Here is a 57671-nt window from a genome sequence, read left to right on the forward strand (position 1 = left end):
GTTTTTCTCTTCAACCGAACCGGCTGTTTGTGTGAAGTGATTCACATCCGCCGTGTCGATGGAGGCGCATTATAGGGAGTCGACTCAGGAAGACAAGCGGAAAAATGCATTTTTGTTTCAACCGCTCACCTTTTGCCCATAACGCTTACTTTTGCTGCTTTTTTATCGCCATTGGCAGGTCTGCCAGACTATTTATGACCAAATCTGCCGCATTTTCTGCTTCCGGTGTGACGGGTTTGCCTGTGCGCACCAATACCTTCGTGCCAACATTCGCAGCTGCCGCCGCCTGCATATCTTCAATTTTGTCGCCTACCATATAAGAAGCGGCCATATCGATGTGCAAGAAGTCTCGGGCGGAGATAAACATGCCAGGATGCGGTTTACGACAGTCGCAGACCTGACGATACTCTTCCACGGTACCCTGTGGGTGATGCGGGCAGTAGTAGATGCCATCCAGCTCAACATCGCGATCGGCCAGCGACCAGTCCATCCATTCGGTCAACGTTTCAAACTGCGCCTCAGTAAATTTACCACGCGCGATACCAGACTGGTTCGTCACAATAATGAGCGCGTAACCCATCTTTTTAAGTTCACGCATGGCATCAATAACGCCGTCGATAAACTCAAACTCATCGATCTCATGTACATAACCGTGGTCCACATTAATGGTACCGTCACGGTCGAGAAAAATTGCGGGTACAGACTTTGCCACCTTTTATAGCTCCTGAATAAGGCATGTGGCTCTAGTATCGCATGTTTCAGCGGGCAAGAAAGTGCTCATCGCGCAAAGCCTGATTGATTTAGACGTCTGGATGCCTTAACATCCATCTTGTTGACGGCTTCGACCGTACCTGACAGACGAAAATGCCACGGCTAACTTAATTACGATAATAAATAACCAATGATTAAACTTTCGAATATCACCAAAGTGTTCCAGCAGGGGACTCGCACCATTCAGGCGTTAAATAACGTCAGCCTGCATGTTCCTGCAGGGCAGATTTATGGCGTTATTGGCGCCTCCGGTGCCGGTAAAAGTACGCTCATCCGCTGCGTTAACTTACTTGAACGCCCAACCGAAGGCAGCGTTCAGGTCGGTGGTCAGGAACTCACGACGCTTTCTGAGTCAGAGCTGACCAAAGCTCGCCGTCAAATCGGCATGATTTTCCAACACTTTAACCTGCTCTCTTCCCGCACCGTGTTTGGCAACGTCGCGCTGCCGCTGGAACTGGATAACACGCCAAAAGAAGAGATCAAACGGCGTGTAACAGAACTGTTGGATTTGGTTGGTCTTGGTGACAAGCACGATAGCTACCCGGCCAATCTTTCCGGTGGACAAAAACAGCGTGTGGCAATCGCCCGTGCGCTGGCAAGCAATCCCAAAGTGTTGCTGTGCGATGAAGCCACCAGCGCACTCGATCCGGCAACGACCCGCTCGATTCTTGAATTATTGAAAGACATTAACCGTCGTCTGGGACTTACAATTCTGCTGATTACCCATGAGATGGACGTTGTAAAACGTATTTGTGACTGCGTGGCAGTCATCAGTAATGGTGAACTGATTGAGCAAGACACCGTCAGCGAAGTGTTCTCACACCCGAAAACGCCGCTGGCACAGAAATTTATTCAGTCCACGCTGCACCTGGATATCCCGGAAGATTATCTGGAACGGTTAAAAGCCGAGCCAGAAGCAGACAGTGTGCCAATGCTGCGCATGGAATTCACCGGTCATTCCGTTGATGCGCCATTGCTCTCTGAGACGGCCCGTCGCTTTAACGTGAATAACAACATTATTAGCGCGCAGATGGATTACGCCGGCGGTGTGAAATTCGGCATCATGCTGACTGAAATGCACGGCACACAGGAAGATACACAAGCAGCCATCAACTGGTTGCAGGAACACCATGTAAAAGTAGAGGTACTGGGTTATGTCTGAGCCGATGATGTGGCTGCTGGTTCGCGGCGTATGGGAAACGCTGGCAATGACCTTTGTGTCCGGTTTTTTTGGTTTTGTGATCGGTCTGCCGGTTGGCGTGTTGCTGTACGTAACGCGTCCGGGGCAAATCATTGAGAACGCGAAGCTCTACCGTACGCTCTCTGCGCTGGTGAACATTTTCCGTTCCATCCCGTTCATCATCTTATTGGTGTGGATGATTCCGTTCACCCGCATGATCGTAGGCACCTCTATCGGACTGCAGGCCGCTATCGTCCCGCTGACCGTCGGCGCCGCGCCGTTTATCGCCCGTATGGTGGAAAACGCGCTGCTCGAAATCCCGACCGGGCTAATAGAAGCCTCTCGTGCGATGGGCGCCACGCCGCTGCAAATTGTACGTAAGGTATTACTGCCAGAAGCGCTGCCAGGACTGGTCAATGCGGCCACCATCACTCTTATCACGCTGGTTGGTTACTCCGCGATGGGCGGTGCCGTCGGTGCCGGTGGTCTTGGACAGATTGGTTATCAGTACGGCTATATTGGTTACAACGCTACAGTAATGAATACAGTACTGGTATTGCTCGTCGTTCTGGTTTATTTAATTCAGTTATCCGGCGATCGCATCGTCCGGGCTGTCACGCACAAATAACGTTGCACACAACACTAAAAACTCATTAAGAAAAGGAAATAAGCATGGCGTTCAAATTCAAAACCTTTGCGGCAGTTGGAGCCCTGATCGGTTCTCTGGCACTTGTGGGTTGCGGTCAGGATGAAAAAGATCCTAATCACATCAAAGTGGGCGTTATTGTTGGCGCAGAGCAGCAGGTTGCAGAAGTCGCGCAGAAAGTAGCTAAAGAAAAATACGGTCTGGACGTTGAGCTGGTCACGTTTAACGATTACGTTCTGCCTAACGAAGCGCTGAGCAAAGGCGATATCGATGCTAACGCCTTCCAGCACAAACCGTACCTGGATCAGCAGATCAAAGATCGCGGTTACAAGCTGGTTGCTGTAGGCAATACTTTTGTTTACCCGATTGCGGGCTATTCCAAAAAAATCAAATCACTGGATGAGCTGCAGGACGGTTCACAGGTCGCGATTCCAAACGACCCGACTAACCTTGGCCGTTCCTTGCTGCTGCTGCAAAAAGTGGGCTTAATCAAGCTGAAAGACGGTGTTGGCCTGCTGCCGACCGCGCTGGACGTGATTGAAAACCCGAAAAACCTGAAGCTGGTTGAACTGGAAGCGCCGCAGCTGCCGCGTTCTCTGGACGATGCTCAAATCGCACTGGCGGTCATCAACACCACCTACGCCAGCCAGATCGGCCTGACCCCGGCAAAAGACGGTATCTTTGTTGAAGATAAAGATTCTCCGTACGTAAACCTGATCGTGACTCGTGAAGACAACAAAGATGCTGAGAACGTGAAGAAATTCGTTCAGGCATACCAGTCTGATGAAGTGTACGAAGCAGCAAACAAAGTCTTCAACGGCGGTGCTGTTAAGGGCTGGTAATTTTAGGCTGTTTACAGAATATGTAATATCATCAGGACGGGCGCTTGCCCGTCTTGTCATTTATGCAAGCACCTGATTCAATATCTGACGTTTAGATCATTCATTGAGGAAATATTATGCGTGCTTTACCGATCTGTTTAGTAGCACTCTTGCTGAGCGGCTGTTCTATGTTAAGCAGATCCCCTGTTGAACCCGTTCAAAGCACCGCAACCCCGCCGAAAGCGGAGCCGGAAAAACCGAAAGCACCGCGCGCGACGCCGGTAAGAATCATTACTAACGCTGAAGATTTAGTAGGCAAGCCGTTCCGCGATCTTGGCGAAGTTAGCGGTGAATCCTGCCAGGCATCCAACCAGGATTCCCCTCCGAGCATTCCAACCGCGCGCAAACGCATGCAGATTAACGCATCAAAAATGAAAGCTAATGCGGTATTGCTGCACAGTTGCGAAGTGACCAGCGGAACACCGGGTTGCTATCGTCAGGCGGTTTGCATCGGTTCTGCACTGAACATTTCGGCGAAATGAGCCATTTTCAGTTCGAGCAAATAGGCGTTATCCGCTCACCATATAAAGAAAAGTTCGCCGTTCCACGCCAGCCAGGTCTGGTGAAAAGCGCCTGCGGCGAACTGCATTTGCTCGCACCTTATAACCAGGCCGATGCCGTTCGCGGCCTGGAAGCCTTCAGTCATTTGTGGGTGATTTTTGTTTTTCACCAGACAATGGAAGGTGGATGGCGTCCGACCGTGCGCCCTCCCCGTCTTGGTGGCAACGCCAGAATGGGTGTCTTTGCCACACGTTCAACGTTTCGTCCTAACCCTGTTGGCATGTCGTTGGTAGAGCTGCGGGGCATCCGCTGCCATAAAGAGCACGTAATCCTCGAACTCGGTGGACTGGACCTTGTTGACGGAACGCCAGTAGTGGATATTAAGCCGTATCTGCCGTTTGCCGAATCGCTGCCTGATGCTCGCGCCAGCTATGCCCAGGACGCACCTCAGGCCAGCGTCGAGGTGACGTTCAGTGAAGATCTCGCGGAGCAGCTATCAAAGCTCGAACAACGTTACCCGCGTCTTCGTCAGTTTATTACCGAAGTGCTGGCGCAGGATCCGCGTCCTGCCTACCGTAAAAATGAGGAAGAAGGCAAAACCTACGCCGTCTGGCTGCTGGACTTTAACGTCCGCTGGCGCGTCACACCGTCAGGATTTGAGGTCTTTGCTCTGGAAGCCCGCTAATTTGCGTCGCGTACTCTTTTGACATCCCTTTCTCGCTGGTAAACTAAACCACTTTTGTTTTGTGCCAGGCTCGTTTTGAGCCTGTTCGATCGTTCAACTGGAACCGTAACAACATGCGTACTAGCCAATATCTGCTCTCCACTCTGAAGGAGACACCTGCCGACGCCGAAGTCATCAGCCACCAGCTGATGCTGCGCGCCGGGATGATCCGCAAGCTGGCCTCCGGGTTATATACCTGGCTGCCGACCGGCGTGCGCGTCCTGAAAAAAGTCGAAAATATCGTGCGTGAAGAGATGAACAACGCCGGTGCGATCGAGGTGTTGATGCCGGTCGTTCAGCCTTCTGAACTGTGGGAAGAGAGCGGCCGTTGGGAGCAATACGGCCCGGAACTGCTGCGTATTGCTGACCGTGGCGATCGTTCGTTCGTCCTCGGCCCAACGCATGAAGAAGTGATCACCGACTTGATCCGTAACGAGCTGAGCTCTTACAAACAGCTGCCGCTGAACTTCTATCAGATCCAGACCAAATTCCGTGACGAAGTCCGTCCGCGTTTCGGCGTGATGCGTTCCCGCGAATTCCTGATGAAAGATGCCTACTCTTTCCACACCTCTCAGGAATCCCTGCAGGAAACCTACGATGCGATGTACGCTGCGTACAGCAAAATTTTCAGCCGTATGGGGCTGGATTTCCGTGCAGTACAAGCGGATACCGGTTCTATTGGCGGCAGCGCCTCTCACGAATTCCAGGTGCTGGCACAGAGCGGCGAAGACGATGTGATCTTCTCCGACTCCTCCGATTATGCGGCGAACATCGAATTCGCCGAAGCCGTTGCGCCGAAAGAGCCGCGCGCAGCAGCAACTCAGGAAATGACGCTGGTTGATACTCCGAACGCCAAAACCATCGCCGAACTAGTTGAGCAGTTCAACCTGCCTATCGAAAAAACCGTGAAAACCCTGCTGGTGAAAGCGGTTGAAGGCAGCAGCTACCCGCTGGTCGCCCTGCTGGTTCGTGGCGATCACGAGCTGAACGAAGTCAAAGCGGAAAAACTGCCGCAGGTTGCCAGCCCGCTGACCTTTGCCACCGAAGAAGAAATTCGTGCGTTGGTAAAAGCAGGTCCTGGCTCGCTCGGTCCGGTGAATATGCCGATTCCGGTGGTTATCGACCGTACCGTTGCAGTAATGAGCGATTTCGCTGCCGGTGCCAACATCGACGGTAAACACTATTTCGGTATCAACTGGGATCGCGACGTAGTCACCCCGGAAGTTGCAGACATCCGTAACGTGGTCGCCGGCGACCCGAGCCCGGACGGCAAAGGTACGCTGATGATCAAACGCGGTATCGAAGTCGGCCACATCTTCCAGTTGGGTACCAAGTACTCTGAAGCGATGAAAGCCGCCGTACAGGGCGAAGATGGTCGTAACCAGATCCTGACCATGGGTTGCTACGGTATCGGGGTCACTCGCGTGGTTGCTGCTGCTATCGAACAGAACTATGACGATCGCGGCATCGTATGGCCAGACGCCATTGCTCCGTTCCAGGTCGCGATTCTGCCGATGAACATGCACAAGTCCTACCGCGTGCAGGAACTGGCTGAAAAACTGTACGCTGAGCTGCGCGCTCAGGGCATTGAAGTGCTGATGGACGACCGTAAAGAGCGTCCGGGCGTGATGTTTGCCGATATGGAACTGATCGGTATTCCGCACACTATCGTGCTGGGCGACCGTAACCTCGACAACGACGATATCGAATACAAATACCGTCGTAACGGCGAGAAAGAGCTGATTAAAACCGGCGACATCGTCGACTTCCTGGTCAAAGCCATTAAAGGCTAATACCAACAAAAAGGCCCTGATTATCAGGGCCTTTTTTCTATCGATTAATTACACGCTTTACCGGGGATAAATTTCGCGTCTTTATCCGCCATCAACGTTTTCACTTTCTCACCCGTATCCGGGTTTGACTCCAGCGTGAAATGCGCCTCAAGCGTCAGCAATACGGACTGTCCGTTTTCTGCACGCGCAGCTAAATAGTCACGTTCAAGCTGAGCATTATTCGCCACCGGCATCCGTTTACCCGTTGCGCAGTCGGTAAAGATTGCCGCGTCAGCCATATAGAAATACATGCCTCGCATCGGCATTGGCGTCACCGGTAAGCTGGCGGAAACTGGCTGGAGCGTGTAGTTAAACTGTGACTCAATCGGGTTACCTTCACGATCGAGCATTTCCAGCGCCTCGCCTTTAGCCCGGTAGTACGACTTTTCACCTTTGCTGTCGGTCAGCACCAGCTTGTCGGCAGTGCGCGCCCATGTGCCATAAGAGGCAAACGAAGACGGTTCATCCCGCACGCCCTGATAACGTTCGTTCATCACCCATGTACCGTCTTTCTCCAGAAACAGAGAGGTTTCAATCCCTTCACAGTCCGCGCAAGGTAAGATGCCACGCCAGCTTTGCTGCATCGGTTTTAATTCTGCCGCCCGCGTCGGCTGTAGTACTTCAACTTCAGTACGGTTATTACAGCCGATCAAGGAAAAAAGCGTGCATGCAGCGACTACGGACAATATTGCTGTTTTCACTATCAATTCCTTATAAATTTTTATTCCCGCTCGTCAGTCTTGCGTTCGACGAACTCTCCCACGCAGTGCTTTCACTGTGGATTTTTGCGCCTTCGATGACAACCTGCGCTCTTTCGAGGCGCGTGTAGGGCGAGTTGCCTGTCGGCTTTTTTGCACTGCGGTTAATTCTTTTATCACCGCTACCAGCCGGGAGATTGCCGCTTCCCGATTAAGTTCCTGGCTACGGTATTCCTGCGCCTTAATGATAATAACGCCATCACCGCTAATCAGATGATGGCTGGCGGCAAGCAAACGTTCCTTGTAATACTCTGGCAGGCCAGAGGCCCGAATGTCAAAGCGCAAATGGATAGCCGTCGAGGTCTTGTTAACGTGCTGACCGCCCGCGCCCTGCGCCCGAATCGCCGTGATTTCCAGCTCATTATCAGGGATAGAGACGTTTCGGGAGATAACAATCATGAACGCGGCTGCCACGCGGTCAGATGAATTTCCAGATTGTTCTGAGAGTCAGACAGCCAGATAGCACCGTCCTGGATAGTTGCCTGCAGCGCCATTGTACGACCTGCAAAATCACTCAGTTGCGCCAGTTGTTCATCATCCAGATACCACACGGTCAGATTTTTAAACTGCGCGCACTTGTTCTGATTTTGCTGCCACCAGATCTGAGCCGCACGGCTGTTGTAAGCAAACAGGGCAACCTCACCAGACTGGGTACAGGCTTTTTTAATACGGCGCTCATCCGGCAGACCCAGCTCAATCCAGAGATCGATACCCAGATGGTCGTTACGCAGCCATGCTTCAGGCTCGTCTTCCGCACTCAGGCCACGCGTGAACTGCAGGCGTTCATCGGCATATTTGATCCAGGCCAGCAGGCGCAACATCATGCGCTCCTGGGTTTCAGAGGGGTGACGCGCCAGCGTCAAGGCCGCGTCAAGGAACTGGTTGCGGTCAAGATCCGCTACGTTGACGACGGCTTTATAAATTGTCGCTTTAAGCGCCATGAGAGAACTCCTTTCGAATCAGGCGCACATTGTAGCGAAAACTGCGGCAAAAGGCTGCTAACTGCTCCTCTATCAAGGCGCTGATATTGCTTGAATGAGTATGGTATAGTCACCTTGCTAAACAGAGTTTATCTTCGTAGGCTTAGACTTGCATCCACGGTTAAGTCAGAGTGCTGACAGGAGGGCATGTGGAAAAATATTGTGAGTTAATACGCAAGCGGTACGCGGAAATCGCCAGCGGAGACTTAGGGTATATCCCGGATGCGCTGGGTTGCGTATTGAAGGTGCTTAATGAAGTGGCGGCAGACAGCGCCCTTCCAGAGTCGGTCAGGGAAAAAGCGGCGTATGCTGCCGCGAACTTACTGGTGAGCGATTATGTCAATGAATGAAACGTATCAACCCATCAACTGCGATGATTACGACAATCTTGAACTCGCCTGCCAGCACCATTTGTTACTGACGCTGGCGCTAAAAGATGGCGAAGTTTTGCAGGCGAAAGCGAACGACCTGGTTTCACGCAAAAACGTGGAGTATCTGGTCGCAGATGTCGCAGGTGAAACCCGGGAGCTTCGTCTCGACAAAATTGCCAGCTTCAGCCACCCGCAGATCGGTACCGTGGTGGTCAGCGAATCTTAACTTTTTTTCGCCTTATCCGGCCTACTTTCCATGTGAAACGTAGGCCTGATAAGCGCAGCACCATCAGGCATGCCATACCAGCCTCACGCCTTCTTCACCTTCCGCCGTCCCCTCACGCGTCACGAAAACATCCGCAGCCGCAATCAACGTTTCGCCGTAAAACAGCAGCGGTGTGGTATCTCGTCGCCAGGGCGGGATCCCCTGCTCCTGCCAGATTTTTTTTAATTTCCGTCCGCCGTTACGCCCGACAATATGCAATAACCCTGGCGCTTTAAAACGGATACTGACGACTTCGTCCGCTTGTGGCAAGCGCAAATCACCCGCAGAGATTAACTGAACCGAACCCAATCCGGCAGGCAGCGTCAACGGTGTTTTCCACTCTAACCACGGGATAACAGTTTCGCTTTGCCCATCGACTGACTTCACCCACCACAGCTGTGACTGATAACGACGGACCTCGAACTCCCCGAGGCGAAAACTTGGTGACGCATCTTCCCGCGCCAGCGCCACTTCCTGCCAGATACGTTCCAGCCCATCACGGGAAGGCATCGGCGCATTTAACCCCGCCAGCCAGCGACGAAGCAGCGCGGCACGACGCACGCCGCTCATCATCATTAATGGCGTCAGTAACAGTGTTCCGCGGGATGTGATGCAATCGGCTAAATCGCTGGCCAGCAGTTCATCCAATAAACTCTCCTGCTCAGCGCACAGCGCAGCGCTGCGAGCAACGGCTTGCGCGAAGTGCGGCCAGCGCTGTTGGAGCAATGGGGTAACGCGCAATCTGAGGAAATTGCGATCGTAGGTATCATCCTGATTGCTTTCATCTTCAATCCAGCATAATTCATGCTGCCGTGCCCATGCTTCAAGCGCCTCTCGCGTTTGCGCCAGCAGCGGTCGAATCAGTTGGGTTCCGGCAAACGGAGAGCTTTCCCCCATGGCGGAAAGTCCGGCAGGACCACTGCCGCGTTTAAGCGCCAGCAGAAAGGTTTCACACTGGTCATCGAGATGCTGTGCGGTCATCAGCACCTCGCCCGGTAGTAAGGTCTGCGCAAACGCCTGATAGCGCGCGCGTCGCGCCTGGGCTTCGATGCCCAGACCATCATCCTCAAGGTGTACCCGCTCAACCACCAGCGACACCTGCCACTGCGCGCATACCGACTCACAGTGCTGTACCCAACTGTCTGCGTGTGGGCTTAATCCGTGATGAATGTGGATTGCGCGTAAAGCAACATCAGGATGCAGCGCTCGCCACTGCACCAACTGATGCAGCAATACGGTGGAATCCAGCCCGCCGCTAAAGGCGACCAGAATCGATTGAGAATTCAGCAGCGAAGTGTTCAGCGTGAGTGTCGTCATGATGGTTACTTACAATGGCATTGCCCGGCACGTTACCGGGCTAACGCCACAATGACAAGCCTTACAGCTCGTACAGTTCGAGGGGTAATCCGTCCGGATCGTTAAAAAACGTAAAACGTTTGCCGGTAAACGGATCGATTCGTACCGGCTCGCATTTCACATCATGGCTTTCCAGATGAATTATCGCCTTTTCCACGTCATCTACGCTGAACGCCAGATGACGCAAACCACAGGCTTCCGGTCGGCTCGGACGGCAAGGTGGAAACGGGAAAGAAAAAAGCTCAATCACATACTGGCCGTTCAATGCCAGATCGCCTTTCCACGAGTCTCTCTCTTCCCGATAGGCTTCGCTCATCAGTGTAAAGCCAAGCACATCGCAGTAAAATGCCTTACTCGCCGCGTAGTCTGTCGCAATAATGGCAATATGGTGAACCTGTTTTAATCCCAGCATAGCGTCATCGCCTCTTTCATTTTTCTGTCAGAACGTTACTCGAACGTCTTGGGGTCAGGCAAGTCGTTATGCCATTTTTAAGACTCTCACGCGATACAGGCCATCCTCGCCCAGTTTAGCGCCATGGATATCGGTTTCAAATCCAGGGTAGCGCTGCCCTACCGAGCACAGCATCAGAAGAAAATCGAGGACAGCCCGGCTTTTGGCAGTGATCATTTCCCCGGGCATCAAAAGCGGCACACCGGGAGGATAAGGCAGGATCATATTGGCAGAAACGCGCCCCACCAGTTGATCAAGTGCTACCGTTTCGACCTCACCTTTGATCTGCCGCTGCCAGGCCTGGTGCGGCGTCATTTTCATTTCCGGCAAGGTATCAAATGCCCGCAGCATCAACCCGGAGAGATCATGCTGGCGGATCAACTGATGGATCCCTTGCGCCAGATCCTGAATACGCATATTGCGATAGAAATCGGGATCTTCAGCATATAGATCCGGCAGCATATTTTTCACACGTAAATTCAGATCGTACGAGCGCTTAAATTCCGTCAGGCCACGTAGCAGCCCCATCGCCCGGGTTTTATCAATACCAATGCTGAACAGGAACAACAGGTTATACGGTCCCGTCTTCTCGACTACGACGCCGCGTTCATCAAGGAATTTCGCCACCAGCGCCGCGGGGATCCCCTCTTCGCTCATATTTCCCTGTTCATCCATTCCCGGCGTCAAAATCGTGACCTTCACCGGGTCAAGGAACATGTGGTCGGCATCAGCATCAACAAATCCGTGCCAGTCTTCACCTGGCGCTACCGGCCAGCACTCTGCTTCATCTACCTTTTCCGGCTGCCAGATATCAAAGAACCAACCATCCGACTCTTCACGCAGACGTTGCACTTCTTTACGGAAATGCAGCGCCCGTTCCACCGAACGATTGATTAACCGCTTGCCTGAATTGCCACGCAGCATTGCCGCCGCCGTTTCTATCGACGCCACTATCGGATAGCTCGGAGACGTAGAGGTGTGCATCATAAAGGCTTCGTTGAACGTGTCTTCATCATAGTCGCCCTTAATGTGGATCAGCGAAGCCTGTGACAACGCCGCCAGCATCTTGTGGGTGGACTGAGTTTCAAAAATCACCTTTCCCGGTACCCGTTCGCCGCTCATCCCGCTTTTCCCCTGATAGATCGGATGAAAATGGGTATACGGCACCCAGGCTGAATCAAAATGGATGGAGGGCACATCCAGCGTTTGTTTGATCCAGTTGGTGTTATACAACAGGCCATCATAGGTGGAGTTGGTGATCACCGCGTGGACCGGCCATTGCGCCTGATTGGTTTCCTCAACTTTGCGTTCAATGCTTGCGTGGGTAAATTCCCGACGGGGTATACCGCCGAGGATCCCCAGCGCGTTACGCGTAGGCTTCAGCCAGATTGGCACCACATCGCTCATCATCAGCAAATGCGCCAGTGACTTATGGCAGTTGCGGTCAATCAGGAGCGTACTGCCTGCAGGTGCAGCATACATACCGACAATCTTGTTCGATGTCGAGGTGCCGTTGGTCACCATATAGCTCTGCTCGGCACCAAAAGTACGCGCGATATACTCCTCCGCTTCCAGGTGCGGACCGGTATGATCAAGCAATGAGCCCAGTTCGGTTACGGAAATGGACACGTCGGCTTTCAGCGTATTGCCGCCAAAGAAATCATAGAACAGGCAGCCGACCGGACTTTTCTGGTACGCCGTTCCCGCCATGTGCCCAGGCGTGCAGAAGGTATACTTCCCTTCCTTCACATAGGTAAACAGCGCTTTGGTAAAAGGAGGCGTGATGTTATCGAGGTATTCGCTGGTGTACTGGCGGATACGGGTGGCAATGTCTTCAGACTGACCCAGCGCATACTCAAAAAACCACAGCGCCATGCGCAGGTCGTGCGCACTGACATCCATCGTCGAATGGGTATTAATAAAGGCGTAGAGCGGGAGATACTCGTTGAGCTGGTTGATGTCGCTGCACAGTTCCAGACTGTATTTATCCCAGTCAAAAATGACGCCGCAAATTCGCGGGTTATGTTCGATAAACTTCAGCAGGTCGACGCTATTCTGCGGCCAGATAATCTGAAACCCCTGCTGCTGCAGCGCACGTTCAAGTTCCTTGATGGGCTCATCTTTATAAAAGACGCCATGCGGTCCCATGATGGCAATGATATTCATGCGTTCCTCCTGGAAAAACCTTAGTTAATCATAGCCTGGCCAAACCACAGGTAAAAAAAAGGGCCACAGCATTGTGGCCCTTTTCAGAATTAATGCAGTTTACGCGTAACCGTAGCTCATCAGACGCTGGTAACGACGGTTTTTCAGATCATCTTTGCTTAACACGTCAAGATCGGCGAGATCGGCCAGCAGCTGTGCTTTCAGGGACGCAGCCATTACTTCAGGGTTGCGGTGCGCGCCGCCCAGCGGTTCCGGGATGATAGAGTCAATCAGCTTCAGCTCTTTCAGACGCGGCGCGATAATTCCCATTGCTTCTGCGGCCAGCGGCGCTTTGTCGGCGCTTTTCCACAGAATGGAAGCACAACCTTCCGGGGAGATAACGGAATAGGTGCTATATTGCAGCATATTCACTTTATCGCCTACGCCGATCGCCAGCGCGCCGCCGGAACCACCTTCACCGATAACGGTGCAGATTACCGGTACGCTCAGACGCGACATTTCACGCAGGTTGCGCGCAATCGCTTCTGACTGACCACGTTCTTCTGCGCCCACGCCCGGGTAAGCCCCTGGGGTGTCGATGAAGGTAATGATCGGCATGTTGAAGCGCTCGGCCATTTCCATCAGGCGCAGCGCTTTGCGATAGCCTTCCGGCGCTGGCATGCCGAAATTACGGCGAATCTTTTCTTTGGTCTCACGGCCTTTCTGATGACCAATGATCATCACCGGACGGCCATCCAGACGCGCGATACCGCCGACAATAGCTTTATCATCCGCATAGGCTCGATCGCCCGCCAGCTCATCAAATTCATCAAACGCCAGGCGGACATAATCCAGGGTGTACGGACGCTGTGGATGGCGCGCCAGTTGGGCTACCTGCCATGCGCCAAGATCGGCGAAGATTTTACGCGTCAGTTCTACGCTTTTTTCACGCAGACGATGCACTTCTTCATCGATGTTAATATCCAGTTTCTCATCCTGACGGCTAACCGCAGTCAAAGAATCGATTTTTGCTTCCAGCTCTGCAATCGGCTGTTCAAAATCAAGGAAATTCAGACTCATAGTATTCCTGTATTAGTCAAACTCCAGTTCCACCTGCTCCGAACCAATAAGGCCACGGAGATCGTTTAGCAAACGATCGCTCGGAGAGACACGCCACGTCGCGCCAAAACGCAACCGCGCACGTGCATCCGCCCTCTGATAGTAGAGATGTACTGGAATTGTCCCCGAGCGGTGGGGTTCCAGAGACTGACGGAGTCGGTTTAAAAGCTGGTCATCAATTTGCCTGTCCGTCAGCGAGATAGCAAGCCCGCGAGCATATTTTTCCCGGGCTTCGTCAATATCCATGACTTCACGGGCCATCATTTTAAGCCCGCCACTGAAGTCATCAAAGCTGACCTGTCCGCTGACGATAAGTATGCGGTCTTTTTCCAGCAATTGCTGGTATTTATCCAGAGCATCGGTAAACAACATAACCTCCAGACGTCCGGAACGGTCATCCAGTGTACAGATGCCGATACGATTGCCGCGCTTGGTGACCATTACCCGCGCAGCAATGACGAGCCCCGCAGCCGTGGTGACTTTACCACGTTCTGTCGGATGCATGTCTTTCAGCCTGTAGCCTCCGACATAGCGCTCAATTTCTTTTAAATACTGGTTGATGGGGTGTCCCGTCAGATAAAGCCCCAACGTTTCACGCTCACCGTCTAATACCACCTGCTCCGGCCACGGTTGGCAGCTGGCATAGGATTGTTCAATTTGCTCCGGTTCTTCCGCCAGCACGCCAAACATATCGGCCTGACCAATAGCTTCGGCTTTTGCATGCTGATCGGCGGCTTTTAGTGCGTCGTTGAGCGAATTCATCAACGCCGCACGATGCGGGCCAAGGCGATCAAACGCCCCGGACATGATTAGCTTTTCCAGCACCCGGCGGTTAAGTTTTTTGATATCCGTGCGCGCGCAGAGATCAAACAGCTCACGGAAGTAGCCGCCTTCGTTACGCGCCTCAATAATAGCTTCAATTGGCCCTTCACCCACGCCTTTTATCGCGCCGATGCCATAAACAATCTCGCCATCATCATTCACGTGAAAATGGTAAAGCCCAGAGTTGATATCCGGCGGCAGGATTTTGAGCCCCATGCGCCAGCATTCATCCACCAGTCCGACGACTTTCTCGGTGTTATCCATATCGGCGGTCATTACCGCTGCCATAAACTCGGCAGGATAATGCGCCTTCAGCCACAGAGTCTGGTAAGAAACCAGCGCATAGGCAGCGGAGTGCGATTTGTTAAATCCGTAACCGGCGAATTTCTCCACCAGGTCAAAGATTTTCATCGCCAGTTCGCCGTCTACGCCGCGCTTTTTCGCCCCTTCTTCAAAGGTACCGCGCTGCTTGGCCATCTCTTCCGGCTTTTTCTTACCCATCGCACGACGCAGCATATCCGCGCCGCCAAGGGTGTACCCGGACAACTCCTGGGCAATCTGCATAACCTGTTCCTGATACAGGATAATGCCGTAGGTCGGCTCCAGTACCGGTTTCAGACACTCATGCTGCCATTGTACATCCGGGTAGGAAATCTCTTCGCGACCATGCTTACGGTCGATAAAGTTATCTACCATCCCCGACTGTAGCGGGCCAGGGCGGAACAGAGCCACCAGTGCGATCATATCTTCGAAGCAGTCAGGCTGCAGACGTTTGATCAGGTCTTTCATGCCGCGGGATTCAAGCTGGAAGACCGCCGTGGTCTCCGAGCGTTGCAGCATATCGAAGCTTTTCTTGTCATCCAGCGGGATAGCCGCAATATCCAGCGGTGGCTCACCGTTCTTTTCACGGCGCGCGTTAATCATTTCCAGAGCCCAGTTGATGATGGTGAGCGTACGCAGGCCGAGGAAGTCGAACTTCACAAGACCGGCATATTCCACATCGTTCTTATCAAACTGAGTAACCGGGTGCAGCCCCTGTTCATCGCAGTACAGCGGAGCAAAATCAGTAATTTTGGTCGGTGCGATAACCACACCACCGGCGTGCTTACCGGCGTTACGCGTGACGCCTTCCAGCTTACGCGCCATATCGATCAGCGCTTTAACCTCTTCATCTGCCTCATAAATTTCCGGCAGTTGGGGTTCGGCTTCAAAGGCTTTTGCCAGCGTCATGCCCGGATCGGGCGGCACCAGCTTCGAAATACGGTCAACGAAGCCGTACGGATGCCCCAGTACGCGGCCCACGTCGCGGATAACCGCTTTTGCTGCCATCGTACCGAAGGTAATAATCTGCGAAACCGCATCACGACCGTACATTTCCGCCACGTGCTCGATGACCTGGTCGCGTTTCTCCATACAGAAGTCAACGTCGAAGTCGGGCATTGAGACACGTTCCGGGTTAAGGAAACGTTCGAACAGCAGGTCAAATTCCAGCGGGTCGAGATCGGTAATTTTCAGCGCATAGGCAACAAGTGAGCCAGCACCGGAACCACGTCCCGGGCCTACCGGTACGCCGTTATCTTTCGACCACTGGATAAATTCCATAACGATCAGGAAGTAGCCCGGGAATCCCATCTGGTTGATAACTTTAAGTTCAACTTCCAGACGTTCATCGTAAGGTGGGCGCTTCTGCGCACGAACTTCAGGGTCAGGGAACAAAAATTCGAGACGTTCTTCCAGCCCTTCGCGTGATTTCGCCACAAGGAAATCTTCGGTGGTCATATCGCCGGTCGGGAACTGCGGCAGGAAATATTCGCCCAGACGCACCGTCACGTTGCAGCGTTTAGCTATCTCGACGGTGTTTTGCAGTGCTTCCGGAATATCGGAGAACAGCTCGCACATCTCATCTTCGCTGCGCATGTACTGCTGCGGCGAATAGTTACGCGGGCGTTTCGGGTCATCAAGGGTAAAGCCGTCGTGGATCGCTACGCGGATTTCATGCGCATCGAAATCTCCGGTTTCAAGGAAGCGGACATCGTTAGTCGCCACCACCGGTAGACCACGCGTTTCGGCCAGTGCTACGGCTGCGTGCAGATAATTTTCTTCATCTTGCCTGCCGGTGCGAATCAGTTCGAGGAAATAGCAATTGGGAAAATGTTCTTCGTAAAACGCCACGCACTCGTCAACCAGTGCGTTATTGCCGCGCAGCAGACTTCGTCCGACATCGCCCATGCGACCGCCGGAGAGCAAAATCAAACCTTCTTTTAGTTCGATCAGCCAGTCCCGGTCGATAACCGGTCCTTCTGCGCCATAGCCGCGCTGATAGGCTTTCGAAATCAACAACGTCAGGTTCTGATAGCCGGTATTATTTGCGGCCAGCACGGTAAGCTGTGTGAGTTCATCGCCCAACAGCTCACTGCGGACATGAAAATCTGCGCCAACTATCGGCTTGATACCCGCGCCATGGCCCGCTCCGTAAAACTTCACCAGACCACACAGGTTGGTAAAATCGGTGATCGCCAGCGCAGGCATGCCTAACGCGGCCGCCTTTTTTACCAGCGGTCCGGTTTTCGCCAGCCCATCGATCATGGAGTAGTCGCTGTGCACCCGTAGGTGGACGAAACGTGGTTCAGACATCTTCAGATTCCTTCGACACAAGAATCAGGACGAGAGTCCCAGTGCGCGTTTGACGGGGCCAAAGCTGCGGCGATGGTGCTCAGTCGCACCATGCAGTGCCAATTTTTCCAGATGAAATGCGGTTGGATAACCTTTGTGCTGTGCAAAACCATACTGTGGAAAAACCGTATCCAGCGCCGCCATTTCAGCGTCACGGGTCACTTTTGCCAGAATCGATGCAGCGCTGATCTCCGCCACGCGGCTATCACCTTTGACCACCGCCATCGACGGTACCGGTAATGCCGGGCAACGATTGCCGTCAATCAGCACGTATTCGGGCACAATATGCAGACCCGCAACCGCACGCTGCATGGCCAGCATGGTAGCATGCAAAATGTTCAGTTCGTCGATTTCATGCGGTTCCGCCCGACCCAGGCTCCAGCTTAACGCCTTTTCTTTAATTTCATCAAACAGCGCCAGGCGACGTTTTTCTGACAGTTTTTTTGAGTCGTTAAGACCGATAATAGGGCGAGCCGGATCCAGAATGACGGCAGCAGTGACGACCGCGCCGACCAAAGGGCCGCGTCCGACTTCATCCACACCCGCCACTAAATGCGTATGCGGATACACAAATTCAATCATTGCGCTAACTCCAGGACCGCATCCGCTGCCTGCTCATCAGCATTGCAACGGATCTGCTGGTGCAGTTCACGGAATGTGTCGTGCATCGCATGGCTGGTTTTACCCTTTGCCAGCAACGGCAACAGCGCTTGCGACAGCGCCTGCGGTTCACACTCTTCCTGCAACAGCTCTTTAACCAGTTCTCTTCCCGCCAACAGGTTAGGTAGCGAAACGTAATCAGTCTTCACCAGACGCTTCGCCAGCCAGAAGGTGAAGGGTTTCATACGGTAGCCAACCACCATCGGGCATTTTGCCAGCATACATTCCAGCGCGGCGGTACCTGAAGCCAGCAGTGCGGCGTCGCTGGCCACCATTGCTTCACGTCCCATACCATTGAGCAGATGTACGGAAAGCTCCGGTGCAACTTCCGCTTTAATGCGTTCAAACTGCTCACGACGTTTGGCATTCACCAACGGCACCACCACTTCGAGATCCGGATAATGCTGGCGTAATAGCTGCGCCGTTTTCAGAAAATCGGCGCTGAGCATCTCCACTTCTGCACCACGGCTTCCTGGCAGTAGCGCCAGGCAGTGAGCGTCATGAGGAATGCCCAGAATATCACGTGCCGCGTTTTTATCCGGGTCCAACGGCATGGCATCCGCCATGGTATGACCTATAAAGCGGCACGGGACGTTAAATTTGTCATAAAACGCTTTTTCGAAAGGCAGAAAGGCCAGCACCATGTTGGTGGATCTGCCTATTTTGAAAACGCGTTTCTGTCGCCACGCCCAGACGGACGGACTGACATAATGAATGGTTTTAATGCCCTGTTTTTTCAAGTTCCCTTCGAGGGTAATGTTGAAATCAGGTGCATCAATGCCAACGAAAACATCCGGCTTTAAGTCGGTGAATCGGCGAGTGAGGTCGGCACGAATATGCAGTAAACGGCGCAGACGTCCGAGCACTTCAACAATGCCCATGACCGCCAGCTCTTCCATTTCGTACCAGGCTTCACAGCCTTCGGCCTGCATCAGCGGACCCGCCACACCAACAAAACGCGCATTGGGAACGCGAGCCTTGAGTGCACGGATTAACCCTGCACCAAGAATATCGCCGGAGGTTTCTCCGGCGACGAGGGCAATCGTTAAAGGACGCTGTTCAGTCATTAACGAATCAGGCCACGCGTTGAGCGCTCAAAGAAGTCGCTGAAAGCCTGAACTTCGGGGTACTGTTTCGCCAGTTCCGCGATTTCTGGTTTCACTTCTTCCAGCGTTTTACCACTACGGTACAACGCTTTGTAGGCGTTACGAATCGCGGTAATCGCTTCGCGGGTGAATCCACGACGCTTCAGACCTTCGATATTGACGCCAAACGGCGTCGCGTGGTTGCCCTGGGCGATAACGTACGGAGGCACGTCCTGGGCTACACCAGAACAGCCACCAACCATCACATGAGCACCGATGATGCAGAACTGATGCACCGCAGTCATGCCGCCGATGATAACAAAATCATCCAGCGAAACATGTCCGGCAAGCGTGGCGTTATTCGCCAGAATACAGCGGTTTCCTACCGTACAATCATGCGCGACGTGCGCATTAATCATCAGTAAGTTATCGCTGCCCACCTTCGTCACTCCACCGCCCTGCACTGTGCCACGATGAATGGTGACGCTTTCGCGGATGCGGTTGCGATCGCCAATTTCCACACGGGTCGGTTCGCCAGCATATTTAAGATCCTGGTTAACTTCACCGATGGAGGCAAACTGATAGATCTCGTTATCGCGACCAATTTTTGTATGGCCATTCACGACAACGTGAGACTTCAGTACGGTACCCTCACCAATTTCAACATGGGGTCCAACAATACAAAATGGGCCAATGTGAGCATTGGCACCAATGCTGGCGCCCTCTTCTACAATGGCGGTCGGGTGAATAAAGGCGGATTTATCAATCACGTATCAGGCCTCCCGGCTACGGGCACACATCATCGTTGCTTCGCACACAACTTTACCGTCGACCAGCGCAACCCCTTTAAAACGGGTCAGGCCACGGCGCGTTTTCTCGAAAGTCACTTCCATGATCATCTGATCGCCAGGCACGACAGGACGCTTAAAGCGTGCTTCGTCAATACCCGCGAAATAATACAGTTCGCCTGGTTCCAGTTTTCCTACGCTTTTAAACGCAAGGATACCGGTAGCCTGTGCCATCGCTTCCAGAATCAATACGCCAGGGAAAATAGGTTTACCCGGGAAGTGGCCCTGAAAGAAAGGCTCGTTAACGGATACATTTTTCACTGCGCGCAGAAAACGACCTTCTTCAAAATCCAGCACGCGATCAACCAGCAGAAACGGAAAACGGTGCGGCAGAAGTTCTAAAATCTCTTCAATATGCAGAGTATGAGTGTTAGTAGTCAAAATACTCTTCCTGTCAAAATATACTAAAAGGCAATAATAACACGGCCTGTCGCAATCGTATGAATGGGACAGGCCGAAAAGTCAGACATGCAAAAACGGTGCTTTAGTCTTGTTGATTAACCTTGCGCTCAATCGCTTTGAGGCGCTTGCTCATATCATCAATATTCATCACCAGTGCAGCTGTTTTACGCCATACCTTATTGGGTTGTAGCGGAATGCCTGAGGAATAGACGCCAGGTTCGGTGATAGGACGCATCACCATACCCATGCCAGTCACCGTGACTTTGTCGCATATTTCCATATGCCCATTGATCACGCTGGCGCCGCCAATCATGCAGTAACGGCCAATCTTCAGGCTTCCCGCCATAATGACGCCACCGGCTACTGCCGTATTGTCGCCAATCACAACGTTATGCGCAATCTGGCACTGGTTATCAATGATAACACCATTGCCGATCACAGTATCGTCCAGAGCACCACGGTCAATGGTGGTACAAGCGCCGATCTCGACGCGATCGCCGATAATCACGCGACCAAGCTGCGGGATCTTTACCCAGTTACCGCGATCGTTCGCGTAACCAAACCCATCAGATCCAACGACAGTGCTTGACTGGATCAGGCAATTCTCACCGATCTGAATGTCGTGGTAAATCGTCACATTCGCCCACAAGCGTGAACCTGCACCGATTTTAGTATTTTTTCCGACGAAGCAGCCTGCGCCGATAACGACGTTATCACCCAGTTCTACGCCAGACTCAATGACCGCATTTGCGCCCACAGAGACATTATTACCCAGCTTCGCCGTTGCATCGATCACTGCACTCGGTGCAATGTTCTGTGCAGGCTGAGGCGTGGTATCTAAAATTTGCGCCATACGTGCATAGGTCAGGTAGGGATTCTTCACTACCAACGCGGCACTTTTAGCAAAAGGAAGATCGTCCTGCGTCATTACTACGGCAGAAGCCTGGCATACGCCTAAGTGTTCACGGTACTTAGGATTCACCATGAACGTGATATTGCCAGTTTGCGCAGATTGCATGGACGCTACGCCGGTGATGACGATATCGCCATCACCGTGTAATTCTGCATCCAACTGCTCTGCTAAATCAGCCAGTCGAATTGAAGGCATTACTTATTTAACCTGTTTCAGTACGTCAGCGGTGATGTCTTTCACATCGCTGCTGTTGTATGCAACGGTGTTTGCGTCAACGACCAGATCGATGCTCTGGCTGCTGGCAACAGATTTCACAGCAGTCTGGATACGAGTAACCAGTTTGCCACGTTCTTCGTTGGAGCGACGCGCACGATCCTGCTCAAAAGCCTGAGCTTTCTGAGAGAAAGTCTGGCGCTGAGCCATAACGTCTTTTTCCAGCTTGGTACGATCGCTACCTGCTTTCATTGATTGCAGACGCTGCATCTTAGATTGCAGATCGGATTCCATACGCTGCAGTTCGCTGGCACGGCCTTTGAACTCGTTTTCCAGCGTAGCAGAAACGCCTGTCTTCTGTGCAACCTGTTGGAACAGGCTACCCATGTTGACGATTGCAATTTTGTCAGCCGCTTGTGCGGACGTTGCCATCGCTAAACCGAGACCTGCAGCTAATAACCACTTTTTCACAATTAACTCCTTACCATCCCATTTGCACCCGAAGGTGCAGTTCTTTGCGTGGCCAGGCGATCCCATGCAAGATCGCCTAAAGTCATCGCTACACTACCACTACATTCCTTTGCGAAGAACAATTACCAGGTTTTACCAATGTTAAACTGGAACTGTTCCGCTTTGTCTCCATCGTACTTCTTGAACGGCTGGGCGTAGGAGAAAACCAACGGCCCCAATGGGGACATCCATTGTAAAGCGATACCCGCTGACATACGGATATTACTTGGATCACTGTAGTCCGGCACACCTATAGCACGTGTTTGAGCGCTATCCTGCCAGTTAGTATCCCAAACGGTACCCATATCCCAGAAGAACGAGGTACGAACCGAGTTGGCATACTTGTCGCTAATGAACGGCGTTGGGGTAATAAACTCCAGGCTGGCGACAGCCATGGCGTTACCGCCCACTGCGTCATCCGATTTACAGTCCTTACCGTCCGCGTTGGAACACTCTTCGTAGTCACTATTATCAGAACCACTGGCGTAAGCACCGTTTTTGTAGACTGCTTTTGGACCGATAGTATTCGACTGGAAGCCACGCACGGTGCTGGAACCACCCGCATAGAAGTTCTCATAGAACGGCATTTCTTTGCTGCCAATGCCGTCGCCATAGCCTACCTTCGTACGTCCTAAAACCACCCACTTGTGATCGTCATCGATCGGCACATAGGTCGCGGTATCCATCGACACTTTGTAGTATTCGTTATCAGAACCCGGAATGGTCACTTTACCGTTCAGGTTGACGCGTGTACCGTCCGTTGGGAAATACCCACGGTCCAGTTTGTTGTACGTCCAACCGTAGTTAAAGGTGAAGTCATCAGCGGCAAAGCTGTTGGTATTGGTCTCGCCCATTGACTCAAGATAACGATCCATCGCAACCTGCGGCTGCATGTTGGACAGTTTGTTATGTACATAACCCAGGCCGGCACGCAACGTGTTGTATTCGTTTACCGGGAAGCCAAGCGTTACGTCTGTACCATAACTTTTGTTGGTATAGTCGGACAGATCCGCATCATTCGCTTCAAAGTCGTTATAGAAGACACGGCCACCCAGGCTCACACCATCAACGGTGAAGTACGGGTTAGTCACAGACAACTCAGTATAGGTCTGGTAGTCGTTTTTGGTGCCGTTGATGCCAACAGAATAACCGGTACCTAACCAGTTATCTTGCTGAACGCCAGCCTGGAAGCTCACGCCGCTCTCGGTACCGTAACCGACGCCGAAGTTAAAGCTACCGGTGTTACGCTCTTTGACCTTGTAGACTACATCAACCTGATCCGGTCTGCCCGGAACACGCTGAGTATCGGTATCAACTGTTTCAAAGTAACCCAGACGGTTTAGACGCTCTTTACCCTGGTCGACCAGATCGCTGCCCAACCATGCACCTTCCATCTGACGCATTTCGCGACGCAGAACGGAATCTTTAGAGGTGTCGTTACCTTCAAAACGAATCTTACGCACATAGAAACGGTTACCCGCATCCACGTTTACGCGTAATTTAACGGTTTTGTCAGCGTCGTTGATTTCAGGCTGCGACTGTACGCGCGGATAGGCATAGCCATAGCGACCCAGGAGCTTCTTGATATCATCTTCCATTTTGGTCACTTTGGTGCCGTTATAGAGTTCACCTGGCTCGATCTTTGTCAGGGTCTCAATTTCGGCGGAGTGCCCGGCCAGGTTACCGCTCACCTGAACACCAGAAAGCTTGTACTGCTCGCCTTCTGTGATGTTAACGGTGATGTAGATACCTTTTTTATCCGGCGTCAGGCTGACCTGAGTGGAATCGATATTGAAGCGGGCATAACCGCGATCCAGATAGTAACTGCGCAGGGTTTCAAGGTCGCCCGCCAGTTTCTGTTTCTGGTATTTGCGATCGCCCACCACGTTCCACCACGGCACTTCGTCACGCAACTGGAAGTGAGAGATAAGTTCGTCAGTCGTGAAGGCATGGTTGCCGACGATATTGATCTGTTGGATCTTCGCCGAAACACCTTCCTGGAAGACCAGTTTGAGGTCAACGCGGTTACGCGGCAACGGCGTCACCACCGCTTTCACACTGGCGCTGTACTTACCGACGCTATAGTAGAAATCTTCCAGGCCTTTTTCGATATCGGCAAGCGTGGTGCGATCCAGAGACTCGCCAACACGCACACCAGACGCCTCGAGGTTTTGCTTGAGCATGTCATCTTTCACCGATTTATTACCGGAGAAAGTGATGCTGGCAATCGTCGGACGCTCTTTTACCTGAACCAGAAGGGTATCACCATCGCGCAGGACGCGGACATCCTCAAAGTTACCGGTGGCGAACAGAGCACGAATGGTATTACTGATGTCTTCATCATTAACCGTGTCGCCTGTGCGCACCGGCATACTGAGGAGAGCCGCACCAACGGCGACTCGCTGTAGGCCTTCGAAATGAATGTCCTTCACTACGAACCCTTCAGCACCGTATACGGTGGCGCTGCTAAACAGCAGCGACGCTATGAGCAACTTTTTCATCGCCATCGTTATTATGCGTTCTTCCTAACACTCTCTTACAACCGAGAGAAATCATTGAAAAGTGCAAGCCCCATTAACAACACCAGCAAGATAGAGCCAATGCGATAACTAAAGTCTTGAACCCGCTCGGATACCGGACCGCCCTTCAGCTTTTCAATCGCCAGGAACAGCAGATGCCCCCCGTCTAGAACGGGCAACGGAAACAGGTTGATTATCCCTAAGTTCACGCTGATAAGCGCAAGGAACATCAGGTAATAAATAACCCCGAATTCCGCTGACATCCCAGCCCCCTGGGCGATAGAAATCGGCCCACTGAGGTTGTTCAGTTTTACATCACCGGTAATCAATTTTCCCAGCATACTGACCGTCAGCTTCATCAACTGCCACGTTTTATCCGAGGCTTCGAGGACGGCGCTGAATGGCCCATACTGGCGTACAGTCTTATACTCATCAGGCAGAGGAATAACTTTAGGCACCACGCCCGCAAAACCTTCTGCCTTCCCGTTAACCTGTTTTGAATCTGGGGTTAACGTTAAAGACAAGGAACTTCCTTGTCTTTCAATATCTAGCGCTAACGGCTTATCCGGATTATCGCGCACCAGCGTCACAAACGTCATCCATTGCGTCAGCGGCTGACCATTGACTTTAACGATCCTGTCGCCTGCTTGCAAACCTGCCTTACTTGCAGCGGAGTTAACCTGCACTTCTGACAGCACCGGTTCAATCTGCGGACCGCGCGGACGAATCCCTAAACTGGAGACGGGATCCTCTTTGTCTGGCTCAAATGCCCACTGACGTAAATCCAGCGTTTTGTCCTGACGCTGGTTACTGCCAAACTGCGCTACGCTGAGAGTCGTATGCTCATCGCCAATTTTGGCTACCAGTTGCAATCTCACGGCATCCCAATCAGGGGTTTCGATACCATCAACCGCTTTTAGTTCCGTACCCGGCTGAATTTGCGCCTGCGCGGCAATCGAGTTGGGTGTTATTTCACCAACAACCGGACGAACGCCAGGGACACCGATGATAAACACCAGCCAGTAAGCGAAAATAGCAAAAAGGAAGTTTGCAATCGGACCTGCGGCGATGATGGCTGCGCGTTGTCCAACCGTTTTATTGTTGAAGGCGTAATGGCGCAACTCCGGTGCGACTGGTTCAGCGCGCTCATCCAGCATTTTGACGTAACCGCCGAGGGGAATCAGGGCGATAACGTATTCCGTACCTAATTTATCGGTACGCCGCCAAAGCGCTTTTCCAAAACCAATGGAAAAGCGTTCGACGCGGACTCCGCAGCGCCGCGCAACCCAGAAATGACCAAATTCATGCACGGTGATAAGCACACCAAGTGCGACAATGAATGCAGCCAGATTCCAGAGAATACTCAGCATAAGACCATCCGTTAGAGCGTCCTGAATACCAGTAACAACAGGCAGGCAAATACCGGTACCGCAGCCGTCAGGCTATCAATACGGTCCAGAATACCGCCGTGTCCTGGAATTAAGTGACCACTGTCCTTAATACCTGCTTCACGCTTAAACATACTCTCGGTCAGGTCACCCAGCACGGAGGCCAGGGCTGCAACGATGGAGCAAATGAGCAAGGTGACAGGCGCAACTTCAAGATTCGCCCACATGCCATAACCCCATGAGATTACGGCCGCAGTGGCGAGTCCGCCAATAAAACCCTGCCAGGTTTTACCAGGAGAAACCTTCGGTGCCAGCTTATGTTTGCCAAACAGCTTACCAAACATATACGCACCCGAGTCCGCTCCCCAAACGAGGATCATGACATACAGCAGCCATAGCGCGCCACTATAATGATTCTCATCATAATGCCAGGCACGTAGCGCCAGCATTCCCCAAAAGAACGGAACAATGGTTAACACGCCGAAAATTATGCGTAATGTTTTGGAATTACGCCAGACCGACGCAGAGCCGGGATAAAACAATACCAGCAACAGCGCCACGACCCACCAGCCCAGCGACGCCCACAGCGATACTTCAACCAGCGGCTGATGAATATTGCGATGGTATTCCGGCAGTAAGAACAGCATTAGCGCCAGCAATAGCCCGCACAAAACCGCCAGCCAGACTCGCTGTGTACGCGTGGTAAAACCGCTTAACTGTCCCCATTCCCAGGCGGCCAGCATACAAACGACCAGCGTGACAATGGCGAACCCCACCGGCGGCAGCAAAAACAGCGCCGCGATGACAACGGGTATTAAAACAAAAGCAGAAATCAGGCGATACTTCAGCAAAAGCGACCCCCATCAGGCTTTTTCATCACCGGGCTCGGTGCCGCCGAAACGACGCTCACGATTAGCAAAGGCATGCAGCGCACCTTCAAAGTCTTGTTCATCGAAATCGGGCCAGAGAACATCCGTAAAGTAAAGTTCGGCATAGGCAATTTGCCACAACAGAAAATTACTAATTCGATGCTCTCCCCCAGTCCTTATCACTAAATCCACAGGAGCCAGTTCATGCATACAAATTTGCTGCCCAAGCATCTCTTCATCGATTTGCTCTGGACGCAGCAGACCATCCTGCACCTGTTGTGCCAGTTGCCTGACTCCCTGGACTATATCCCACCGTCCACCGTAATTCGCTGCAATATTCAGCGTCAACCCGGTATTCTGGGCAGTAATCGCTTCTGATTTGCGAATCCGTTCTTGCAAACGAGAGTTAAATCGACTGATATCCCCGATAATACGCAGACGTACGTTATGGCGGTGCAGGTTTTTCACTTCACTATCAAGTGCCCACACAAACAGTTCCATTAACGCGCTCACTTCCTGCGCAGGTCGGTTCCAGTTCTCACTGCTAAAGGCATACAGCGTTAACGCATCAATACCGTTATTGGCAGCAAAAGAGACAGCCCGGCGGACGGATTTTGCTCCGGCCTTATGCCCAAAGGCGCGAATCTTCCCTTGCTTTTTCGCCCAGCGGCCATTGCCATCCATGATAATTGCGACATGGCGACAACCATGTGCTGGCAAATTTTCGCTTAATGGTTTAGTTGCAGACAACATAACGCGTTATTAGTCCCTGAAAGGATTTACGGTACTCAGGAATACTGAAGCCCATCCACAAAAAAGCCGTGTCAAACCACGGCTTACCCGACCGAAAAAAAACAAATACCCGCGATCGGGTGGCGCAGACTATATCACTGAAGCCCAACGCTAACAAATAGCACGATTCTCCGTAGAGGGATTATCATCAGCTTGAGAGTCGCATCACTTCTTTTCTGGCGACGTCCCGCGCGATGGCATCAACCTTCAGCACGTCATCAACGCTCTGCGGCTCCTGCAAATCCATCTTATCCAGCACGGATAAATTCAGGTCAGCAATATCGGTAAATCGGATCTGCTGCGCCAGAAACGCGGCAACGGTAATTTCATTCGCGGCATTAAGTGCAGTCGTCGCCGCCTGCCCTTGCTCAAACGCGTCCATCGCCAGCTTCAGGCACGGATAACGCTGGTAATCAGGTGCTGAAAACGTCAGCGCACTGAGTTTGCAAAAATCGACAGGCTTAACACCGGACGTCACTCGTTCTGGCCATGCCATGGTATGGGCAATAGGTGTACGCATGTCCGGTTCACCCAACTGCGCCAGAACACTACCATCCTGATAACGGACCATCGAATGAATAACCGACTGCGGGTGAATCAGCACTTCCATCTGGCTTGCACTGGCATTAAATAACCAACGCGCTTCAATGTATTCCAGACCTTTGTTCATCATGGTGGCGGAATCGACAGAGATTTTTCGTCCCATCGACCAATTCGGATGACGACATGCCTGATCGGGAGTCATAGAGACCAGATCGCGCAATGGCGTTTCACGGAATGGGCCACCAGACCCGGTAAGCAGAACTGACATGACGCCGTTTTGCTCAAGGTCAGCGTATCCCAGATTGTGTTGGATAGGTTGCGGTAAACTCTGAAAAATCGCGTTATGCTCGCTATCTACCGGCAAAAGCTGCGCTTTGTGGCGTTTCACGTCGTCCATAAACAGACGACCGCAGGTCACCAGAGACTCTTTGTTCGCCAGTAAAATACTTTTGCTCGCACGAATTGCCGCCAGCGTTGGCAATAAGCCCGCTGCGCCGACAATTGCCGCCATGACCTGATCAACATCATCCAGCGCAGCCATATCACAGGCAGCCTGCTGACCGCTCATGACCTCTGTGCGACTGCCCTGCTCCAGCAGAGCTGCTTTTACCAACGCAGCGCTTTTTTCATCGTCCATTACCGCATAGCGAGGAGAAAACTCCAGGCATTGCTCTACCATGCGGGCGACATTTTTACCCGCCACCAACGCAGCAACACGAAATTTTTCCGGGTTATGGCGTACTACATCCAGCGTACTGCAACCAATGGAACCGGTTGATCCCAGGATGGTTAATTGCTTCATGAGACATCCAGAAGAATTTTACCCTTTAAGGTATATAGACAGAAAAAAGCAAAACGCCGCCATCCAGCCCTCTCAGGCCTTCTAAGCGGCGTTTTTAGCGTACAGGCGAATCAGAACTGCATCAGTTCCGCTTCTTTCTCTGCCAGCGCCGCATCAACTTTCTTGATTGCAGCGTCAGTCAGTTTCTGTACGTCGTCCTGAGAACGGCGATCGTCATCTTCGCTGATCTCTTTTTCTTTCAACAACGCTTTCACTTTGTCGTTTGCATCGCGGCGTACATTACGTACCGCAACACGCGCGCCTTCAGCTTCGCCACGCACGATCTTGGTCAGATCTTTACGACGTTCTTCGGTCAGCGGCGGCAGCGGAACGCGGATGTCGGAACCCGCAGAGCTTGGATTCAGACCGAGGTCGGAAGCCATGATGGCTTTCTCAACGGCTGGCCCCATAGAACGGTCAAACACGTTGATTTTCAGGGTACGGGAATCTTCAACCGTTACGCTTGCCAGTTGGCGCAGCGGAGTCGGTGTGCCGTAATATTCCACGACAATACCATCCAGCAGGCTAGGAGAAGCACGACCCGTGCGAATTTTGCTGATTTGGTTTTTGAACGCTTCGACGCATTTGTCCATGCGTACTTCAGCATCTTTTCTGATATCGTTGATCACGTTACGAATCCTTGAAAGCTTGTTTCAGTCAGACCATACCCGCCGCGCAAGATGTGACAAGTATAGTCTTGATTAATTTTGAGGGACGTATCCCGCGACATTAAAGCGGAATATTACCTGCATTTAGCCGCAACGGGAATTATTCCGTGATTAACGTGCCTTCTTTTTCACCCATAACAACACGGCGCAGTGCACCTGGTTTGTTCATGTTAAAGACACGAATCGGTAATTTGTGGTCACGAGCCAGCGTGAACGCAGCCAGATCCATGACTTTCAGCTCTTTATCCAGTACTTCAGTGTAGGTCAACTGTTCGTACATGGTCGCCGTCGGATCTTTAGCCGGGTCGGCAGTAAATACGCCATCGACTTTGGTGGCTTTCAGTACCACATCCGCTTCAATTTCAATACCACGCAGGCAGGCTGCTGAATCGGTGGTGAAGAACGGATTGCCGGTACCCGCAGACAAAATAACAACGCGGTTGTTACGCAGCAGGCTAATAGCTTCAGCCCAACTGTAGTTATCACACACGCCGTTCAGAGGAATTGCGGACATCAAGCGAGCGTTCACATAGGCGCGGTGAAGCGCATCGCGCATCGCCAGACCGTTCATTACGGTGGCTAACATGCCCATGTGGTCGCCCACAACGCGGTTCATCCCTGCTTTCGCCAGACCAGCGCCACGGAACAGGTTACCACCACCAATCACTACGCCAACCTGAATACCCAGCTCAACCAGCTCTTTGATTTCCTGAGCCATGCGGTCAAGGATGCTTGCATCAATACCGAAGCCTTCCGAACCTTGCAGAGCTTCGCCACTTAACTTAAGCAGAATACGTTTGTAGACGGGTTTTGCATTGGTAGCCATGTTTCTTTCCTGAGACTGTCAACGAATGAGATGAGTTAATTCCAGCGACATTGTATGTCGCTTTTCAGCAGGACCACTATAGCGGTTCGCTGAATTTACAAGCCAGACACAAAAAGAAGCCGCCCTCAGGCGGCTCCTTTCAAAATTAAGACTGCTTGGACATCGCAGCAACTTCTGCTGCAAAGTCAGTCTCAACTTTCTCGATGCCTTCACCCACTTCAAAGCGGATGAAGCCTGTTACGTCAGCGTTATGCTCTTTCAGCAGCTGACCAACAGATTTGCTCGGTTCCATGACGAAAGGCTGACCGGTCAGAGAAACTTCGCCGGTGAATTTCTTCATGCGGCCTTCAACCATTTTCTCTGCGATTTCTTTCGGCTTGCCAGACTGCATAGCGATGTCCAGCTGAACCTGGTATTCTTTTTCTACCACTTCAGCGGAAACGTCTTCCGGCTTAACGAATTCTGGTTTGCTTGCAGCAACGTGCATTGCCAGCTGTTTAACCAGTTCTTCGTCAGCGCCAGTTGCAGCAACCAGAACACCGATACGAGCACCATGCTGGTAGTTACCCAGAACTTCGCCTTCCAGGGAAGCAACGCGACGGATGTTGATGTTCTCACCGATTTTAGCAACCAGAGCAACACGTTCTTCTTCGAACTGTGCTTTCAGAACTTCAACGTCAGTGATTTTGCCAGCAACGGCAGCGTCCAGTACTTTGTCAGCAAATGCCTGGAAACCAGCATCTTTAGCAACGAAGTCAGTCTGGCAGTTAACTTCCAGAATGAAAGCGATATTGCCGTCGATTTTGGTTTTGATTACGCCGTCAGCAGCAACGTTGCCTGCTTTTTTCGCCGCTTTGATTGCACCGGACTTACGCATGTTTTCGATTGCCAGCTCGATGTCGCCATTAGCTTCAGTCAGTGCTTTTTTGCAATCCATCATGCCTGCGCCAGTACGCTCACGCAGCTCTTTTACCAGGGATGCGGTAATTTCAGCCATTCTAAAATCCTCGGAAGATTTGATCTGCCCGGCATGAAACCGCACAGATTTAAAAGTGAAAAAGGGGGCCATATACAGGCCCCCTAACCAAACGTGATACTACCTGGTCTATAAGGGCTCTAACGAGCGTGCCTTATTATTCAGCTTCTACGAAGCTTTCTTCCGCCTGGGAAGCCAGATCCTGAGAACGGCCTTCACGAACGGTAGTAGCTACAGCGCCCAGGTACAGGGTCACAGCACGGATTGCGTCGTCGTTACCCGGGATAACGAAGTCAACACCGTCCGGATCAGAGTTGGTATCAACGATTGCAAATACTGGGATACCCAGGTTGTTTGCTTCTTTGATAGCAATGTGCTCGTGGTCAGCATCGATTACGAACAGAGCGTCCGGCAGACCGCCCATGTCTTTGATACCGCCCAGGCTGTTTTCCAGTTTCTCAAGCTCACGAGTACGCATCAGCGCTTCTTTCTTGGTCAGCTTTTCGAAAGTACCGTCCTGAGACTGAGTTTCCAGATCTTTCAGACGTTTGATGGACTGACGAACGGTTTTCCAGTTAGTCAGCATACCGCCCAGCCAGCGATGGTTCACGAAGAACTGGTCGCAGCTGTTAGCAGCTTCTTTCACCGCTTCGCTTGCAGCGCGTTTAGTACCAACGAAAAGGATTTTACCTTTACGAGCAGAGATCTTGTTCAGTTCAGCCAGAGCTTCGTTGAACATCGGTACAGTTTTCTCAAGGTTGATGATGTGAACTTTGTTACGCGCACCGAAGATGAACGGCTTCATTTTCGGGTTCCAGTAACGGGTCTGGTGACCGAAGTGAACACCAGCCTTGAGCATGTCGCGCATGGAAACAGTTGCCATGATTAAAACCTCTATATATAAAAGTTGGGGTTAAGCCTCCACGCATCCCATATTACCGACCCCAAAGGGCACCCCGGAATATGTGCCGATACGTGTGTGTTGTTACACAAAGTGAGATTTGTCGCTCCCGTCCATCGTGTGTAGTCTTCGAATGGATCGGAAGTCCGGCGCGCTTTATACCACAAATACGCCATAGACACCAATAATTGTTGGCACTGTGTGCTGTTAATGATTCTCAATTTGGCAGCACGTATGCGGGACTGATACCATTGGCAGCACTTAAACAATTATTGCCGATATCATCGGCACTGATGGACAGAATTCATGGCTATCTCAATCAAGACCCCTGAAGAAATCGAAAAAATGCGCGTCGCTGGCCGCCTGGCCGCTGATGTACTGGAAATGATCGAACCGTTTGTTAAACCGGGCGTCAGCACCGGCGAACTGGATCGTATCTGTAATGACTATATCGTGAATGAGCAGCAGGCCATTTCCGCCTGCCTGGGTTACCACGGCTATCCGAAGTCCGTATGTATCTCTATTAATGAAGTGGTGTGCCACGGGATCCCGGACGACGCCAAACTTCTGAAAGACGGCGATATCGTCAACATCGATGTGACTGTGATTAAAGACGAGTACCACGGCGACACCTCGAAAATGTTTATCGTCGGCAAACCTACTATTCTGGGCGAGCGTCTGTGCCGCGTCACGCAGGAAAGCCTGTATCTGGCGCTGCGGATGGTGAAACCGGGCATTCGCCTGCGCACGCTGGGCGCTGCAATTCAGAAATACGCGGAAGGTGAAGGTTTCTCTGTCGTTCGTGAATACTGCGGTCACGGTATCGGTCGCGGCTTCCATGAAGAGCCGCAGGTTCTGCACTACGATGCAGACGACGGCGGTGTGGTACTGCAGCCGGGCATGACGTTCACCGTAGAACCGATGCTGAATGCCGGTGATTACCGCATCCGCACCATGAAAGACGGCTGGACGGTGAAAACCAAAGACCGGAGCTTGTCTGCACAGTACGAGCATACTATTGTAGTGACGGAAAACGGCTGTGAGATTCTGACGTTACGCAAGGATGACACCATCCCGGCGATCATCACACACGGCGAATAATGTTTTGCCTGATGGCGATGCATTCGCATCTTATCAGGCCTACAAATTGTACTACTTAGTAGGCCGGGTAAGGCGTTCACGCCATCATCCGGCTTTTTAATGGGTGGCGCATAATGAATACTCTTCCTGAACAGCACGCAAATACTGCCCTCCCCACCCTGCCTGGCCAGCCACAAAACCCAGGGACATGGCCACAACACGACCTCAACTGCACCGGTATTAAAGCGCATATCGACACCTTCCAGAGCTGGTTAGGCGAAGCGTTTGACAGTGGAATTTCCGCAGAACAGCTCATTGAGGCCCGCACCGAATTTATTGATCAGTTGCTTCAGCGCCTGTGGATTGAAGCCGGTTTCGGTCAAATTGCCGACCTGGCGCTGGTTGCCGTTGGCGGCTACGGGCGCGGCGAACTGCATCCGCTCTCCGATATTGACCTGCTGATCCTCAGTCGTAAAAAGCTACCTGATTCGCAGGCAGAAAAAGTCGGTGAGCTGTTAACGCTGCTATGGGACGTGAGGCTGGAGGTTGGGCACAGCGTGCGTACGCTGGAAGAGTGTCTGCTGGAAGGATTGTCAGATTTAACCGTCGCCACTAACCTGATTGAAACACGCCTGCTTATCGGTGATGTGGCGCTGTTTCTTGAGCTGCAAAAGCATATTTTTAGCGAAGGTTTCTGGCCGTCCGATAAATTTTACGCCGCCAAAGTGGAAGAGCAAAATCAGCGCCACCAGCGTTATCACGGCACCAGCTACAACCTGGAGCCGGATATCAAAAGCAGTCCCGGCGGCCTGCGCGATATCCATACTCTGCAATGGGTGGCCCGTCGCCATTTTGGCGCCACCTCGCTGGACGAAATGGTCGGCTTCGGTTTTTTGACGCTGGCAGAACGCGCCGAACTGAATGAATGTTTGCATATCCTGTGGCGGATTCGCTTCGCCCTGCATCTGGTCGTTAGTCGTTACGACAACCGCCTGCTGTTTGACCGCCAGCTCAGCGTGGCGCAACGGCTAAACTACGGCGGCGAAGGCAACGAGCCTATCGAGCGGATGATGAAAGACTATTTCCGGGTCACGCGACGGGTCAGCGAACTGAACCATATGCTGTTGCAACTGTTCGACGAGGCGATCCTCGCCCTGCCAGCCGATGAAAAACCGCGCCCGATTGATGACGACTTTCAACTGCGCGGCACATTGATCGATCTGCGCAACGACGACCTGTTTATCCGTAAGCCCGAAGCGATACTGCGGATGTTTTACATCATGGTGCGTAACAGCGCGATCAGCGGGATTTACTCCACCACGCTGCGCCATTTGCGTCATGCCCGCCGTCATTTAACCCAGCCGCTATGCTACATTCCGGAAGCGCGTTCGCTGTTTCTCAGTATGTTGCGCCATCCGGGCGCGGTGAGTCGCGGCCTGCTGCCGATGCATCGGCACAGCGTTTTGTGGGCCTATATGCCGCAATGGTCGCACATTGTCGGCCAAATGCAGTTTGACCTGTTTCATGCCTATACGGTGGATGAGCACACTATCCGTGTGATGCTCAAGCTGGAGAGTTTTGCTAACGAAGAGACCCGCCCGCGCCATCCGCTGTGCGTGGATCTGTGGCCGCGCTTGCGACAGCCGGAGCTAATTCTGATTGCCGCGCTGTTCCACGATATCGCCAAAGGTCGCGGCGGCGATCACTCGGTTCTCGGTGCCCAGGACGTGCTCAAATTCGCCGAACTGCACGGTCTGAACTCACGTGAAACGCAGCTGATCGTCTGGCTGGTGCGTCAGCATTTGCTGATGTCGGTGACCGCTCAGCGCCGTGATATTCAGGATCCGGAAGTGATCAAGCAATTCGCTGAAGAAGTACAAACGGAACATCGTCTGCGCTTTTTAGTGTGCCTGACCGTCGCGGATATTTGCGCTACTAACGAAACGCTGTGGAATAGCTGGAAGCAAAGTCTGCTGCGCGAGCTGTACTTTGCGACGGAAAAACAGCTACGTCGTGGGATGCAAAACACGCCAGATATGCGCGAACGCGTTCGCCATCATCAGCTTCAGGCACTGGCGCTACTGCGTATGGACAACATTGATGAAGAAGCGCTGCACCACATCTGGTCGCGCTGTCGCGCCAACTATTTCGTGCGCCACAGCCCAAATCAACTGGCCTGGCATGCGCGTCATCTGCTGCAGCACGATCTCAGTAAGCCGCTAATCCTGCTCAGCCCGCAGGCCACGCGCGGCGGAACGGAAATTTTTATCTGGAGCCCCGATCGCCCTTACCTGTTTGCCGCCGTCTGCGCCGAACTGGACAGGCGCAATCTAAGCGTCCACGATGCGCAGATTTTCACTACCCGCGATGGGATGGCGATGGATACGTTCATCGTGCTGGAACCGGACGGCAGCCCACTGTCTTCAGACCGACACGAAGCGATCCGTTTTGGACTGGAACAGGCGATCACGCAGCGCAGCTGGCAGCCACCGCAACCACGTCGTCAGCCGGCAAAATTACGCCACTTTACCGTCGATACCGAGGTTACTTTCCTGCCGACCCACACCGACCGAAAATCATTCCTTGAGCTTATCGCTCTCGACCAGCCTGGACTGCTGGCGCGGGTCGGGCAGATTTTTGCCGATCTGGGAATTTCGCTGCATGGCGCCCGAATTACAACCATTGGCGAGCGAGTAGAAGATTTATTCATAATCGCCACCGCCGACCGGCGCGCCCTTAATAATGAGCTGCAGCAGGAAGTGCATCAACGGTTGACAGAGGCCCTCAATCCAAACGATAAAGGGTGATGTTTTTATTTATTATGGAAAGAGTTTAACAATGCAGCAGTTACAGAACGTTATTGAGTCCGCTTTCGAGCGCCGTGCCGACATTACTCCGGCAAATGTAGATACCGTAACCCGCGAAGCGGTGAATCAGGTTATTGCTTTACTGGATTCCGGTGCACTGCGCGTCGCAGAAAAGATTGAGGGTCAGTGGGTCACGCATCAGTGGCTGAAAAAGGCGGTCCTGCTCTCTTTCCGTATTAACGATAATCAGGTTATCGAGGGTGCAGAAAGCCGTTACTTCGATAAAGTGCCGATGAAATTCGCCAACTACGACGAAGCACGCTTCCAGAAAGAAGGTTTCCGCGTGGTTCCGCCAGCGGCCGTACGCCAGGGTGCGTTTATCGCCCGTAACACCGTGCTGATGCCGTCTTACGTGAACATCGGCGCTTATGTGGATGAAGGTACGATGGTTGATACCTGGGCGACCGTGGGTTCCTGCGCGCAAATTGGTAAAAACGTTCACCTGTCCGGCGGCGTTGGCATCGGTGGCGTACTGGAGCCGTTACAGGCTAACCCGACCATCATCGAAGACAACTGCTTCATCGGCGCACGTTCTGAAGTGGTTGAAGGCGTGATCGTCGAAGAAGGCTCTGTTATCTCTATGGGCGTGTACATTGGTCAGAGCACCCGTATTTACGATCGTGAAACCGGCGAAGTGCATTATGGCCGCGTTCCGGCGGGCTCTGTGGTTGTCTCCGGCAACCTGCCGTCGAAAGATGGCAAATACAGCCTGTACTGCGCGGTGATTGTGAAGAAAGTCGATGCCAAAACGCGTGGCAAAGTAGGAATCAACGAACTGTTACGCACCATCGACTAACAGTGATTTGAAAAAGCGGGCTTAGCCCGCTTTTTTTACATCTGCGAGTGGCATAAACAAGGCTTTTCGTTAATTATTCAATGGTTATGGTGAGCTTAAGGGTACCGCTATGTATGACAATCTGAAAAGTCTGGGCATTACTAATCCTGAAGAAATCGATCGTTACAGCCTGCGGCAAGAAGCCAACAACGATATCCTGAAAATCTATTTCCAGAAGGATAAAGGCGAGTTTTTTGCCAAGAGTGTGAAGTTCAAATATCCCCGTCAGCGTAAAACGGTTGTCGCCGATGGCGTCGGCCAGGGTTACAAAGAAGTGCAGGAGATCAGTCCCAACCTGCGCTATGTGATCGACGAACTGGATCAGATCTGCCAGCGCGATCGCAGCGAAGTCGATCTTAAACGCAAGATCCTTGATGATTTACGTCATCTGGAAAGCGTCGTGACCAACAAGATCAGCGAAATTGAAGCCGATCTGGAAAAACTAACGCGTAAATAACCGCGAGTGAATGTGTTCGTAGGCCGGGTAAGGCGAAGCCGCCCCCCGGCATTTTGCCTGATAAGCGTAGCGCCAACAGGCAAGGAATTAATGCTGCTCATCCAGTTGTAGCGCGACATACAGCAGCAGTCGGTCGTCAAAATTCCCTAAATCCAGCCCGGTCAGCTCTGAAATTCGGTTCAGGCGATATTCCAGCGTATTACGGTGGATAAATAACGCTTTTGAGGTCGCCAGCGGCTGAACGTTATGCCGAAACCACGCCGCTAATGTTCGACGCAGTAAGCCGTTGTTATCCATTGCTTTCAGCCGTACCAGCGGACGCGCCAGCTCGTTGGCCTGCCAGCCGCCGCGCAGGCTGTCCAGCAGAACTGGCAGCATCAAATCCTGGTAGAAATAGCTACGGCTTTCCGGCATCCGTTGCTTGCCGACCATCATGGTCGTGCGCGCCGTACGATACGAACGGGCAATACTGCCTGGCCCGGTAAAATAGTTGCCCAGCGACACGCGAAAACGCAGCTGTCCGTTCTCTTTCATGCGAGCAATGAGCTGCTCGACACGCTTGCGGTGATCTTCCGCGTCCCAGCGACCAAACTGATTGAGCGCCGGTTTCAGCACCACCATCTCGGTCAGGGAAACAATCGCAATCAGATTATTACGTTCAGGCGTAGTCAACGCGTTCTGCAATTGCTGTAGCTCCGCCATCGCGCTGTCAACGCCAAGCTGGCCACTATCAACCTCTACCACTGCCACCACGCGCGGCTGGTTCAAATCAATGCCTAAACGTTGCGCCCACTCCATCAGCGCCGGGGTATTCTCTTCCGCCTGAATCAGATTCATCACCAGCTCTTCACGCAGGCGGCTATCCTGCGCTAACAGATGCATCAGGCGCGACTGCTCCAGCATCATTTCGGCTGTCATGCACACCAGCTCGCCGTATTTACGTAGATGTTCCGGTTCACCGGTAAGCCCGATAACGCCAACGATTTCGCCTTCCAGACGCAACGGCAGGTTTATCCCCTGACGCACGCCGTGCAAATGCCTCGCCACTGCATCGTCAATGTCCACCACCCGGCCCTGCGAAAGTACCAACAGCGCACCTTCGTGCAATTCACCAATGCGTTCGCGATCGCCACTGCCAATGATCCGCCCACGGGCATCCATTACGTTGATATTGGTATCAATGATGCGCATGGTTCGCGCCACGATATCCTGCGCCATTTTGGTATCAAGATGCCAGCCAGCCATAAACCCCTCCTGTGAGCAGAGCTCAAGCATAGGGAAGATAATAAGCGGCGACATTGTGCAAATGCACAAAGCGGAAGGGAGAAATATGGAGTTGTGGGAGGTATCACAAAAAGAACCCCTTCCTGTACAGGAAGGGGTTGAGGGAGATTACTGCATCAACAGATAGATGGAGCTGTCGCCACGCTGAATGTTCAGCGCCAGCACAGCGGGTTTGCTGTCGAGGATTTTGCGCAATTCGGCGATGTTTTTCACCGGCTGCTGATTCGCACCGATAATCACATCCCCTTTCTTCAGGCCGATCTGTGCAGCCGGAGAATTCGGTTTCACGTCGCTTACCACGACACCTTTATCCTGGCCTTTGTTGCTCATATCGGCACCTTCAATGCCTTTGAAGATAGAGCTGGAATCAACCTGAGTCTGGCTGCTCTGCTGCAATTCCAGGTTCACGGTGACCGGCTTACCGTCACGCAGCAGACCCAGGGTGATTTTGCTGCCGACCGGCATCGTACCCACCTGCGCACGCAGGGCGGCGAAGCTGCTGATAGGTTTGCCGTTCAGGGAGGTAATCACATCCCCGGCTTTAATACCGGCTTTCGCTGCGGAAGAGTTCGGCATTACCTGGCTGACGAATGCGCCACGCTGAGCGTCAACTTTCATCGCTTTCGCCAGCTCAGAGCTCAGTTCGGTCCCCATAATACCCAGCTCACCACGTTTAACCTGACCAAACTCAACCATCTGTGAAGTCAGGTTTTTCACCATATTGCTTGGGATTGCAAAACCGATACCGATGTTACCGCCGTCCGGCGCGAGGATCGCGGTGTTAATGCCGATCAGCTCACCGTTCAGATTGACCAGCGCGCCACCGGAGTTACCCCGGTTGATCGCAGCATCCGTCTGAATAAAGTTTTCATAGTTCTCCGCATTCAGGCCGCTACGGCCCAGAGCAGAAACGATGCCGGAGGTCACGGTCTCACCGAGGCCAAACGGGTTACCGATTGCTACGGTGTAATCCCCCACGCGCAGCGCGTCGGAGTCTGCCAGCTTAATCGCCGTCAAGTTTTTCGGATCCTGAATTTGGATCAGCGCGATATCGGAGCGTGGATCTTTGCCCACGATCTTCGCGTCAAATTTACGGCCATCGCTCAACTGAACCTTAATTACCGTAGCGTTATCCACCACGTGGTTGTTGGTCACGACATACCCTTTCGCAGCATCAATAATTACGCCGGAACCCAGCGCCATAAATTTCTGCTGCTGGCCGCCGCCGTTACCAGCGCCCGGTGCGCCGCCCTGGCAGAACGGTGAACTCTGGAACGGAGATCCGTCCTGGCAGAACGGTGAATTATCACCAAAGAACTGCTGGAAATTACGCGGCATACGCGGCGTATTCACCGTCGTGCTCCCCTCGACGTTAATACTTACCACCGATGGCATCACTTTTTCGAGCATCGGGGCCAGGCTTGGCATCTGTTGGGCGGTCATTGCTGAAGACGACGTCTCAGCCGCAGTTGCAGACAGGGGGGACAACGCCAAACCTAAACTCAGAGCCAGTGCACTCATTGCTAATGTGGTTTTTTTCATGTGTTTCGTTCTCGATTAACAGGTAACGCAAAATTGCTGTATACGTCAGATTCGTTTTATAACGCTAAGTTCCAGAATTGAGTTTAAGGAAAAAGTAAAATTTTATTGGCCGTCTTTACAAATGAGTATTTATTGTTCTACGGCCATCAAGCGACGATATTCATCCCAGGCATACAAATCTGTCATCCCGCTGATATAATCCTGGATCAACCGGCAGCGATAATAATATTCCAGAACCGAATACTCAGCGCACTCCGTCGATATTTTACTAACCGCCTCAACATACGCAAGACGATGGCGGGTAGACAACTTCTGAAATAAACGCGACTCGATAGGAAAACGTTTTACTCTTTCATTGTCGACCAGTTCAGTAAAATCTGACTGAGACATTTTCAATAACGGTTGATAGATCTCCAGCAACCCGCTGATCACCCGATAGCCCTGTAATTCCAGTTGCTCAACATCCGGATGGCTAAACACATGTTTTACCGCCACATTCTTATAAACGCCCAGTAACTGGCTGAAGCTACTGGCATCTTCTAACAGCGCATGATTAAAGCTGCCTTCATAAATCTGCGGCAAATTATCAATAAACCGCTGGGCCGCATACGGAACCAGTTTATTCAGCGTATTGACGCGTAAATACATAAAGAACTGATCTTCGGTGCTGCGACTTAATGTATTTGAACGTGATTTTTCCCAGGCGTTCTCAACAACCTGACTAAACAGAGAGCCTTTTTCGTGATGCCCCCACGCTTCATGCAGATGATGGTAAAGTTGCTCGACGCTAAAGATTCTTTTCTCAACGGCATCTTCCAGGTCGGCCACGCAATATGAGATATCATCGGCAGCTTCCATAATCCAGGTTAATGGAAAACGACTGTAAGGTGCTAATGATAATTCTTTACGTAACCGCTCAATATACGGTTCCTCGGAAAGGTAATAACCAGGCTTCTTCATTAAATAGTTGTGCGTCTCGGGTGCACTGCCGCGCCACCATGCCGGACGGGTATATTTTAGAATACCGCCAACCTGCGCCCAGGTAAGGTTCATACGCATTAAAGTATGCACCAGACGAATACCCTGCGCATTGCCTTCAAAATGACACAAGTCCTGGCGCACCTTGCGGCGAATATCATTCAGCGACTCTTCACCTTCACGCAAACGTAATGCCGTCACCTGGCAGCGGTCATCACTCAGGGGCTGACTTTCCGCGTCGGCGGGATACAACCGCTGGCGAAACCAGTCATTAATCGCCGCTTCCCCAAAATGGCCAAACGGAGGATTACCAATGTCATGCATCAGGCACGACATTTCGACGATACTCTCAAACGGTCCCGTCAGTTCCTCCAGACCATACTGCTCCAGCAGCTTTAGCTCTTTCAGCCGACTGAGGATCTCTTTCGCGATATAGCGCCCAACCTGCTGAACTTCCATCGAGTGCGTCAGACGTGTACGCACCGCCGCGTTACGCTCCAGCGGAAAGACCTGGGTTTTTTGCTGCAGCCGGCGAATAGCCGGAGAATTGATAATACGTCCACGATCGCTTTCAAAAATTCGCAGGATCTCATGCTCCGTCTTCACGCCCTGCGGCGAACGGTAACGGCGATGCCAGTTTATTTTTTTTCGGAAATCGATCTGTACCATATCCTCTCCCGCCTGAGAAATGCGCTACCCCTTAAGCGCATGATAGACTATGCCCTCAAATCTGGCTTATCGCGAGTAAATCTATGAAAATCGGCATCATTGGTGCAATGGAAGAAGAAGTTACGCTGCTGCGTGACAAAATCGAAAACCGTCAGACCATCACGCTCGGCGGTTGTGAAATTTACACCGGCCAACTGAACGGTACTGAGGTTGCGCTTCTGAAATCAGGTATCGGTAAAGTGGCTGCGGCGCTCGGCGCTACGCTGCTGCTTGAACGCTGCAAGCCGGACGCCATCATTAATACCGGTTCCGCGGGCGGCCTGGCCTCTACGCTGAAAGTCGGCGATATCGTAGTTTCTGATGAAGCGCGCTATCACGACGCCGACGTCACTGCCTTTGGTTATGAATTTGGTCAGCTACCGGGTTGCCCGGCTGGTTTTAAAGCCGATCCTGCGTTGATTGCAGCCGCAGAATCTTGCATCGCCAAACTCAATCTGAACGCTGTTCGCGGACTTATCGTCAGCGGCGATGCATTCATTAATGGTTCCGTGGGGCTGGCTAAAATTAAGCATAACTTCCCGCAGGCGATTGCCGTTGAGATGGAAGCGACCGCAATTGCGCACGTTTGCCACAACTTTAAGGTGCCATTTGTCGTGGTTCGCGCTATCTCTGACGTTGCCGATCAGCAGTCCCATCTCAGCTTTGACGAATTCCTGGTGGTTGCCGCGAAGCAGTCAAGCCTGATGGTTGAAACGCTGGTGCAGAAACTGGCGCATGGCTAAATTATTCTCCAGGGCGCTGGTCGCCCTGCTTTTCACTCTCCCGGCGTTCCTTTACGCCGCACCGCGTGTTGTAACGCTTTCTCCTGCCAATACCGAACTTGCTTTTGCCGCAGGCATTACCCCAGTTGGCGTCAGCAGCTACTCAAACTACCCGCCAGAAGCCAAAAATATTGAAGAGGTCTCAACATGGCAAGGTATGAATCTTGAGCGTATTGTGGCGCTGAAGCCTGATTTGGTCATCGCCTGGCGCGGGGGAAATGCTGAGCGGCAGGTGAATCAACTGACCTCCCTGGGAATTAAGGTCATCTGGGTGGACGCCGTTACCATTGAGCAGGTTGCCGATGCGCTACGCCAGTTGGCTGCGTGGAGCCCCAAGCCTGAACAAGCTAAACAGGCGGCGCAAACCATGCTTGATGACTATGCTTTACTTAAATCTCAGTATGCCAACAAACCGAAAAAACGCGTGTTTCTCCAGTTTGGTGCCAATCCTCTGTTTACCAGTGGAAAAGGTTCTATTCAGCACGAAGTTCTTGAGGTATGCGGCGGAGAAAACATCTTTGCCGGTAGCCGGGTTCCCTGGCCGCAGGTTAGCCGTGAGCAGGTCCTGGCACGAGCCCCCCAGGCTATTGTTGCAACCGGCGGTCCGGGCGAAACTCTGAAAATTGAGCAATACTGGGGAAACCAGCTAAAAATACCCGTTATTACACTTAATAGTGACTGGTTCGAACGCGCGAGCCCGCGTATTATCCTCGCCGCAAAACAACTCTGTAATGCGCTTTCACAGATAAATTAGCGCCTGCCCCCACCAGGTCTGTTGTGAGGATTTAAAAATGCTCGTCTATTGGCTTGATATTGTCGGCACCGCGGTATTTGCAATCTCTGGCGTATTACTGGCCGGAAAATTACGTATGGATCCGTTTGGCGTCCTGGTCCTCGGCGTGGTTACCGCCGTCGGAGGTGGCACGATCCGCGATATGGCGCTGGATAATGGACCGGTTTTTTGGGTTAAAGATCCAACCGATCTGGTCGTGGCGATGATCACCAGCATGCTGACGATCCTGTTGGTACGGCAGCCAAGACGCCTGCCGAAATGGATCCTTCCGGTACTCGATGCCGTTGGCCTGGCGGTGTTCGTGGGTATTGGCGTCAACAAGGCCTTTCTCGCAGGAACAGGCCCCTTGGTGGCGATTTGTATGGGGGTGATTACCGGCGTCGGCGGTGGGATCATTCGCGATGTATTAGCACGTGAAGTCCCGATGATTTTGCGTACCGAGATCTACGCCACAGCCTGTATTATCGGCGGGATCGTGCATGCGACGGCGTTTTATACCTTTGATGTTTCACTGGAAAACGCCAGTATGATGGGGATGATTGTCACCCTGCTGATTCGGCTTGCCGCCATTCGCTGGCATTTGAAATTACCGACGTTTGCGCTGGATGATAACGGACGTTGACATGATGATGCAGAATATGTAGGCCGGATAAGGCGTTTACGCCGCCATCCGGCACATTGCCCGGTGGTGCTACGCTTACCGGGCCTACACCATCAGACCACTGGTATTACAGACAGCAATCAGATGCTGAAAGAAGAACCACACCCGCAGGTGCTTTTCGCATTCGGGTTAGTCACAACGAAGCGGGAACCTTCCAGACCTTCGGTATAGTCAACCGCGCCACCCACCAGATATTGCAGGCTCATCGGGTCAACCACCAGACCAACACCTTGTTTCTCAATGGTCATATCACCATCGTTCACCTGATCGTCAAAGGTGAAACCGTACTGGAAACCGCTGCAACCACCGCCGGTGATATACACACGTAATTTCAGATTCGGGTTATCTTCGTCAGCGATCAGGCTTTTTACTTTATTGGCTGCTGCTTCAGTAAATTGCAGTGGCAGCGCTACGTCATCACTCATATTTTGCTCCAAACGACATTGGCAATTGGGCAAATTATAACCCAATGGTTAAGGCCATTATCTAATACCCTGGTATTTCGTTCAAGTATTCTCGCCAGCGGCTGTACCCTGGCTTTTAGCCGCCTGCTCCGCTTCCTGTTTTGCCAGCGTACGGGCAAGGATAGTCGAGTATAGCGGCTTTCCGCCCATAAATTGGGCTAATAGTGTTGCGCCAAGACAGGTAATAATCATTGGCAAAATGAGCTGATAGTTATCGGTCATCTCCAGCACCAGCACAATACCGGTGAGCGGCGCCCTTACCGACGCCGCCAACAATGCTCCCATTCCGGCGATGGCGAAGGTTCCGGCCTCCAGATGATAATGCGGAAAAGAGGCCGCTGCCGCCATACCGAACGCGGTGCCAAGCAACGTGCCTAATGCCAGCATCGGGGCAAATATCCCGCCGGGCGCGCCGGACGAGAAGCACAGCAGCGTGGTAATGACGCGGGCAATAAAGATAAACAGCAGTAAACCAACGCTGAAATTCCCTGCCGCAGCGATAGGTATCAGGTTAAACCCGCCTCCAGCCGCTTCAGGTGTAATTAAGCCAAGAATCCCGCACAGACCGCCGATCGCACCGCCCATCAGCACCCATTTTTTGAGATCGCCGCCATGGAAACGCTGGAACATATCCTGAGTCCGCAACACCATAGTGTTGAAAAATGGCCCGACACAGCCAAAAATAATCCCCAGGACCATATACAACCACAGCGTGTTCACCGGCGCATTGGAGAGCTTCCCAACTTCAATAAGCGGTGCCTCGCCGTTGAAAACACGAAACACAATGCTCGACATGATGACGCCGGTAAACACGGCTTTGATCGAGACAAGGTTATAGCGAAACTGCGGGCGCATCTCTTCAATAATGAACAGGATCCCCGCCAGCGGAGCGTTAAACGCCGCCGAAAGGCCCGCTGCCGCACCGGTCGCCAATAAGGTATGTCGCGCTTCTGCGCTACGCATGCGGAAAATATCCAGCACCATGCGCCCGAGGTTACCACCGATCTGCACGGTCGGTCCTTCTCGCCCGAGCACCATACCGGCACCCAGCGTGCCCATACCGCCGAAAAATTTCACCGGCAGTACGCGCCACCAGCGCACAGGCCGCAGCTCTTCCAGCGCGCCTTCAATCTCTGGGATCCCCGAACCACCGGCTTCCGGCGCAAACTTACGCACCAGAAAGTAGCCAACCATCGCCAGCAACGCAGAGAGAATAAATGCCAGCGGCCACAGCAGAATGGCATGGTCCGCAACCTGAGCCAGCGCGCCAATGCGCTGATTCTGCACCCAGGTCACCGCTTTCTCAAATGCCACGCCAACAAGCCCTGTCACTGTACCCACTACGGCAGCCATCAACAGGATCGCCAACGGCGTTTTGTCTCGTTCCAGGAGTCGACGGATTTGATCCCTGCGGCGTAAACGCACAATTTGTTGTGCTTCAAAAGAGGGAGTGTCTGTCTTCATCAGATGATCATTAATTGGTAATACAAATACGGAATCGGCATTCTACTCGCACATTTCACGAAAATCCCCTGCAAATCGTATTGTTTCAAATGCGTAAAACTTTCATAACCTTCTCTGAATAACTAGAATAGCGGGCATTTACTTTTTCTACGAACCAGGACCCCATCCATGAGTAAGTCTGAAAATCTCTACAGCGCAGCACGCGAACTTATCCCTGGCGGCGTTAACTCCCCCGTTCGCGCCTTTACTGGCGTGGGTGGTACTCCGCTGTTTATCGAAAAAGCCGACGGCGCGTATCTGTACGATGTCGATGGTAAAGCCTATGTTGACTACGTCGGTTCCTGGGGACCGATGGTGCTGGGCCATAATCACCCGGCAATCCGTAATGCGGTGATTGAAGCTGCGGAGCGCGGTTTAAGCTTTGGCGCACCGACCGAAATGGAAGTGAAAATGGCGGAGCTGGTCACTGAACTCGTGCCGACCATGGACATGGTGCGCATGGTGAACTCCGGCACGGAAGCGACTATGAGCGCAATCCGTCTGGCGCGCGGTTTCACCGGTCGCGATAAGATCATCAAATTTGAAGGCTGCTACCACGGTCATGCCGACTGTCTGCTGGTCAAAGCGGGTTCCGGCGCGTTAACGCTGGGTCAGCCTAACTCCCCGGGCGTTCCGGCTGATTTCGCGAAACACACCCTGACCTGCACCTATAACGATCTCGCTTCAGTACGTGCGGCATTTGAACAATATCCGCAGGAGATCGCCTGCATCATTGTTGAGCCGGTCGCAGGCAACATGAACTGCATCCCGCCGCTGCCGGAATTCCTGCCGGGCCTGCGTGCGCTATGCGATGAGTTTGGCGCGCTGTTGATCATCGATGAAGTGATGACTGGCTTCCGCGTGGCGCTGGCCGGTGCACAGGATTATTACGGCGTCGTGCCGGATCTGACTTGTCTTGGCAAAATCATCGGTGGCGGAATGCCCGTTGGCGCATTCGGAGGCCGTCGCGATGTGATGGACGCACTGGCGCCGACCGGACCGGTTTACCAGGCGGGGACGCTTTCCGGTAACCCAATCGCGATGGCGGCAGGTTATGCCTGTCTGACCGAAGTCGCCCAGCCGGGTATTCATGAAACGCTGAACGAACTGACGACGCGTCTGGCGGAGGGTCTGCTGGAAGCTGCCGAAGAAGCGAATATTCCGCTGGTAGTTAACCATGTAGGCGGGATGTTCGGGATTTTCTTCACTGATGCAGAAACCGTAACCTGCTATCAGGATGTGATGGCATGCGACGTTGAACGCTTCAAGCGTTTCTTCCACATGATGCTGGATGAAGGAATTTATCTGGCGCCGTCCGCGTTCGAAGCAGGCTTTATGTCCGTGGCGCACAGTGAAGAAGATATCAATAACACCATCGACGCCGCGCGCCGGGTGTTTGCGAAACTGTAAAGGAGAACGTCCAGAAGCAACGTAGGCCGGGTAAGGCGAAGCCGCCACCCGGCTTTTTTATTGCCGGATGGCGACGCAAAGCGTCTTATCCGGCCTACATGAAAAGAATCAGCCTCAGCGGCTCTGCTTTCTCAACAAATAGATAAAGTACGGCGCGCCAATAAACGTCGACAGTAATCCCGCCGGGATCTGATACGGAAACAACACCATCCTGCCGCACCAGTCAGCAAAGACCAGCAACACGCCACCCGCCAGCGCTGAAATCAGCATATGCGGCATCGCCCGACGAAAACCCATCATCCGGGCAATATGCGGCGCCATCAGCCCGACAAAGCTCAACGGTCCAATGGTCATAGTGGCTGTCGCCGTCAGCCCTGCCGCCAGCAGCAGTAACCCCACGCGTGATGGCGTAATAGCCATACCGACAGCCCGCGCCGTATCGCCGCCAAGCGGTAAAATTGTCAGCCAACGGCGGCACAGCGGCGTCATCGCCAGCAGGATGACCATTACAATCCCGGTGCGCAGCACCTGTTCGCCACTCGCGTTATAAGTTGAGCCGGAGATCCAGGTTAGCACCCCCGCCATACGCGGATCGCCGCTGGCCTGCAGCATCATCAGCAGCATTGTAAACGCCGTGCTGAGCGCCATCCCTGCCAGCAACATGCGGTGCGGTGAAAAGCCCCCGCGCCCGGCGGCAATCATAATGATAAGCAAGGTGGCTGCCGCACCGAGGCTCCCGGCCGGCAGCAGCCAGCCAAAGGCATTGCCGGGGACCAGAAATAACATTAGCACCACGCCAAATGCCGCCCCGGAGCTAATTCCTAATACTTCCGGACTGGCCATTGGATTTCCGGTCAGACGCTGAATAATACAGCCAGCTACCGCTAACATTACCCCGGCAATCAGCGCTGCCAGAACACGCGGCCAGCGCCAGGGCATGAGCTCATCCAGCATCGCGCCGCTGGCCCATGTCCAGCCGTGAGCATCGCGGCCAAACGCGAGCGCCACAATAACGGTAAGCAGCAATATCGCCCCGCCCGCCAGGGCAAACATCAGTACATTCTGGCGCTCAGCAGCGATGCGGTTACTGGCATTCATATCCGGCGCGCTCATACTTCTAAGGCGCGGCAACAGCCACAGCAGCAATGGCGCGCCAATCAGCGCCGTCACCGAACCAGTGGAAACTTCCATCCATACGCGGGTCAGCCACAGAATGATTTGGTCGGAGAGCCAGAGGATCAACGCACCAATCAGCGGGGCCAACATCAGACGCGCCAGCAGACGACGCGCGCCGAGCATTTTCGCCAACAGCGGTGCAAACAGGCCAATAAAGCCGATAATCCCAACCGCGTTAACCAGTAAGGCGCTGATAACAATGGCCAGCGATAACGCCGCCAGACGTGCCAGCGACAGCGCCAGACCGAGGTTACGCGCCACACCGTCATCCAGTCCCATCAGCGTCATTGGGCGTAATAACAACAGCGTCAGCATCACACCGCCCAGCAGTTGCGGCCACAGACGCTGTACGCCGCTCCAGTCGGTCTGCGTTAGCGTACCGCTGCTCCATAAAAACATGCTTTGCAGTTGATCGTGATGGAAGATAACCATCAACTGGTTAATTGCCCCGCAGTACAGGCTGACCACCAGCCCGGCAAGGATTAACGTCACCGGAGAAAGACGTTTGCCCCAGGCAACGCCAAACACCAGAGCCCCAACAACACATGCTCCCGCCAGTGCCGCAAATTGCGTGGTCAGCGCACCGGGAATAGCCCACAGCGTGGTAACCGTAATGCCCAACTGCGCCCCGGTTGCGACACCTAACGTAGTGGGTTCTGCCAGTGGGTTACGCAGCACCTGCTGAAACAAGACACCGACCAGCCCCAGCCCGGCACCGACCAACAGCGAAATCGCCAGCCTCGGCAGCAGACTGTAGTGGAAAACCATCTGCTCAATAGCATTGATATCCGGTGACCAGATAGCCTGTTGCCACTGACTGCGCGGTAGCGCAACAGAGAAGTTAACCCAGGTCAGCCAACAGGCAGCGACAAACAGAACCGCCAGAAGAAGCGTTGGGAACAGCGCAATTCGTTTACTCACGCTTTGCCTCCCAGCGCATTATCCAGAATGCGGGCAAAATGCATCGCCGAGAGCGTGGCACCATAGAACCAGACGGCAGGCACACGCTGAAAACGTCCGCTGCGAACAAACGGCATCGCCTGCCATAATGGCGTAGACATCAGCGCAGCCATCTCTTTATCGTTGCCGTGGTCAAAACACAGCACATCGACATCCTTATAAGCAGCCAGACGGTCAATACTCACGGCAGTGCTGCCCCAAAAGTTTGTCTCGCCCTGCCAGGCGTTGGGGATCCCATAATCATCCAGCACGTCCTGAAACAGGCTGTTTGGGCCAAACACCAGCATATGTCGTGAATCGAGCAGGGAAGTGAGAAGTACAGGGCGCGCGCCACGTTGAATGAAGCGCGGTTTCAGGCTGGCGATAAAACGATCGTACTCGGTCAGATGGCGTTCAGCAGAGGCTTGCAGATTGAACAATTGCGCCATTTCCTGTAGCGATTGTCGCGCAACGGCCAGCGGCTTTTTACCGTCACTGAAGTTAAATCCCCGGCCAGGCGCAATCCGCGCCAGCTTTTCAGGGGAAGGACCATAGCCTGCCGACCACAGCAAAAACGAGGGTTTCATTTCGGTCAACAGTTCGAGATTGGGCTCCGTACGTAGCCCGACATCAATCACAGAATCCGGCAACGGGGGCTCACTGACCCACAGCTTGTAGTTAGGGATATCGGCAATGCCATACGGCGTAATACCCAGCGCCAGCAATAGCTCTACCGGTAGCCATTCCAGCGCCACAATGCGCTGCGTATCAACCGCCGCAGCGTGCGCCGTATTCATCCGCCACAGCAGCGGCGACAGCGCCATCGCCGCAAGCAGCCGCCGACGGGTAATATGATGTAATTCAATCATTAATAGACAAAACTCACGGGTGCGGCACCGGCCGGATGCGGCAAAATGCCCATCGGGATACCGTAAATCTGTTCCAGAGTTTCACTGCGCATCAGTTCAGCAGGCGTCCCTTGTGCAATCATTTCACCACCGCGCAGCGCAACTAAGTAATCACAGTAGCGGGCCGCCATGTTGATATCATGCAGCACCGCAATCACCGTCAGCCCGCGCTGCTGACTTAAGCGATGCACCAGTGCCAGTACGTCAACCTGATGAGCGATATCCAGCGCGGAAGTCGGTTCATCAAGCAGCAGACAGCGGCTGTCCTGCGCTACCAGCATGGCAATCCACGCGCGCTGGCGTTCTCCGCCGGACAGACTATCAACCAAACGGTGCGCCAGCGGTTTTAAGCCAACCAGCGAAATCGCCTCTTCTACTTTCTCTCTGTCGGCAACGCCAAAACGTCCCAGCGCTCCGTGCCACGGATAGCGGCCAATCGCCACCAGTTCGCACACAGTCATCCCTTCGGCCTGCGGCAACTGCTGCGGCAGATAGGCGACCTTGCGGGCAAACGCTTTACTGCTCCAGTTCTCCAGCGGCTGTTCGTCGAGCAGGATTTCACCTTCTGACGGCGGCTGATGACGTCCCAGCATTTTCAATAACGTCGATTTTCCGGAACCGTTGTGGCCGATAAGGCCGGTCACTTTACCCACAGGAAAAGTTAATGAGAGAGGATGCAAAAGCGTGCGGCCAGGCACACGAAAGGAGACATTACGCAACGCAAAAGTAGTGTCGGGATGGGATCTGTTTTCCTGCATAGCAGCCAACTTGTAAAACGGGCACGCAAAGCGTGCCCAATAGAAATTAGAAACGGAAGGTTGCGGTTGCAACGACCTGACGTTCTGCGCCCCAGAAGCAGCCATAGGTCTGGAAGCAGCTGGCGACGTATTCACGATCAAGCAAGTTATTAACGTTAACCGCAATACTGGAGCCAGCCATACCGAAACGCGCTAAATCGTATTTTACAACAGCATCCATGACTGCTGCGCTACCCACCTTAAAGGTATTTGCTGGATCGCCATAGCTTGAACCAATAAAGCGCCCACCGGTACCCAGCGTCAGGCCAGATAACGGACCTTCATAGAAGGTGTAATCACCCCACAGAGAAGCCATTTGTTCTGGCACCTGCTCAGGTGTATTTCCCTTAAGATTGGTGTCTTTCGTGTATTCCGCATCGGTATAGGTATAAGACGCAGTCATGTTGATATTCGCGGTAAGCGCCGCTTTAGCTTCCAGTTCAACACCACGAGCACGGATTTCACCGGCAGGAACCTGAGCCAGTGGATTCGTTGGATCAGCAGTCAGATTATTGGTTTTCGTCAACTGATAAACCGCACCGGTGACGACAATCGGCAGATCTTTCGGTACATACTTAATCCCGGCTTCATACTGCTCGCCTTTGGACGGCTCATAGGAAACGCGTGGCACGCTCCACAAGTCAAATGAACTCGGTTCAAACGACTGACTGTAGCTGATATAGGGCGTAATCCCATTATCAAACAGGTAGTTTACACCACCACGCCAGGTGAACTGGTGATCATTACGCTCAATATATCCTTCCGTTGGCGTATAAGAGTTCTGGCGTATTGTTGTAGCTTGCTGAGACCAGTCGTAGCGACCGCCGACGGTAAACACCCACTTATTCCACTCAGCCTGATCCTGAACGTAGATACCAGTCTGTTTGGTTTCATTCATCTGATACGGTTCGGTATCACCAAATGCAAAATACTCAGGGTCATAGTTGCCGTTAAGATCAATGGGTGGCGCACTACCAAACGCAGCATTGATATCATTACGCATGCGCATGAAATCAACACCAGTTAACAAAGTATGTTCCACAGCACCGGTAGCAAATTTGCTTTCCAGTTGCGTATCGACGCTAAAGTTTTGCAGGCGCTCATCATCCACGACCGTTCCACGGTTCAATGTATGGCCATCGGAAGCGATCCCGGTGCCGTATACACTCTGCTGCGACGTCTTCATTTCAGTAAAGCGCAGGTTCTGGCGAACGGTAAATGTATCGTTAAAGCCATGCTCAAAGCTGTATCCCACCATTTTCTGATTGCGGGAATAAGTATTGTTTGAGGCACCTTCATTGAAATCAGTCGGCAAACGCTTGCCGTTTGGCAGCGGTTCAACGGTGCCTTCTTTTGGTAACCAACCGTAGTAACCTGTTTCCGGTTCGTTCTGGAAATAGGACAGGAACGTAAAGTTGGTTTTGTCATCAGGACGCCATGAGAAGGAAGGCGCGATCGTATAACGCTGTGATTCAGAACCCTGCTGCTGCTCATTTGTTGAGCGCGCCAGCCCGGTTAAACGGTAGGAAAATTCCCCGTTGTCATCCAGCGCATCACTAAAATCAAAACCGGTCTGGAACAAATTGTCCGACCCCATTTTGAACTGAATTTCTTTTAACGGCTCTGTGGTCGGGCGCTTGCTGACCATAGAGATGATGCCGCCAGGATTGCTCTTACCATAGAGTACAGACGTTGGGCCACGCATCAACTCAACACGTTCAAGCATGTAGGGATCAATAACCGCATCGTTATAGAAGTTACCCTGCAATTTCAGTCCATCCAGATAGTTATTCTGGCTCAGGCCGACGGAAGAGAAACCACGGATAATCACAAAATCATAGGTGTTAGATGCGCCACGACTGTTAACAGTCACACCAGGCGTATATCCCAGAGCCTCTTTCACCGACTGGAATTGATGCATTTGCATCTCTTCGTTGGTCACTACCGAAACAGACTGTGGTGTCTTTTCTATAGGCGTATCAGTCTTGGTCGCAGTGGCGGAACGCTTAGCAGCAATAGTCGGAGCTGGCCCCCATGCGCTTTCTTGTGTGGCAGGTGCTGCAGTTACGGTGATGGTTTCTTCTTTCGGGTCAACCGCCGCCTGTGCATAGACAGACATGCCGCTAACCGCTGTGGCTACCACTACTGCGATTTTACGCAGTGATGAACTTGGCTGAGCAGTTTTAAGACGCGCCATTGGTATTTCTCTGATGAAAGTGAATGATAACGTAAACGAGAATTATTATTATAACGACAGCATAATATTCGAAACTCTGGCGAGATAGCAAGCAATACGCGCCCCTACTAAAACTGAGGGGTTAAGAAATAACCAGATGAAAAGAAAGGGTTAATAAATTAGGCTGGAATGTTAGAGCGCTGACAACCCGCCGCAGCGGGTCGCAAGGCGTTAGCGGTAAAAGACCTCAAAAGTCGCGACGGCGTCCACTTTCCCGGCTTTGACATTGCCGGTTTTGGCATAGCGTGCCTTCAGCGGAATTTCTGCCACTTCGTTAGCGCTGGTGCTGCTCACAGCTGTATAGGTTTGATCAAAACTCAGCACATTATTGTTCGTGTCCAGAATCTGGATACCGACACCGCTGGCAGAGCTGTCTCCACTGGCGATAGCCAAAATATTGCCATCCGTAACGCCTGTCGAACCAGCACTGTTGAACTTATAATCGATTTGGGTACCTGCCCGACAATCAGAAATCTCGATTTTGAAACTGTTATCGGTGAGTACTTCTGAAAATTGACTGTCAAAGTTATCGACATTAATCGTCTTCAGCGGCACGTAGATATTTTTATCCTCCAGGTTACAGGTATTAGTCTGGATATGAATGCTGGTGGGAGATACCAATATCTGAGCTATCACATCATTCCCCCACTTCTCTTGCGCTGTCAGCCGGGAGGTATCAAGATAACCATCCTCGACGTCGCCCGTCACAACCAACTGCATTGACGCATGGTACTTTGTATGAATACTGTTCCATCCGCTTGCTCCATAGCTATAAAAATGCATGGGTGTGACGATATCCTCAGAGGTAAAGGTAGGTGTTCGTTCTTCCGCTTCAGCCATGCGGATACCTATACCTGGAACGCTAGTCTGATAAACGCCTTCCAGCACTCCATTGCGGGCATCGGCATCCGTTAACACTGCGTAACCTTTATATTTGTTGCCAGTATCCTGGCAATCCATATCGATTTGGCCGCTCTCAATGCTTCCCTCATAAATAACCGTACCAACTGATACGTCAGGCTCCACAGTGATGCTTGCCGGTAGCTGAAAGGTCATTGCGCCATTTTCCGGGTGATTTCCGGTGCATGTGGCGGCATAAACAGGTGCCGCCGCTCCAGCTAAAATCAATATGATCAACATAGCCCTGAAAATGTTTTTGTTCCTTTTACTCATATCTGACAATTTCCGTATGCATAAGCCATCTTCCATTATTGGCAATTAACCGTAGCTGAGAGAATTCCCGTCCCCATGTTCTCAGGCACGCTTACGCTGCCCGTACATTTCGTCTGTGCGGTATTTCCCCATTGCACCTCAATGCGCTGTGTTCCTTTTAGCCCAGTGACATACACTTCACCGTCGTCACCCACGATCGATGTCGTACCGTCCATACTTAACAGAGCACCAAAAGGAACCACGCTCTGACCATGTTTTAAGGTAAGTAATGCACGCTTACCTGAACGCGCCGTGAAGTCAGCCTTCAGGACGGCCCCTTTTGTCGGAACCATATCCAGAGAAGCATCCTGAATATCAATATCATCACGTCCCTGAGTATTCACAGTAATAGTATTACGGCGATAATTGGTTAAAGTTGGCACAATGGCATTGCCCCAATAATCGGTGTAAACCCCCCGGGAATTTTGTATTTTTACATTATCGCCATCGGTAATGTGCACAATGGCAAAAGCATCCTGAATGGATTGTCCAAGCGTTATTCCCTGCGAATGCGCAACAACGGAACCCTGGGCGCCATAGCCCCACTGTTTACTGTCTTTTTGATAACTGTAATTGGCGCTGAACTCGCCAACCGATGTCCGATACCGGGAAGAGAGATAGGCACCATAACCGACATCGTTATCGGTGTAGGTTTGCTGAAGGTTATAATTTAAATTGTTATCTTCCAGTAGCGTTCCACTGACGCCAACCTGATGTGCACTATTATCATTTTTTGAACTTGTCAGAGTATATGTTCCCCAGGCATTAGCCAGCCAACGCGAAAGAGGGACATTCATTGAGATAGAAAACTGCTGATCGTTAGTGGTTGATGGCGTTTTTGTCATGCTGTAATTCAGCGACCAGTTAACGCCCTGCCAACTGCTGCTGTAACCGAGACTCACGCTTCGTTCATGGCCTTCCATTCCCCAGTAATCTTGCTGATAAGCGTTGGCGTATACCGATCCCCAGCTCTGTAACGACTGAGAAAGATTAAGTTGCAGGCGGCTGCGACGGTTATAGCTATCGCGATAGCTATAGATGCTGTCATCGTCGTAGCTGTTATTACGCTGATCGAGAGCCTCCTGAAAGGTATAAAACCCGGAGGTGGAATAACGATAGCTGGCCAGCGTGACCGTGGTATTGGTTAACGGAAAATCTTTTGCGTACTGCGCGCGCCACGACTGGCCATTCGCATCCGCGCGTTCGTCGTCAAACGCGGTTCTCGCCGCCGTTAGATCCATCGACAGCGAACCAAAATCGCGTAAATCAGCTCCGATGCCGACCAGTCCGGCGCGATACATCGACGCGCCCTGCAGACCGCCGTAAGCGGTAATTCCGAAAGGTAAGCCATAAATTGCCGTAGCCTGGCTGAATTCCGGCTCCTCGCCGTTATCAACATCGCGATATTTCCCAGCCGCCAGGCTGTACTTCAGCACGCCTTCACGTTGCATAATCGGCACCGAGGAGCTGGCCTGAATAAAGCTGCGCTCTGTACCGTCGGCCTCCGTCACGGTGACTTCCAGATCCGCTCCTGCCGTCACCTGCGTTAAATCCCGAATTTCAAACGGGCCAGGCGAGACGTTGGTCTGGTAGATGGTGTAACCGTTTTGCTTAATGGTGACTTTGGCATCGCTATTAGCAATCCCACGAACGACCGGGGCAAAGCCCTGTAATCCACTGGGCTGCATACTGGTATCGGTCTCCAGCTTAACGCCCGTCATCTGCACGCTATCGAACAGTTCGCCGTTAGTGTAGGTTTGCCCTATCTGAAGCTGGCTACGCAATGCTTTGACATCGCGTCCAAGCGTCGTATTAATAGATTGCCAACCATTATCACTCCCCCAATTGCTGGTGTTACGCAAACGCCAGGGGCCGATATTCATCCCTGAATTCAAACTTGCCCAGTTCGAAGCATTATTTTGACCTCTGGATTGTTGGTGCGATCCCGAAATATAGTAACTGGTCCATAGAGCCGGAATGCCGTCATCCCAGAAAGTGGGATTGCTTTCGCCCGAAATTTTGCGGTCGCGGTAGATCTGCGGAATACGTAATTGCAGCACCTGTGTTTCCGGATTGAAGTCATAGCGTCCATCCGCGATATATTCGCTAATATCACCCAGCAACGTATCTTCGTTAACATTATTTAATGCCGGAACCGTATCAACTTTAACGCCCAGTTCGCGCAGCTCCGCTTTGGTAAATTGCGGAATCAGTTTGCTGTTATCTTTTGAAAGGAGGTAATTTAAATTTCGTTTATCAATGCGATCCTGATCCCAAACAATCGACGTTAAATAACGCCCGGGGGATAAACCATTATGCTGTAAAAAAGCTTCAAGCGCCCCGGTATTCTCAAGTGGGGTTCCCGTTTCAAGTACACTGAGATTGAAATAATCATCAGCACAAACGGAACCACTCGCAGTCAATATAGCGAATGTCAGCGTATTGAGAGCAAAAAGCCGGGCAGTACGATGTGAAGGCATAAATGTCACCCCATAACTCATCGATAGCTGATTTACAGCGACTGTTTACGCTGTTCGGTTTCTGAGCCAAAATCATTAATTGCGGTCCAGACAACGTTGCCTTTTACTGCCGATGGCAGCGGAAAACGCT

52 protein-coding genes and 1 pseudogene (1 of these 53 cut by a window edge) are annotated in these 57671 nt (G+C 52.4%); 16 read left to right on the forward strand and 37 right to left on the reverse strand.

What is annotated here, in order from left to right:
* Window positions 1-145 precede the first annotated feature (145 nt).
* Window positions 146-712, reverse strand: a complete 567-nt coding sequence (gene gmhB / locus OGV89_RS14485) for a D-glycero-beta-D-manno-heptose 1,7-bisphosphate 7-phosphatase (protein WP_003829138.1) — start codon at window positions 710-712, stop codon at window positions 146-148.
* Window positions 713-901: 189 nt separating this feature from the next.
* Here gmhB and metN point away from each other — a divergent pair, with 189 nt between their 5' ends.
* The 6 genes from metN to proS all read left to right on the forward strand — a co-directional run bounded on the left by metN (window position 902) and on the right by proS (window position 6496).
* Window positions 902-1933, forward strand: coding sequence for a methionine ABC transporter ATP-binding protein MetN (gene metN / locus OGV89_RS14490; protein WP_003018468.1), 1032 nt, complete (start codon window positions 902-904; stop codon window positions 1931-1933).
* The gene (locus tag OGV89_RS14495; RefSeq protein ID WP_003018471.1) at window positions 1926-2579 is read left to right on the forward strand and encodes a methionine ABC transporter permease MetI; all 654 of its coding nucleotides are present in this window, start codon (window positions 1926-1928) and stop codon (window positions 2577-2579) included. The genes metN and OGV89_RS14495 overlap by 8 nt, the downstream gene beginning before the upstream one ends.
* Window positions 2580-2623: 44 nt before the next feature.
* A complete protein-coding gene (gene metQ / locus OGV89_RS14500; protein ID WP_003018474.1) occupies window positions 2624-3439 on the forward strand; it encodes a methionine ABC transporter substrate-binding lipoprotein MetQ in 816 nt (271 codons plus the stop codon).
* 116 nt (window positions 3440-3555) lie between these two features.
* A complete protein-coding gene (rcsF, locus tag OGV89_RS14505; protein ID WP_003018477.1) occupies window positions 3556-3960 on the forward strand; it encodes an envelope stress sensor lipoprotein RcsF in 405 nt (134 codons plus the stop codon).
* Window positions 3957-4664 (forward strand): tRNA (N6-threonylcarbamoyladenosine(37)-N6)-methyltransferase TrmO, encoded by a 708-nt coding sequence (tsaA, locus tag OGV89_RS14510; protein ID WP_003845823.1) that lies wholly within the window; start codon window positions 3957-3959, stop codon window positions 4662-4664. The genes rcsF and tsaA overlap by 4 nt, the downstream gene beginning before the upstream one ends.
* 113 nt (window positions 4665-4777) lie before the next feature.
* On the forward strand, window positions 4778-6496 hold the full coding sequence (gene proS, locus OGV89_RS14515; RefSeq protein ID WP_016149584.1) for a proline--tRNA ligase: 1719 nt from the start codon (window positions 4778-4780) through the stop codon (window positions 6494-6496).
* A gap of 44 nt (window positions 6497-6540) precedes the next feature.
* On the opposite strand, the gene nlpE is transcribed toward proS, so the two are convergent.
* The 3 genes from nlpE to OGV89_RS14530 are packed head-to-tail and all read right to left on the reverse strand — an operon-like array spanning window position 6541 to window position 8234.
* Complete coding sequence (nlpE, locus tag OGV89_RS14520) at window positions 6541-7239, reverse strand: envelope stress response activation lipoprotein NlpE (protein ID WP_085951559.1); 699 nt, start codon at window positions 7237-7239, stop codon at window positions 6541-6543.
* A 30-nt stretch (window positions 7240-7269) separates the two neighbouring features.
* Complete coding sequence (gene arfB / locus OGV89_RS14525; protein ID WP_003018489.1) at window positions 7270-7692, reverse strand: alternative ribosome rescue aminoacyl-tRNA hydrolase ArfB; 423 nt, start codon at window positions 7690-7692, stop codon at window positions 7270-7272.
* Entirely contained in the window at window positions 7689-8234 is a 546-nt protein-coding gene (locus OGV89_RS14530; RefSeq protein WP_003018497.1) for a YaeQ family protein, read from the reverse strand. Before OGV89_RS14530 ends, arfB begins: the two co-directional genes overlap by 4 nt.
* 188 nt (window positions 8235-8422) lie before the next feature.
* On the opposite strand from OGV89_RS14530, the gene OGV89_RS14535 reads away from it, so the two are divergent.
* Together OGV89_RS14535 and rof are read left to right on the forward strand one after the other, a co-directional pair.
* The gene (locus tag OGV89_RS14535) at window positions 8423-8623 is read left to right on the forward strand and encodes a YaeP family protein (protein WP_003018499.1); all 201 of its coding nucleotides are present in this window, start codon (window positions 8423-8425) and stop codon (window positions 8621-8623) included.
* Window positions 8610-8870 (forward strand): Rho-binding antiterminator, encoded by a 261-nt coding sequence (gene rof / locus OGV89_RS14540; protein ID WP_003018503.1) that lies wholly within the window; start codon window positions 8610-8612, stop codon window positions 8868-8870. The genes OGV89_RS14535 and rof overlap by 14 nt, the downstream gene beginning before the upstream one ends.
* Before the next feature lie 63 nt (window positions 8871-8933).
* On the opposite strand, the gene tilS is transcribed toward rof, so the two are convergent.
* From tilS to rpsB, 20 genes are all read right to left on the reverse strand, one after another.
* On the reverse strand, window positions 8934-10226 hold the full coding sequence (tilS, locus tag OGV89_RS14545; RefSeq protein ID WP_016149583.1) for a tRNA lysidine(34) synthetase TilS: 1293 nt from the start codon (window positions 10224-10226) through the stop codon (window positions 8934-8936).
* A gap of 61 nt (window positions 10227-10287) precedes the next feature.
* Entirely contained in the window at window positions 10288-10677 is a 390-nt protein-coding gene (locus OGV89_RS14550; protein WP_003018507.1) for a VOC family protein, read from the reverse strand.
* Window positions 10678-10743: 66 nt separating this feature from the next.
* Complete coding sequence (gene ldcC / locus OGV89_RS14555) at window positions 10744-12882, reverse strand: lysine decarboxylase LdcC (protein ID WP_016149582.1); 2139 nt, start codon at window positions 12880-12882, stop codon at window positions 10744-10746.
* Window positions 12883-12981: 99 nt separating this feature from the next.
* Window positions 12982-13941, reverse strand: coding sequence for an acetyl-CoA carboxylase carboxyl transferase subunit alpha (gene accA, locus OGV89_RS14560; protein WP_003018513.1), 960 nt, complete (start codon window positions 13939-13941; stop codon window positions 12982-12984).
* Window positions 13942-13953: 12 nt separating this feature from the next.
* Window positions 13954-17436: a DNA polymerase III subunit alpha gene (dnaE, locus tag OGV89_RS14565; RefSeq protein WP_003845818.1), complete on the reverse strand. Its 3483-nt coding sequence runs from the start codon at window positions 17434-17436 to the stop codon at window positions 13954-13956.
* Between the two features lie 24 nt (window positions 17437-17460).
* Complete coding sequence (gene rnhB / locus OGV89_RS14570) at window positions 17461-18057, reverse strand: ribonuclease HII (RefSeq protein WP_003845817.1); 597 nt, start codon at window positions 18055-18057, stop codon at window positions 17461-17463.
* The gene (gene lpxB, locus OGV89_RS14575; protein ID WP_003018522.1) at window positions 18054-19202 is read right to left on the reverse strand and encodes a lipid-A-disaccharide synthase; all 1149 of its coding nucleotides are present in this window, start codon (window positions 19200-19202) and stop codon (window positions 18054-18056) included. The genes rnhB and lpxB overlap by 4 nt, the downstream gene beginning before the upstream one ends.
* Window positions 19202-19990: an acyl-ACP--UDP-N-acetylglucosamine O-acyltransferase gene (gene lpxA / locus OGV89_RS14580; protein ID WP_003018525.1), complete on the reverse strand. Its 789-nt coding sequence runs from the start codon at window positions 19988-19990 to the stop codon at window positions 19202-19204. Before lpxA ends, lpxB begins: the two co-directional genes overlap by 1 nt.
* A gap of 3 nt (window positions 19991-19993) precedes the next feature.
* Entirely contained in the window at window positions 19994-20449 is a 456-nt protein-coding gene (fabZ, locus tag OGV89_RS14585) for a 3-hydroxyacyl-ACP dehydratase FabZ (protein WP_003018528.1), read from the reverse strand.
* Window positions 20450-20552: 103 nt separating this feature from the next.
* The gene (lpxD, locus tag OGV89_RS14590) at window positions 20553-21578 is read right to left on the reverse strand and encodes a UDP-3-O-(3-hydroxymyristoyl)glucosamine N-acyltransferase (RefSeq protein WP_003018531.1); all 1026 of its coding nucleotides are present in this window, start codon (window positions 21576-21578) and stop codon (window positions 20553-20555) included.
* Between the two features lie 3 nt (window positions 21579-21581).
* Window positions 21582-22067, reverse strand: coding sequence for a molecular chaperone Skp (skp, locus tag OGV89_RS14595; RefSeq protein ID WP_003018533.1), 486 nt, complete (start codon window positions 22065-22067; stop codon window positions 21582-21584).
* A gap of 122 nt (window positions 22068-22189) precedes the next feature.
* Window positions 22190-24613 carry an outer membrane protein assembly factor BamA gene (gene bamA, locus OGV89_RS14600; protein ID WP_003018536.1) on the reverse strand — a complete coding sequence of 808 codons (2424 nt, stop codon included), beginning with the start codon at window positions 24611-24613 and terminating at the stop codon, window positions 22190-22192.
* A 29-nt stretch (window positions 24614-24642) separates the two neighbouring features.
* The gene (gene rseP / locus OGV89_RS14605; protein ID WP_003837540.1) at window positions 24643-25995 is read right to left on the reverse strand and encodes a sigma E protease regulator RseP; all 1353 of its coding nucleotides are present in this window, start codon (window positions 25993-25995) and stop codon (window positions 24643-24645) included.
* 11 nt (window positions 25996-26006) lie between these two features.
* Complete coding sequence (cdsA, locus tag OGV89_RS14610; RefSeq protein WP_003018541.1) at window positions 26007-26864, reverse strand: phosphatidate cytidylyltransferase; 858 nt, start codon at window positions 26862-26864, stop codon at window positions 26007-26009.
* Between the two features lie 12 nt (window positions 26865-26876).
* Window positions 26877-27635, reverse strand: a complete 759-nt coding sequence (gene ispU, locus OGV89_RS14615; protein WP_003018543.1) for a (2E,6E)-farnesyl-diphosphate-specific ditrans,polycis-undecaprenyl-diphosphate synthase — start codon at window positions 27633-27635, stop codon at window positions 26877-26879.
* Window positions 27636-27822: 187 nt separating this feature from the next.
* On the reverse strand, window positions 27823-29019 hold the full coding sequence (ispC, locus tag OGV89_RS14620; RefSeq protein ID WP_003845810.1) for a 1-deoxy-D-xylulose-5-phosphate reductoisomerase: 1197 nt from the start codon (window positions 29017-29019) through the stop codon (window positions 27823-27825).
* Window positions 29020-29129: 110 nt separating this feature from the next.
* Window positions 29130-29687 carry a ribosome recycling factor gene (frr, locus tag OGV89_RS14625; protein ID WP_003018547.1) on the reverse strand — a complete coding sequence of 186 codons (558 nt, stop codon included), beginning with the start codon at window positions 29685-29687 and terminating at the stop codon, window positions 29130-29132.
* Window positions 29688-29826: 139 nt separating this feature from the next.
* The gene (pyrH, locus tag OGV89_RS14630) at window positions 29827-30552 is read right to left on the reverse strand and encodes a UMP kinase (RefSeq protein WP_003018549.1); all 726 of its coding nucleotides are present in this window, start codon (window positions 30550-30552) and stop codon (window positions 29827-29829) included.
* A gap of 145 nt (window positions 30553-30697) precedes the next feature.
* Entirely contained in the window at window positions 30698-31549 is an 852-nt protein-coding gene (tsf, locus tag OGV89_RS14635; RefSeq protein ID WP_003018551.1) for a translation elongation factor Ts, read from the reverse strand.
* Window positions 31550-31685: 136 nt separating this feature from the next.
* Window positions 31686-32411: a 30S ribosomal protein S2 gene (rpsB, locus tag OGV89_RS14640; protein ID WP_003018553.1), complete on the reverse strand. Its 726-nt coding sequence runs from the start codon at window positions 32409-32411 to the stop codon at window positions 31686-31688.
* A 324-nt stretch (window positions 32412-32735) separates the two neighbouring features.
* Here rpsB and map point away from each other — a divergent pair, with 324 nt between their 5' ends.
* The 4 genes from map to OGV89_RS14660 all read left to right on the forward strand — a co-directional run bounded on the left by map (window position 32736) and on the right by OGV89_RS14660 (window position 37668).
* Entirely contained in the window at window positions 32736-33530 is a 795-nt protein-coding gene (gene map / locus OGV89_RS14645) for a type I methionyl aminopeptidase (RefSeq protein WP_003018555.1), read from the forward strand.
* 113 nt (window positions 33531-33643) lie between these two features.
* Window positions 33644-36316 (forward strand): bifunctional uridylyltransferase/uridylyl-removing protein GlnD, encoded by a 2673-nt coding sequence (gene glnD / locus OGV89_RS14650; protein WP_003837534.1) that lies wholly within the window; start codon window positions 33644-33646, stop codon window positions 36314-36316.
* Between the two features lie 31 nt (window positions 36317-36347).
* Window positions 36348-37172, forward strand: a complete 825-nt coding sequence (gene dapD, locus OGV89_RS14655; RefSeq protein WP_003837532.1) for a 2,3,4,5-tetrahydropyridine-2,6-dicarboxylate N-succinyltransferase — start codon at window positions 36348-36350, stop codon at window positions 37170-37172.
* 109 nt (window positions 37173-37281) lie between these two features.
* Complete coding sequence (locus tag OGV89_RS14660; RefSeq protein ID WP_003018562.1) at window positions 37282-37668, forward strand: DUF3461 family protein; 387 nt, start codon at window positions 37282-37284, stop codon at window positions 37666-37668.
* 87 nt (window positions 37669-37755) lie between these two features.
* Here OGV89_RS14660 and cdaR read toward each other — a convergent pair whose 3' ends face one another.
* The 3 genes from cdaR to dgt form a co-directional block, all read right to left on the reverse strand.
* Window positions 37756-38913: a DNA-binding transcriptional regulator CdaR gene (cdaR, locus tag OGV89_RS14665; protein ID WP_003018564.1), complete on the reverse strand. Its 1158-nt coding sequence runs from the start codon at window positions 38911-38913 to the stop codon at window positions 37756-37758.
* 147 nt (window positions 38914-39060) lie between these two features.
* Entirely contained in the window at window positions 39061-40494 is a 1434-nt protein-coding gene (degP, locus tag OGV89_RS14670) for a serine endoprotease DegP (protein WP_003018567.1), read from the reverse strand.
* 129 nt (window positions 40495-40623) lie between these two features.
* Window positions 40624-42141, reverse strand: a complete 1518-nt coding sequence (gene dgt, locus OGV89_RS14675; RefSeq protein WP_172750511.1) for a dGTPase — start codon at window positions 42139-42141, stop codon at window positions 40624-40626.
* A gap of 83 nt (window positions 42142-42224) precedes the next feature.
* Here dgt and mtnN point away from each other — a divergent pair, with 83 nt between their 5' ends.
* Genes mtnN through OGV89_RS14690 form a run of 3 tightly spaced genes read left to right on the forward strand, consistent with a single transcriptional unit; the run spans window position 42225 to window position 44377 of the window.
* A complete protein-coding gene (gene mtnN, locus OGV89_RS14680) occupies window positions 42225-42923 on the forward strand; it encodes a 5'-methylthioadenosine/S-adenosylhomocysteine nucleosidase (RefSeq protein ID WP_003845802.1) in 699 nt (232 codons plus the stop codon).
* Entirely contained in the window at window positions 42916-43716 is an 801-nt protein-coding gene (gene btuF / locus OGV89_RS14685; RefSeq protein WP_003845800.1) for a vitamin B12 ABC transporter substrate-binding protein BtuF, read from the forward strand. The genes mtnN and btuF overlap by 8 nt, the downstream gene beginning before the upstream one ends.
* A 37-nt stretch (window positions 43717-43753) precedes the next feature.
* Complete coding sequence (locus OGV89_RS14690) at window positions 43754-44377, forward strand: TRIC cation channel family protein (protein WP_003018578.1); 624 nt, start codon at window positions 43754-43756, stop codon at window positions 44375-44377.
* A gap of 119 nt (window positions 44378-44496) precedes the next feature.
* On the opposite strand, the gene erpA is transcribed toward OGV89_RS14690, so the two are convergent.
* The 3 genes and pseudogenes from erpA to clcA form a co-directional block, all read right to left on the reverse strand.
* Complete coding sequence (gene erpA / locus OGV89_RS14695) at window positions 44497-44841, reverse strand: iron-sulfur cluster insertion protein ErpA (RefSeq protein WP_003018581.1); 345 nt, start codon at window positions 44839-44841, stop codon at window positions 44497-44499.
* Window positions 44834-44899: pseudogene (gene yadW / locus OGV89_RS14700) on the reverse strand (small protein YadW). Before yadW ends, erpA begins: the two are co-directional and overlap by 8 nt.
* A gap of 23 nt (window positions 44900-44922) precedes the next feature.
* Window positions 44923-46344 (reverse strand): H(+)/Cl(-) exchange transporter ClcA, encoded by a 1422-nt coding sequence (gene clcA / locus OGV89_RS14705; protein ID WP_003837525.1) that lies wholly within the window; start codon window positions 46342-46344, stop codon window positions 44923-44925.
* 168 nt (window positions 46345-46512) lie between these two features.
* Here clcA and hemL point away from each other — a divergent pair, with 168 nt between their 5' ends.
* Window positions 46513-47793: a glutamate-1-semialdehyde 2,1-aminomutase gene (gene hemL, locus OGV89_RS14710; protein ID WP_003837523.1), complete on the forward strand. Its 1281-nt coding sequence runs from the start codon at window positions 46513-46515 to the stop codon at window positions 47791-47793.
* A gap of 114 nt (window positions 47794-47907) precedes the next feature.
* On the opposite strand, the gene fhuB is transcribed toward hemL, so the two are convergent.
* The 7 genes from fhuB to OGV89_RS14745 form a co-directional block, all read right to left on the reverse strand.
* Window positions 47908-49890, reverse strand: a complete 1983-nt coding sequence (gene fhuB / locus OGV89_RS14715; RefSeq protein ID WP_003018589.1) for a Fe(3+)-hydroxamate ABC transporter permease FhuB — start codon at window positions 49888-49890, stop codon at window positions 47908-47910.
* A complete protein-coding gene (fhuD, locus tag OGV89_RS14720) occupies window positions 49887-50777 on the reverse strand; it encodes a Fe(3+)-hydroxamate ABC transporter substrate-binding protein FhuD (RefSeq protein ID WP_003837517.1) in 891 nt (296 codons plus the stop codon). The genes fhuB and fhuD overlap by 4 nt, the downstream gene beginning before the upstream one ends.
* Window positions 50777-51574 (reverse strand): Fe3+-hydroxamate ABC transporter ATP-binding protein FhuC, encoded by a 798-nt coding sequence (gene fhuC / locus OGV89_RS14725; protein ID WP_003837515.1) that lies wholly within the window; start codon window positions 51572-51574, stop codon window positions 50777-50779. Before fhuC ends, fhuD begins: the two co-directional genes overlap by 1 nt.
* Window positions 51575-51620: 46 nt before the next feature.
* Window positions 51621-53810, reverse strand: coding sequence for a ferrichrome porin FhuA (gene fhuA, locus OGV89_RS14730; protein ID WP_139935110.1), 2190 nt, complete (start codon window positions 53808-53810; stop codon window positions 51621-51623).
* A 210-nt stretch (window positions 53811-54020) separates the two neighbouring features.
* A complete protein-coding gene (locus OGV89_RS14735) occupies window positions 54021-55022 on the reverse strand; it encodes a fimbrial protein (protein WP_231592888.1) in 1002 nt (333 codons plus the stop codon).
* A 35-nt stretch (window positions 55023-55057) separates the two neighbouring features.
* On the reverse strand, window positions 55058-57541 hold the full coding sequence (locus OGV89_RS14740) for a fimbria/pilus outer membrane usher protein (protein ID WP_032937581.1): 2484 nt from the start codon (window positions 57539-57541) through the stop codon (window positions 55058-55060).
* Window positions 57542-57573: 32 nt separating this feature from the next.
* On the reverse strand, window positions 57574-57671 hold the final stretch of the coding sequence (locus tag OGV89_RS14745) for a fimbrial biogenesis chaperone (protein ID WP_171279009.1). The gene runs 616 nt beyond the window's last position; the window shows 98 of its 714 coding nt (coding positions 617-714); its start codon lies beyond the right edge, outside the window — the gene reads right to left on this strand; the stop codon is at window positions 57574-57576.

The sequence above is a fragment of the Citrobacter sp. Cf125 genome (assembly GCF_030333935.1).
GTDB classification, from domain to species: Bacteria; Pseudomonadota; Gammaproteobacteria; order Enterobacterales; family Enterobacteriaceae; genus Citrobacter; species Citrobacter freundii.

What these genes read in the sequence shown, in the direction of transcription:
- metN (WP_003018468.1), top strand. Translation starts at nt 902, where the DNA reads ATGATTAAACTTTCGAATATCACCAAAGTGTTCCAGCAGGGGACTCGC.
- OGV89_RS14495 (WP_003018471.1), top strand. Translation starts at nt 1,926, where the DNA reads ATGTCTGAGCCGATGATGTGGCTGCTGGTTCGCGGCGTATGGGAAACG.
- metQ (WP_003018474.1), top strand. Translation starts at nt 2,624, where the DNA reads ATGGCGTTCAAATTCAAAACCTTTGCGGCAGTTGGAGCCCTGATCGGT.
- rcsF (WP_003018477.1), top strand. Translation starts at nt 3,556, where the DNA reads ATGCGTGCTTTACCGATCTGTTTAGTAGCACTCTTGCTGAGCGGCTGT.
- tsaA (WP_003845823.1), top strand. Translation starts at nt 3,957, where the DNA reads ATGAGCCATTTTCAGTTCGAGCAAATAGGCGTTATCCGCTCACCATAT.
- proS (WP_016149584.1), top strand. Translation starts at nt 4,778, where the DNA reads ATGCGTACTAGCCAATATCTGCTCTCCACTCTGAAGGAGACACCTGCC.
- arfB (WP_003018489.1), bottom strand. Translation starts at nt 7,692, where the DNA reads ATGATTGTTATCTCCCGAAACGTCTCTATCCCTGATAATGAGCTGGAA.
- OGV89_RS14530 (WP_003018497.1), bottom strand. Translation starts at nt 8,234, where the DNA reads ATGGCGCTTAAAGCGACAATTTATAAAGCCGTCGTCAACGTAGCGGAT.
- rof (WP_003018503.1), top strand. Translation starts at nt 8,610, where the DNA reads ATGTCAATGAATGAAACGTATCAACCCATCAACTGCGATGATTACGAC.
- tilS (WP_016149583.1), bottom strand. Translation starts at nt 10,226, where the DNA reads ATGACGACACTCACGCTGAACACTTCGCTGCTGAATTCTCAATCGATT.
- OGV89_RS14550 (WP_003018507.1), bottom strand. Translation starts at nt 10,677, where the DNA reads ATGCTGGGATTAAAACAGGTTCACCATATTGCCATTATTGCGACAGAC.
- ldcC (WP_016149582.1), bottom strand. Translation starts at nt 12,882, where the DNA reads ATGAATATCATTGCCATCATGGGACCGCATGGCGTCTTTTATAAAGAT.
- accA (WP_003018513.1), bottom strand. Translation starts at nt 13,941, where the DNA reads ATGAGTCTGAATTTCCTTGATTTTGAACAGCCGATTGCAGAGCTGGAA.
- dnaE (WP_003845818.1), bottom strand. Translation starts at nt 17,436, where the DNA reads ATGTCTGAACCACGTTTCGTCCACCTACGGGTGCACAGCGACTACTCC.
- rnhB (WP_003845817.1), bottom strand. Translation starts at nt 18,057, where the DNA reads ATGATTGAATTTGTGTATCCGCATACGCATTTAGTGGCGGGTGTGGAT.
- lpxB (WP_003018522.1), bottom strand. Translation starts at nt 19,202, where the DNA reads ATGACTGAACAGCGTCCTTTAACGATTGCCCTCGTCGCCGGAGAAACC.
- lpxD (WP_003018531.1), bottom strand. Translation starts at nt 21,578, where the DNA reads ATGCCTTCAATTCGACTGGCTGATTTAGCAGAGCAGTTGGATGCAGAA.
- bamA (WP_003018536.1), bottom strand. Translation starts at nt 24,613, where the DNA reads ATGGCGATGAAAAAGTTGCTCATAGCGTCGCTGCTGTTTAGCAGCGCC.
- rseP (WP_003837540.1), bottom strand. Translation starts at nt 25,995, where the DNA reads ATGCTGAGTATTCTCTGGAATCTGGCTGCATTCATTGTCGCACTTGGT.
- ispU (WP_003018543.1), bottom strand. Translation starts at nt 27,635, where the DNA reads ATGTTGTCTGCAACTAAACCATTAAGCGAAAATTTGCCAGCACATGGT.
- ispC (WP_003845810.1), bottom strand. Translation starts at nt 29,019, where the DNA reads ATGAAGCAATTAACCATCCTGGGATCAACCGGTTCCATTGGTTGCAGT.
- pyrH (WP_003018549.1), bottom strand. Translation starts at nt 30,552, where the DNA reads ATGGCTACCAATGCAAAACCCGTCTACAAACGTATTCTGCTTAAGTTA.
- tsf (WP_003018551.1), bottom strand. Translation starts at nt 31,549, where the DNA reads ATGGCTGAAATTACCGCATCCCTGGTAAAAGAGCTGCGTGAGCGTACT.
- rpsB (WP_003018553.1), bottom strand. Translation starts at nt 32,411, where the DNA reads ATGGCAACTGTTTCCATGCGCGACATGCTCAAGGCTGGTGTTCACTTC.
- map (WP_003018555.1), top strand. Translation starts at nt 32,736, where the DNA reads ATGGCTATCTCAATCAAGACCCCTGAAGAAATCGAAAAAATGCGCGTC.
- glnD (WP_003837534.1), top strand. Translation starts at nt 33,644, where the DNA reads ATGAATACTCTTCCTGAACAGCACGCAAATACTGCCCTCCCCACCCTG.
- dapD (WP_003837532.1), top strand. Translation starts at nt 36,348, where the DNA reads ATGCAGCAGTTACAGAACGTTATTGAGTCCGCTTTCGAGCGCCGTGCC.
- OGV89_RS14660 (WP_003018562.1), top strand. Translation starts at nt 37,282, where the DNA reads ATGTATGACAATCTGAAAAGTCTGGGCATTACTAATCCTGAAGAAATC.
- cdaR (WP_003018564.1), bottom strand. Translation starts at nt 38,913, where the DNA reads ATGGCTGGCTGGCATCTTGATACCAAAATGGCGCAGGATATCGTGGCG.
- degP (WP_003018567.1), bottom strand. Translation starts at nt 40,494, where the DNA reads ATGAAAAAAACCACATTAGCAATGAGTGCACTGGCTCTGAGTTTAGGT.
- dgt (WP_172750511.1), bottom strand. Translation starts at nt 42,141, where the DNA reads ATGGTACAGATCGATTTCCGAAAAAAAATAAACTGGCATCGCCGTTAC.
- mtnN (WP_003845802.1), top strand. Translation starts at nt 42,225, where the DNA reads ATGAAAATCGGCATCATTGGTGCAATGGAAGAAGAAGTTACGCTGCTG.
- btuF (WP_003845800.1), top strand. Translation starts at nt 42,916, where the DNA reads ATGGCTAAATTATTCTCCAGGGCGCTGGTCGCCCTGCTTTTCACTCTC.
- OGV89_RS14690 (WP_003018578.1), top strand. Translation starts at nt 43,754, where the DNA reads ATGCTCGTCTATTGGCTTGATATTGTCGGCACCGCGGTATTTGCAATC.
- erpA (WP_003018581.1), bottom strand. Translation starts at nt 44,841, where the DNA reads ATGAGTGATGACGTAGCGCTGCCACTGCAATTTACTGAAGCAGCAGCC.
- clcA (WP_003837525.1), bottom strand. Translation starts at nt 46,344, where the DNA reads ATGAAGACAGACACTCCCTCTTTTGAAGCACAACAAATTGTGCGTTTA.
- hemL (WP_003837523.1), top strand. Translation starts at nt 46,513, where the DNA reads ATGAGTAAGTCTGAAAATCTCTACAGCGCAGCACGCGAACTTATCCCT.
- fhuD (WP_003837517.1), bottom strand. Translation starts at nt 50,777, where the DNA reads ATGATTGAATTACATCATATTACCCGTCGGCGGCTGCTTGCGGCGATG.
- fhuC (WP_003837515.1), bottom strand. Translation starts at nt 51,574, where the DNA reads ATGCAGGAAAACAGATCCCATCCCGACACTACTTTTGCGTTGCGTAAT.
- fhuA (WP_139935110.1), bottom strand. Translation starts at nt 53,810, where the DNA reads ATGGCGCGTCTTAAAACTGCTCAGCCAAGTTCATCACTGCGTAAAATC.
- OGV89_RS14735 (WP_231592888.1), bottom strand. Translation starts at nt 55,022, where the DNA reads ATGAGTAAAAGGAACAAAAACATTTTCAGGGCTATGTTGATCATATTG.
- OGV89_RS14740 (WP_032937581.1), bottom strand. Translation starts at nt 57,541, where the DNA reads ATGCCTTCACATCGTACTGCCCGGCTTTTTGCTCTCAATACGCTGACA.